Source organism: Methylobacterium sp. DB0501, assembly GCF_011043735.1.
GTDB lineage: Bacteria > Pseudomonadota > Alphaproteobacteria > Rhizobiales > Beijerinckiaceae > Methylobacterium > Methylobacterium alsaeris.
In genome coordinates, this window is the sequence record NZ_JAAKGV010000019.1 from 1 (window position 1) to 57,671 (window position 57,671).

The window sequence follows — 57,671 nt, forward strand, 5'->3', positions numbered from 1 at the left end:
TAGCTCACGGTTCTCACGTTCAAGCGCCTTGATCCGCTCGCGCTCGTCCGTCGTCTGCCCGGGTCGCACACCTTGATCCCGCTCGGACTGGCGCACCCAGTTCCTCAGCGTCTCGCCCGAGCAGCCGATCTTGGCCGCGATCGACTGGATCGCCGACCATTGCGAGCCGTGCTCGCCCTCATGGTCGCGCACCATTCGCACCGCACGCTCGCGCACCTCAGGGGAAAACGGGGCTGTTCGCTTCGTCATGGCTCCATCCTCTCAGAAGTTGGAGCCTCCGGGAAACCCGGGGCGGTTCAGACCACTCCGATGGGGGCTGACCAGTCGTAGACGGTTCGGGCCGCGCGCTCGACCCAAGACCGCGCGCCCTCCAGCGCGATGGCGCCCTCGCCGGGGCGGGCGAGGTGATGCGGGTCGCCGCCGTGGCCGGTCCCGGCGAGGTGGCTCCGCCAAGCGTCGAAAACCGCCTCGATGCCCCCGAGCTGCACCGCCGCGAAGCGCCATGCCCCGCCCGAGAAGACCGGTTGGCGATGGTAGTCGTCCCACCCGCCCAGCATCTCGTCCCCGGTGACTGCAATGCCCTCGAAATCGACAGTGCCGGTCGCGGACGCTCGCATGCCGTGGGCGCGCCAGCCGCCGAGGTCGGCGCGGCAGCCGGGCTCCAGCCGCACGACCAGCATCAGCGGCGACGAACCCGGCTCGCGCTTGACCGTGACGAGGGCGCGGGTGACGAAGCCTGCACCGGAGGCGAAGGTCTTCACGCCATGAAGGCGGCGGTCATCCCCCAGCTTGAGGCAATCGCCCGGCGGATCGGTGTTCCAGACGCCGAACAAGTGTCCGGCACGAGCCTCCGCGAACAGGCGCGCCCGCTGCGCGGGCGTGCCGTAGCGGGCAATGAGCTGCAAGGCGTTGACGTGGCCCTCGTAGATGCGCTCGAGCGCGAGGCTGCCGTAACCGACCAGGCGAAGGACCTCGGCGAGCTTCGTGGCGCCCGGCTCCTCGCCGAGCCCAGCGCCACCCTCGTCGAAGGGTATCAGGGCGGTGAGCAAACCGAGGCGGGCGAGGTCGGCGACGTCCTCGGCCGGAAAGCCGTCGTCGCGGTCCTGTTCTCCCGCGCGAGCCAAGGCGGCGACGGCCACCTGTCGGGCAGCCGCAACGACATCGTATGCCAGGTCGAGCGGGGTTCTCTGGTCCATTCACCTCCCTCCCGTCAGGCCGCAGCGGCGGCGATGTCCTCGACCGTGCGGCCGGTCACGACCGAGAGCGGCTTCTCTTCCAGGACGTCCGGCTCGCCAGTCCGACGCGCGGCGGCATCATGGGACTTGATGAGCAGCCAGGAGACATGCCGCTCACGGGGCCGCGGTCTCATGCGCGTCAGGCGCCACCGGCCGGACAGCTTCTCCCCGTGAAGGGTGAAAGCGAGCGACCCCGCCGCGAGCGCCGTGGCTGGGTCGCCGTCCGGCTCCCAGGTGCCCCGGTCCCACAGCAGCACGACGCCGGCACCGTAGCTGCCCGGCGCGATCACGCCCTCGTAGTCGGCGTAGTCCAGGCCATGGTCCTCGACCGCAACCGCGAGACGACGCTCGCCCGCCACGAGGCTCGGGCCGCGTGTCACCGCCCAGCTCTTGAGAACGCTGCCGAGTTGCAGCCGGAAGTCGTAGTGCAGACGGCGCGCGGCATGCTTCTGCACGCGGTAGAGCAAGGCACCGCCCTCAGGCATCGCCGGTCGTCTCCAAGGACGTTCCATCCAGGCCTGCCGCCGCAGGTCTGCCGCCCGTGGCGCGGGTCCAATGGCCGAGGCGTCTTGCACCGCGCACCAGAAGGACGACCGCGTTCGCCAAGCGCGTATGCCCCGGAAGCTCACGTGGACGAAGCGGATGATAGTCGAGCCAAGGGCTCGCTGCCTCGACGGCTGCAAGGATAGCTCCGAGGGTCTGCAGTCGGGCGATGGCCCTTGCGTCGCCGACCCGGATGCCGAGCCACGGCGCCCAGAGCCGGATACGGGCGAGCCGCCCGGATGTGTGGAGCCGCCGTAGCCGTCGGCGCCAGAAGAACCGGAACAAGGCCCGCGAGAGCGGCTCCAGGCGCGGGTCGCAGGGGCTCTCGGGCACCTCGCAGCGCAGCTTCATAGTGTCAGCGGCCCCGCCAGGCGCGCGCCCGTCGAGCCTCCCCGAGGTGATGACGACGATGTCCGGCTCGTGACGGACCAGGGCATCGCTCGTCAGGAGCGAGGAGACGAAGGCGCGGTCCTCGCCGACCGCCAGCGGCGGCATGCCACCGGCCTGCCGGTAGGCCGCGAGCCGCACCGCGAGTGTCGCACCCGACGTCACCCAGTGCCGCGGCCATGGGTCGTGCGGGAGCGGGTCGATAAATGCCTCCAGCTCGACGAGCAGCGCCTCGTAGGCACCCTCCAGCCGTCCCCGGACGTGCAGGGCTGCCGGCAGGCGCGCCGCGTCATTCTCGTCGAGGGCGACTCGCCCCGCGACCGCATCCACTCCCCGAGCGATGGCGGCGATGTTGCCTGCCACCCAGTCCGGTGGCACCCGGCTGTCGGCGTCGGTGGTGAGGATCACGCCGTCCTCGGCACACTCTTCCTCAAGCCATGCGGCCGCCGCCTCCATCGCCTCGCGGCGGGCCCAGCCCGCGTTGGCACCGGCGAACACGCGCTCGATCACCCGGACGACGAGGCGCCGTGGCCGCGGGAGGGCTGCGACCACGTGTGCGGTACCATCCGTGCAGTTGTTCAGGAACAGCACCACGCCGATTTCACTTGCCCCGAGACCCTCCTGAACGTCGAGCGCGCGCAGGCACTCCCCGATGCGTTCGGCCTCGTTCCGGACAGGGATGGCAACCACCGCCCGCAACGGCTTGGACAGTACCGCCTCACCGCCGAGGTCTGAAAAGGACAAGTCGATCTCGGACGGCACGGCAATCTCCCGTCGGTCGCATCGCAACCGTTGGCGACCAGAATTTCACATAGGGCAACGTCGCGCCCCGGCCGCGGGCTGCGACACTTCCTTCGTCAGCTGAGGTCGGAGAACGAGCACGATGCAGCCGGCCACCAGCCTTCTCGCTCTGAACTTCGCCCTCGCCGGTGCTCGCGAGGGCTTCGGTCCCTTCCTGGGCGTGTACCTGCAGCAGCGCGGCTTCGACCCGGCTACGACGGGCTTCGCCATGGGTCTGGCCGGACTGGCTGGCCTTCTTGCCACGACACCGGTGGGGGCACTGATCGACCGCACGGCGTACAAGCGCGCCGGGCTGGCCGTGGCCGTCCTGGGCATCGCGGCGGGAGCAGTCGCCCTGGTCTCGACGGACAGCCTGTGGCTGATCGGCCTGTCGCAACTCGTCATCGGCGTTGCCGACACAAGCATCGCCCCGCTGGTCGCGGCCGTCACGCTCGGGATCGTCGGGCGGGAGGCCTACGGTGCTCAGGTGTCGCGCAACGAAGCGTTCAACCACGCCGGCAACGCCGCCAACGCCGCCTTGTCCGGCGTGCTCGGCTACGCGCTCGGGCTCCGCTACGTCTCCATAGCCATCGTGGTCATGGCGGTCGCCTCCTGCGGCGTCCTGCTCGGCATCGACAAGGGCAGCATCGACCATGGTACCGCCCGCGGCGGCGAGCAGGACGAGCGCTCGACCGCTCGCGTGCTGTTCGGGACCAGACCGCTCCTGGTCCTGGCGGGGACCGTATTCGCCTACCAGACCGCGAACGGTGCCATGCTGCCGTTCCTGGCCCAGGCGCGCACGGCCGCGGGCGCCGACCCGAGCCTGACAACCGGCGTCATGACCGTGGTCTCGCAGGCCACGATGGTCGGGGCCGCCCTGCTCGCCGCCCGCGTCGCTCAGGCGCGCGGGCACGCCGGCGTGCTCTCCATCGCGCTCGGGCTGGTCGTGTTCCGCGGCATCCTCGCGGCCTTCGCGACGTCGTGGTGGCTGGTCGTTCCGGTCCAGGTTCTCGAAGGCTTGGCGATGGGTATGGGCGGGGTTGCCATCCCGGCACTCGTGGCCGAGATCATGGACGGTACCGGCCACGCCACCGCCGGGCTCGGCGGCGTGATGACCGCCTACGGCGCGGGCGCGACCGTGAGCCCTTTGCTGGCAGGCCTCGTCGCGCAGTACCTCGGCTTCGCGGCCTCGTTCGTCGCCCTGGCCGCCGTTGCCGCCGGCGGCCTCGCAGTGTGGATGGTCGGGCGTCGGGCCCTGGGCACGCGCAGCCCGACAGGTCAGACTGACGGGGCGTCTGCCGAGCCGGTGTGACGGCTGGAGGCAGATGGCATGGATGCGCGGACCGGAGCGCGGAAGCCTTGGACCGCCCCCCTTACGGGCTCCTTCCCCGCCTTCGTCCTGCTTCAAGGCGCGCTGTATGCCGCATACGGCACCGAGTCCCCCTTCCTCCCGAGCTTCCTCGGAGAGCGCGGCCTGAGCCCGGGCGAGATCGGCCTCGTGCTCGCGGCCGGTACGCTGATGCGCCTCGCGGCGGGACCGGTCGCCGGGCACCTCGCCGACCGACACGACGCGACCCGGGCCGTACTTGGCATTGCGGCCGCCGCGTCCGGGCTGATCGCCTTCGCCTACCTCGCCGGGCACGGCTTCTGGCCGCTCCTGGCCGTGAGCGTGCTGCACGCCGGCGCCATCGCGGCCCTGGCGCCGCTCGCCGACGCGCTCGCCCTCGCCGCCGCAAAGAGGGAGGGCACCTTCTCCTACGGCTGGGTCCGGGGCGCCGGCTCGGCAGCCTTCGTGCTCGGGACGCTGGTCTCAGGGCTGCTCGTTGCCCATGCAGGGTTGGCGAGCATCATCGTGTCGAGCGGCCTCCTGTTCCTCGTCATGGCGGTGGCGACGGCGCGCGTCCCTCCTGCCCCGGCGCGCGAGGGACGGCCGAACCTCGGTTTAGGCGGCATCCGTGAGATCCTATCTCTCGGTGCGTTCCGGCGGATGCTCCTTGTCGCGGCCCTCGTCATCGGTAGCCACGCCCTGAACGACGGCTTCGCGGTGATCCGCTGGCGCGAGGCCGGCATCGGCCCGGGCGCGATCAGCCTGCTCTGGTCGGAGGCGGTCGCGTCGGAGGTCCTCGTCTTCGTCTTCATCGGACCCTCGCTGCTGGCACGCCTAGGGACGGCCAAGGCCGCGATGCTGGCTGCCGGTTTCGGCGTGGTGCGTTGGTCGGTCATGGCGACGTCGGTCTCGGTGCCGGTGCTCGCCGCCATCCAGTTGTTGCATGGGCTGACCTTCGCGCTCCTTCACCTCGCCGCCATGCAGCTGATCGTGAAGGTCGTGCCGGAGCGTCTCTCGGCCACGGCGCAGACCTTGTACGGCACCCTCGGCCTCGGGGCGGCCTCCGCCGTCCTGACCGCGGCGGGCGGCGTCCTGTACGGCGCGTTAGGCGCCGGTTCGTTCTGGGTCATGGCCGGATTGTGCATCGGGGGCCTGCCGCTTGCGGCCGGCCTGCGCCCGAACCGGCCATGAGCCCGAATCGTGGGCGCCGCCCTGTCGATCCCAGCCCGGGCTCTATCTCCCGAGGCGCGCAACACCGCGCCGGGAGACGCCCGACATGTTCATGAAGCTCGACCGCCTGCAAGCGGAACTGCCGCAGCCGAAGAAGCCCGATCCCAACGCCGCCGCTGCCCTGCAGGAGCTGCTCGGCGGCAAGTACGGCGAGATGTCGACGCTCGGGAACTACATGTTCCAGAGCTTCAACTTCCGCAACAAGTCCAAGCTGCGTCCCTTCTACAGCCTGGTGTCGAGCATATTCGCCGAGGAGCTCGGGCACGTGGAGTTGGTCTCGACCGGCATCGCGATGCTCAACAACGGCCCGGGCGACGACACGGAGGAGGTCGACGTCTCGAAGGCGCCGTTCCACGACATGCAGGACATCCGGTTGGCTGGCAGCTTCCTCAGCAACGGCGGCGGCGCGATGCCGATGAACTCGAACGCCGCGTCGTGGAACATGGACATGGTCACAACGACCGGGAACATCATCATCGACCTGCTGCACAACTTCCATCTCGAATGCGGCGCCCGCCTGCACAAGCTACGCGTTTACGAGACCCTGAAGGACCCGACAGGTCGCGAGGTCTGCGGCTACCTCTTGGTGCGCGGCTCGGTCCATGCCCACGCCTACGCGCTCGCGCTGAAGAAGCTCACCGGCGTCGAGATCGAGAAGATGCTGCCAACCCCGAACATCGTGCTCGACCGCATTCCCGAATGCCAGAAGTACCTGCAGGAGGGCTCGCACCGCCGGCTCTACCGGTTCAGCCCTGACGACTACAAGGAAGCTGCCGGGGTCTGGTCGAACGACGAGGTGGCGCTGCCGGGCGATCCGCCAGGTAACCTGGAGGTCGTCGATGGCCTGCCCGAGGGCGGCAAGATCCCCGAGCTCGACGGCAACTACGGCGCCTTCGCGCCGAACTACGCGCCGGAGGAGATCTTCGAGATCGCGAGCAAGCTCTACAAGAAGAGCCGCTAAGCCGGCCGGAAATCGGCATCGCCGAGGCCCCACGACATGCGTCCCGCCGCATCACCGCGGCGGGACGCGCTTCCGGGTTCTCCTTGCGAAACTCCGGGCCCGTGTGTCATGGCGAGCTCAGCCTGATTGGCCGCCGAGCACGAGCCGTAGGGAGCGGGCGAGCTCGTCACGGCGATAGGGTTTGGTGAGGACCGGAAGCTCTCCTTTGCCGATGACCTGTCCCTCGTCGAGGTTCGCCACGTAGCCCGAGGTGAGCAGGACCTTGATCCCGGGGCGGAGCCGCTGCGCCTCGACCGCGAGTTGCGACCCGTTCATGCCGCCGGGCATCACCACGTCCGAGAACAGGATATCGATGCGCTCGACGCCCGTGAGGTGTTCCAGCGCCTCGGCAGCGTTCCGCGCGACGACGACCCGGTAGCGCAGCTCCTCCAGGCTCTCGGTCGCCATGGCGAGCACCTGTTCGTCGTCCTCTACGAGAAGCACAGTCTCACCCTCGCCGGCGCGGCGCAGGGGGATGGAAGCAGCCGGTCCCGAACCAACCTCCTCGCCGGCCGGGTCGGTCGAGCGCGGGAAGTACAGGCTCACCGTCGTACCCCTGCCGAGCTCGGAGTCGATGCGCGCGAAGCCGCCGGCGCTGCGCGTGAACCCGTAGACCTGGCTCAGCCCGAGCCCGGTGCCCTTGCCGACCTCCTTGGTGGTGAAGAACGGCTCGAACACGCGCTGGAGCTTGTCCGCCGGGATGCCCGAACCTGTGTCGGTCACCGAGACGACCACGTACGGGCCTGGCGGCACTCCCCGGTCGGCGACGGCGCGGGTCCCCAGGTGCACGTTGCGGCTCGTCACCGCGATACGGGCGTGGCCCTCGCCGCCCTCCATCGCGTCGCGCGCGTTCACGACCAGGTTGAGCACCGCAGCCTCGAACTGGGCCGGGTCGATGCGGATCGGGTCGAGCGCCGGGTCCAGGTCGAAGGCAAGCTCCACGGCGCCGCCAGCCGCCCGCTCGGCCAACGGCTTGAAGTCCAGGAGCAGCCGGTTCGGATTGAGCGTCTGGGGCCGCAGCATCTGCCGCCGCGAGAAGGCGAGGAGCTGCTGCGTGAGCTGCTCGCCGCGTCGCGCCGCGCCCATCGCCGCCTCGGCCAGGCGCTTGACCCGGTCGACCTGCTCTGGCCGGCGCAGCATCATGTCGAGCCCGCCGACGATGACGGTGAGCAGGTTGTTGAAATCGTGGGCCACGCCACCGGTGAGCTGCCCGATGGCCTCCATCTTCTGGGCCTGGCGCAGCGCCTCCTCGGTCAGGCGCTGTTCGGTGCGGTCCATCAGGATGCCCGCTATGCGGGCGGGCGCGCCCGCGGCATCGTACTTGATCCGCCCTTGGAGGGAGATCCACCGCACCTGCCCGTCGGCCCGACGTATGCGGCATTCCAGGTCGAGCGCGCCGGTCTCCAAGGCCGTCGCGAATGCCTGCTCCGCGATGCCGCGGTCCTCCTCCACGACATGGTCGAGAAGCACCTGCCGGTTCCAGCGCGGGCCGTCGCCCTCGTAGCCGAAAACGGCGTCGTAGCGCGGCGAGCGCCGCGCGGCGCCCGTGGCATAGTCCAGGTCCCACGAGGCCATGCCGGCGGCATCAAGCGCGAAAGCCAGCGTTTCGTGGGCGGCCTCCACCTCCCGGGTGCGTTCGGCGACGCGCCGCTCCAGGTCCTCGTTGGCAAGCCGGAGCTGCTCCTGGGCCCGCTCGCGCTCCCGGAGGTGCTCGCGGGTTTGGTACTGGCGGTGTCGCGCACGGAGCGCGGAAGTCGCGGCGCTGACGAGCGTCTCGGCGTTCACCGGGCGCTCCAGCAGCACCACGTTGCCGAGCCGGGCCAAGAGGCGCGAGGCGCGCTCCGACCGGCGCCCGGCTTGGCGTGTCGCCAGCACGATGAACGGGAAGTCCGACCAGGGCGGCTGCCCGTCGAGCCAAGCGAACAAGCCTTCTGGCGCGTCATCGCCGAGCGCCTCCTCGGTGACCAACGCCGCGCCGGCGCCGGCCGCGAGACCATCCAGCAGCGCCGCCATGTCCGGGCACGACTCGGCGTGGATACCGGAAGCCGAGAGCACCTGTCCCGTTACCGAGGCATCGCGTCCGCGCGGCGCCAGGATGAGGACGCGCCGCTCGCCCGCGCCCGGCACGCTCATGCCTCGCCGTCCGCGGGCGCGGGTCCCGACAGCATCGCCACCCTGCCCCGGTACGCCGGCAACCCAGAGAGCACGCCCTCGAAGTCGTCGAGCGCCTCGCCGACCTGCAGCCCTCCCTCCGACAACCTCAGTTCCCGGATGGTACGCTCGTGCGCGTTGACGCGGCTCTTCACCACCGACAGCGCGGTGCGGATCTCGCCTTTTGCCTCGAAGAAGCGAAAAAGCAGGATGCAATCGCTAAGATAGCTCAAGTCGACGTCGGTTCGTACTTCGCCCACGACACCGTGTTGGCCGAGGATCAGGAGCGTGGTGACGCCCTGCTGGTTGAGGTAGCTGAGCAACTCATGCATCTGCAGGATGAGGAACTCCTCGCCGGGCATCGCGTGCAAGTATGCGTTCAAGCTATCGATGACCGCGAAGGTGGAGCCCCGCTCCTCCACGGCCTTCCTCGCCATGCCCGCGAACTCGCCCGGCGAGACCTCGGCGGGGTCGATCTGCGTGATGGTCAGCCGCCCGGCCTCGACGTGAGGCCTCAGGTCCATGCCCAGGATGGCCGCCCGGGTCATCAGGGTCGCGAGCCCCTCGTCGAACAGGTAGTAAGTCGCGGTCTCGCCTCGCTCCAGCGCCGCCACCATGCAGCGGACCGCTGTCGTGGTCTTGCCTACGCCGGAGGGCCCGAGCAGCAGCGTGTTGGTCCCGGGTACCAGGCCGCCGCCTAGAAGCGCGTCGAGCTCGGCCGATCCGGTGGACTTGCCCCGTGGGTCGAACTCCGCGTGGTGCTCGGCCGCGATGAGGCGCGGGAACACCCGGATGCCGCCGGTCTCCAAGGCGAAGTCGTGGTAGCCGCCGCGGAACTTGATGCCGCGCGCCTTGACGATGCGCAGGCGGCGCCGCTCGGAGCCGAACTCGCGCGGCGCCTGCTCCAGTGAGACCACACCGTGCGCGATGCTGTGGAGCTGGACGTCCCCTGTCTCCGAGGTGCGGTCATCCAGCATCAGCACCGTGCAGGCGCGCTTGGCGAAGAACCGCTTCAGAGCCAGGATCTGGCGACGGTACCGCAAAGGGTTCTGGGCTAGCAGGCGCAGCTCGGAGAGGCTGTCGAACACGACGCGGTCGGGCTTCATCCGGTCGACCAGCGCGATGACCTCCTTCACCGTCTCGCCGAGCTCGATCTCGGACGGATGCAGGATCGACTGCTCGCTGTCGGGGTCGAGCCCGTCCTCGTCGACGAGCTCGTGCACGTCGATGCCGTCGAGGGTCCAGCCGTGGGTCGCCGCGGAGGCGCCGAGCTCTTCGATGGTCTCGGACAAGGTGACGTAGAGGGTACGCTCGCTCAGAGCCACGCCCTCCCGCAGGAACTGCAGCGCCAGCGTGGTCTTGCCGGTGCCGGGAGTGCCCTCCAGCAGGTAGAGCCGGCTCGGGGTGAGGCCGCCGCAGAGGACGTCGTCCAGGCCGGGCACCCCGGTCGAGATGCGGGGCTCCCTCTCGGGGGGCATGCTGGGCGTCGCGTCGGTCATCGGCTCGGTCGGTCTCCGCGGCGGGGCCGGCCCGCCAAGCCGGCACGGTAGTGGTCGGCCAAGCCCTTGTCAGCGCCCGCGGCGCCGCAACGTGGAGATCCCCGGACCCGTAACGCGTCACGGGGAACGCACTCCGTTACGGGTCGCCCGCGGAGTCGACCTCCCGTGCGCCATCCGGGGAAGCCCCGAGGCGTCGCCGGTCATCCCCGGATGGCGGGAAGAAGGGCGGCAAGCGCAAGTGGATGCCTGCGGTTCCGGGCGCTTCCGCCGCAGGATGCACCAGGAACGGAGCAGACCGACCCACGTTGGCCGCTGAACCCGACCTTACCGAGGAGCCACGACGGCATGAGCGGCACGGACATCGGCACGATCTACGCGGGCGCTCTGCGCAACACCCGCGCCCTGGAGAGGCAGGGACTGGAGCAGATGGAGCGGCAGCTATCCGGCCTGGAACGCTACCCCGAATACGCGGCCGTCCTGCGCCGCCATGTCGAGGTCACCAAGGGGCAGATCGACCGGCTCGACAAGGCGCTCGAAGCCGTCGGCGAGAGCCCGTCGTCACTGAAGGAAACGGTGACCAGCGTGGCCGGCAGCATCGGCGCGGCGGTGCACGCCGTCGCGCAGGACGAAACCCTGAAGAACCTCTACGCGGGCTACGCCTACCAGTACGACCAGGTCGCCGCCTACCGCTCGCTCGCCGTCATCGCGGAGCGGGCCGGCCAATCCGACAAGGCCGCGGGCTTCCGCACCGCGGTCGAGGAGGAGACGAAGGGCGCCGAGGACATCGCGGCGCTGATCGAGCCGGTCACCAGGACCTATCTCGACCTGACGCTCAGCGGCTCGAAGGCCGATAGCTGAACGTTCAGCACCAGGGACTAATGCCCGGGGTGCATTCCGTTGACGGCATAACCGCACCTGCCTAACCTATCGCCCAGACCGCTGGTTATTGGGCGTGCGCAGAGCCAGCGCCACCGGCCTTGGGCCGGTCCTTGCGGAAGCAGGGGTGGAGTGACACATCCACGAGCTTCGCCCCGAGACCGCCTTCGGGAGGTCGGATCGGCCCCGAAAGGGGCCGCTTTCCGTTTGCGACTTCGGTTTTCCCGAATAGGCGAGGCCTATGCATCGCCTAGGGCGTCGGCCCTCGGGTCGCGTCCTTCCTGTGGATCCCGGTGTCGGTTGCGCACCGTTAAGTCAGCCTAAACCGCCATGGCCCATGGTCAGGATTCGAACCTACCCAGGGCCATCCATGCTCGCCGTCGTCGGTTGCCTCGCAGAGGCCCATGATTTTCGGCTCGTCGCACTCGCGGCCGCCATCTGCGCCCTGTCCGCCTTGACGACGGTCTGCCTCGTCAGCCACGCCCGCCGGGCGGAGGGCTGGGCGCAAGGCGGCTGGCTCGCCGTCGCGGCGACGGCCGGCGGCTCGGGCATCTGGGCGACCCACTTCATCGCCATGCTGGCCTTCGCCCCCGGCGTGCCGAGCGGCTACGACGTCGCGCTCACCGGCCTCTCGCTCGTCATCGCCGTCGCGCTCGCCGGCTCCGGCCTCTCGCTAGCCGTCCTGGTCGGCGGCAAGGTGGCGGCCTGGGTCGGCGGAGCGGTCCTCGGGCTCGGCATCGCGGCGATGCACTACACAGGCATGGCCGCCTACGATGTCGCCGGCCACAAGGCGTGGGACCCGGCCATCGTCGGTGCCTCGCTCGCGCTCGGCGGCGTCCTCGGCGGCGCGGCGCTGGCGGCCCAGCTCGGAGCCCGCGGCCTCGCCCGGCAGTTGCCGGCGGCCCTCCTGCTGCTGCTGGCCATCTGCAGCCACCACTTCGTCGCCATGGGCGCCGTCACGGTCACGCCCGACCCGACGCTCGCCGTGTCGGCGTCCGCCGTCCCGAACGCGTGGCTCGCCGTGGCCGTGGCGCTCGCGAGCTTCGCCATCCTGCTGCTCGCCGGCGCCGCGCTCGCCCTCGACGTGCGCGACCGCCGGCATTCGAAGCTGGAGGCGGAGCGCCTGCACAGCCTCGCCAACGCCGCCGTCGAAGGGCTCGTCGTCTGTACCGGCGACACGGTGGTGAGCGCCAACCGCAGCTTCGCGAAGCTCGTCGGCCTGCCGCAGGCGGCCCTCGCGGGGACGGCCCTGTCGGCGTACCTGCCGGGCGACGCGGCCTGGCTCGCCGTGGCCGGCCAGCCCGAGCGCCCGGTCGAGGCCGAGATCCGGCAAGCCGACGGCACGCTCGTGCCGGTCGAGGTCATCATGCAGCCCGTCGAGCACGCCGGCCGGCCGCACTACGCGGTGGCCGTGCGCGACCTCCGCGCCCGGCGCCAGGCCGAGAGCCAAATCCAGTTCCTCGCCCACCACGACGCGCTCACGGGACTGGCCAACCGCGCCAGCTTCGGCAAGCGGCTCGACCAGGAGATGCGGGCCGCGGACGCCTGCGGCCGCAAGCTCGCCGTCCTCTGCCTCGACCTCGACCGCTTCAAGGAGGTCAACGACCTGTTCGGCCACGCCACCGGGGACGCCATGTTGGAGAGCGTCGCCTGCATCGTCTCCGACGAGCTCGACGACGCGCAGATGGTGGCGCGGCTCGGCGGCGACGAGTTCGCGGTGCTGGCGCCCTGCGACCGACCCTCCGAGGCCGGGCGCCTCGCCGAGCGCATCCTGGAGGCGCTGCGCTCCGGTAGGCCGGATGCCGGCGGCCCGCAGATCGCCACCAGCATCGGCATCGCCCTCTACCCCGACGACGCGCAGGAGCGCGCCGCGCTCCTCAGCTACGCCGACACGGCCCTCTACCGCGCCAAGTCGGAGGGCCGCGGCACCTACCGCTTCTTCGAGGCGAGGATGGGCGTCGAGGTGCGCGAGCGCCGCCTCCTGGAGCACGACCTGCGCCACGCCGTGGCCCGCGGCGAGATGCATCTCGTCTACCAGCCCCAGACCGACGTGGGCTCGGGTGCCGTCATTGGCTTCGAGGCGTTGCTGCGCTGGAAGCACCCGGAGCGCGGCTTCGTCTCGCCGGCCGTGTTCATCCCCATCGCCGAGGAGAGCGACGCCATCCTGCGGATCGGCGAGTGGGTGCTGCGCGAGGCTTGCCGCGAGGCCGCGACCTGGCCGCATCCCCTGTCCATCGCCGTCAACGTCTCGGCGGTGCAGATCCACAGCCCCCACTTCGTCGGCCTCGTGCACGAGGTGCTGCTCAAGACCGGGCTGGCGGCGCACAGGCTTGAGGTCGAGGTTACCGAGACGGCGCTGATCAGCGACCCGAACCGGGCGCTGCTCACCCTGCGCCAATTGAAGTCGCTGGGGCTGCGCATCGCCATGGACGACTTCGGCACGGGCTACTCATCGCTCTCGAACCTGCGCTCGTTCCCGTTCGACAAGATCAAGATCGACGGCTCGTTCGTGCGTTCGGTAGACAGCAACGAGCAGACCGCGGCCATCGTGCGCTCGGTGCTCGGCCTCGGGCGCGGCCTCGGGCTTCCCGTCCTGGCGGAGGGCGTCGAGACCGAGGCCGAGTTCGGCTTCCTCGCCGCCGAGCAGTGTCACGCCGCGCAGGGCTACCTGATGGGCCGCCCGTCGCCCATCGGGCAGTTCTCGCAGCACACGCATGGCACGGTTCCAGTCACCGACGAGAACCGGAAACGCGCCTGAGCACGTCGGAAAGGGGCCAAGCGTCAACCTTGTCCGCCTAAGGATGTCGGATCGGATTGGATGGGGGCAGGCATGAGGGGGCGGACGGCACGAAACACATCACCGGCCGTCCCGTCGCTCCGTGCCGCCGCCCTGACCTGCGCCCTGGTCGCCGGCTGCGGGCTCGTCCCGGTCGCCCTCGCGCTCGCGCCACGCCCCGGCGAGCCCGTCGCAGTCATCACCCTCTTCCCCGACGCCCCCATCCCCAAGGCCGTCGCCGCCTCGGGCGCGCCCATCCTGTGGCTTTCCACCGGAGGGCACGTCGCGATGCTCGACGCCTCGGGGCGTGACGCCGCCGCCGACCTGCGCCGTGCCGGCGCCCTCCTCGTCCTCGCCGCCGGACCGCTCGGCACCTGCATGCCGGGCCTCCGGCTCCCCTCGAACCTCACCGGACCGCCGAAACCGTGACCGACAGCAGCAGCCTCGACCGCCTCCGCCTCGCCTTCTTGCCGGTCATGACCGGCGCCCTCGGAGCCCTCGCGACCCTTGTCACGGCGCTCGCCTGGTGGCGGGACGTCATGCCGGTGCCGGTGACGGCGCTCGCGCTCCTCTTGCCGGGAGCGGCCCTCGCGGCTGCCCGGCGGCATCGGGCGGCGGCCATCACCCGCCATCTCTCGTCGGCCACCCTGATGATGCTGGTCGGCCTGCTGGTGCTCGTCTCATCCGGCACGCACCTGCAGATCGACGTCCACATGGTGTTCTTCGCCGCCCTCGCGGTCGCCGCCGGCTGGTGCTGCTGGTCCTCGATCCTGGTGGCGGCCGGCGTCGTCGCCGTCCACCACCTCGCGCTCAACGTGCTCTACCCGGCCGCCGTGTTCCCCAACGGCGCCGAGTACCTGCGCGTCGTCCTTCACGCCTTCGTCCTCGTCACGGAAGCCGCCGCCCTGGTGCTGGCCGCCCGCCAACTCGCCAAGGCCCTCTCCTCGGCCGAGGAAGCGACCCGTCAAGCCGCCGACAGCGTGCTGGCGCAGCGCCGTGCCGAGGCCGCCGCCGGCCAGGACCGCAACCTTGAGGTCCACCGCCAGCGCCGCCTCGGCGAGGTCGTCGCCGAGTTCCGCGACGCGCTGGTCGAGATCGAGCACAAGGTAGAGCGCGAGACGGGCGGCATGCGCGAGACCGCGCTCTCCCTCAACGGGGTCGCCGAGCAGTCGAGCGTACAGGCTGCCAATGCGGAGACCACGGCGTCGGCAACCGCGCGGAACGTGCTCTCGGTGTCGGCGGGTGCCGAGGAGCTCAGCGCCTCCATCTCCGACATTGCCGGCCAGACCGAGCGGGCCCGCGAGTTCATCGCGCACATGACGGAGATCGCGCGGACCACGAACGAGGAAGTCGAGCAGCTCGCGGTCGTGGCCGACCGCATCGGCGCGGTCACGGGCCTGATCAAGTCGGTGGCCGACCAGACGAACCTCCTGGCGCTGAACGCCACCATCGAGGCGGCGCGGGCCGGTGCGGCCGGCAGGGGCTTCGCGGTCGTGGCCTCGGAGGTGAAGGCGCTGGCGGGCCAGACCATGAAGGCCGCCGACGAGATCGTGTCCCAGGTCGATGCCATTCAGGCCTCGACGCGCCGTACCGTCGGCTCCGTCCACGCGATGGCCTCGGCCACGCAGGAGGTGAACGCCCTGACGACGTCCATCGCCGTGTCGGTGGACCAGCAGCGGGCGGCGACGCAGGAGATCTCCCGCACGGTGGCGCAGGTCGCGCAGGGCAGTTCCGAGGCACATGCCGGCGCCGTGTCCGTCTCGCAGGCCACCCGGGAGACGAGGCACCATGCCGACAGCGCCCTGTCAGCGTCGGAATCCCTACAGGCGGTCGCCGCCGACCTCGCCCGCTCCGTGAGCCAGTTCGTCCAGCGTGTCACGACCGACCTGGAAGAGCGCCGGGGCGGCGTGCGCATCGCCGTCGCCGAAGCGGGCTTCCTGCACTCGCGGGGCCGCCGCTACCCGGTGCGCCTCGTCGAGGTCTCGTCCCATGGTGCCCGCGTCACTGACGTGCCGCCGCTCGCCTCAGGCGAGGCGGTCGAGTTCGAGACGGCTGATGGTGGACGCATCCCGGCGGCGGTCGCCTGGTCCGAGGGTGGCGCGGCGGGTCTCGAAATTAAGTCCGGCCTGCGGCACCCGGCGTTGGACGTGAGACTTGGCAAGGCAGGCTGAGGACGGCCCCTCCCCTGGCTAGCCTCGCCCGATCAGGTCCTTGATGCGGCTGGCCAAGTCCTCCATCGCGAAGGGCTTGGTCAGCACCTGCATGCCCGGCTCCAGGTGTCCGTTGCCGAGTACCGCGTTCTCCGCGTAGCCGGTGATGAACAGGACCTTCAGGCCGGGCCGGGAGACGCGGGCCGCGTCGGCCACCTGCCGACCGTTCATGCCGCCGGGCAGGCCGACGTCGGTCACCAGCAGGTCGATGCGCACGTCCGATTGCAGCACCTTCAAGCCGGCCGCCCCGTCCGCGGCCTCGATGGCCGTGTAACCGAGATCCTGAAGGACCTCGGTCACGAGCAGGCGCACCGTCGGCTCGTCGTCGACGATGAGCACCGTCTCGCCTTGCTCCGCCCGCGGAGCGTGCGCCAGGTCCGGGGCCGCGTCGAGGTTCTCCGCCTCGCCGTAGTGCCGCGGCAGGTACAGGCACATCGTCGTGCCCTGCCCCACCTCCGAGTAGACCCGGACCTGCCCGCCCGACTGGCGCACGAAGCCGTGGATCATGGAAAGCCCCAGGCCCGTGCCCTGACCGATGGGCTTCGTCGTGAAGAACGGGTCGAACACTTTCCCGACGACGTCGGGCGGCATGCCGGTGCCGGTGTCGGTGACGCAGATCGAGACATACTGCCCCGCCTGCAGGTCGCGCTCCCGCGCGGCGCGTCCGTCGAGCCACTTGTTGGCGGTCTCGACCGTGATGCGGCCCCCGTCCGGCATCGCGTCGCGGGCGTTGATGCACAGGTTCAGCAGCGCGTTCTCAAGCTGCGGCGGGTCGACGAGCGTTGCCCACAGGCCGCCGGCGGCGACGACCTCCAGGTGTATGGCCGGGCCGATGGTCCGGCGGACGAGCTCCTCCATCCCGGCGATCAGCCGGTTGGCGTCGGTCGGCTTCGGGTCGAGCGTCTGCCGGCGCGAGAAGGCGAGCAGCCTGTGTGTCAGGGCGGCCGCCCGCTTCGAGGCGCCCTGCGCCGCCGCGACGTAGCGGGGCACGTCGGTGTAGCGCCCCTGGCCGATGCGGCTCTCCAGAAGCTCCAGGGCACCCGAGATGCCGGTCAGCAGGTTGTTGAAATCGTGCGCGATGCCCCCGGTGAGCTGGCCGACCGCCTCCATCTTCTGGGATTGCCGGAGCTGCTCCTCGGCGCGGTGTTGGTCGGTGAGGTCGCGGCCGACGATGTGGAACAGCGCGGTCCCGGGGTCCGGCACCGCCGTCCACATCACCGTACGGCGGCCTCCGGACTTGGTCAGGACGCGGTCGACGAAACCCGAGACGCTCTCCCCGCGGGCGAGCCGGGCGACCACGTCGGCGGTCGCGGCGTGGTCGCCCGGCTCGACGAAGTCGACGAACGGCCGTTCCAGCAACTCCGCCTCGTTCCAGCCGAGCACCGCCGCCCAGGCCGGGTTCACGACCTTCAGGAAGCCGTCGAGGCCGGCTGTGCCCATCAGGTCGTTGGTGGTCTCCCACAGCCGGTTGCGCTCCGCGGTCCGCCTGACAACCTCGGCCTCCAGCCCCTCGTTGGCACGCCGGAGCGCCTCGGCGGCCTCGCGCCGGACGCGTGCCAGTTGCAGGTTCGTGCCAACCCGGGCGAGAAGTTCGCGGGCAGAGAAGGGCTTTGTCAGGTAGTCGTCCGCGCCCGCGCCGAGCCCCTCCACCTTGGCCTCGTCGCCGGCCCTGGCCGAGAGCATGATCACCGGCAGGTCGCGCAGCCGCTCGTCGCCCCGGACGGCGGCGAGCAGGCCGAAGCCGTCGAGGCGGGGCATCATCACGTCGGTGAGGAGAAGGTCGGGCCGCCGCGCGCGGGCTGCGGCCAGCGCGGCTTCGCCGTCGGGGGCGGTCTCGACCGTGTAGCCTCGCTCGACCAGAAGCCGGCGAACATGGTCGCGCATGTCGGCGTTGTCGTCGGCGAGCAGGATGCGCCCAACTGCCGGAACCGACGGTGCCTCATCGCGCGTCGCGGCGAGGTCGAGGGCCGTACCCACTTCTGTCTCGCCCGACATCCAGCGGCGGGCCTCGGCGACGAACGCCTCGGCGCGCACCGCCGTCGAGACCTGCGACGGCCCCTCGACGAGGTCCGCCGGCGCGTCGGACTGCCGGAACGGGAGCGAGACGTGGAAGGCGCTACCGCGTCCCGGCTCGCTCTCGACGCGGATCGAGCCGTGGTGGAGCCTGACCAGCTCCTGCACCAGCGCCAAGCCGATGCCGCTGCCCTCGAAGGTGCGGCCGCGCGCGCCCTCGACGCGGTGGAATCGCTCGAACAGGCGCGGCAGCTCCTCGGCCGGTATGCCGGTGCCGGTATCGGCCACCGTGAGGACGGCACAATCGGCCTCTCGGCGGACCATTACTGCAATGCTGCCCTCGAAGGTGAACTTGAAGGCGTTGGAGAGGAGGTTGAGCACCACCTTCTCCCACATGTCAGGGTCGAGCGGCACCAAGGCGTCCAGCGGCGGGCAATCGACCACCAGGTCGAGCCCGGCTTGCTCGCACAGCGAACGGAAGTTGCCGGCGAGCTCGGCGGTGAAGCGCGGCAGGTCGGTCGGCCGGAACGCGGCACGGGTGCGGCCGGCCTCCACGCGGGAGAAGTCGAGCAGACCGTTGACCAAGCGCAGCAGCCGCAGCCCGTTGCGGTGCGCGACGCCGGCGAGCGCCCGGTCGTCCGGCGGAACCCGCCCCTCGGGCTTGGCCAGGATCTCCTCCAGCGGGCTGAGCATCAGCGTCAGCGGCGTGCGGAACTCGTGGCTGACGTTCGAGAAGAACAGGGTCTTGGCGCGGTCGAGCTCGGCCAGGCGTTCGGCGCGGGCGCGCTCCTCCTGGTAGGTGAGCGCGTTTGAGACGGCCGCGCTGAGGTTGGAGGCGACCTGCTCGCAGAACGCCTGGTAGCGCTCGTCGAAGCGCAGACGCGGGCTGACGCCGAGGACGGCGATCCCGCTCGTGCGCCCGCCCTGGCCGGCGATTACCGGTACGACCCGGGCCTGGGTGACCGGTTCGGGCCAGGGTCCGCCCGGCAAGCCGGGCATAAGGGAGTCAAGCCCTTCGAGCAGGACTGGCGTCCCGGTCTCCGCGACCCGGCGCAGGCCCCACGGGTCGTCCGCCGTGTCGCCGGCAAGGGCGACGCGGTCGGCGGCCCCCGGCATGGCGGCATGGCCCGCCAGCGTCAGGCCGGCGCCGTCCGCGTCCAGGGTGAAGAGCAGGGCGAAGGGCACGTCGTGGGGGTCGCCGGCCAGCACCTCGGCGGCGATGGCATAGGCCTCAGCGGTCGACTTCGCCTCGATGGACCGGCCCGCGAGGTCGCGCAGGAACCGCGTGCGCCGGTCGGCGAGCACCCGCTGCGTGGTCTCGGCCACCGCCGTGAAGATGCCCTCGACCCGCCCCTGCTCGCCGCGGATCGGGCTATACGAGTAGTAGAAGTAGCACTCCTCGACGTAGCCGAAGCGGTTGAGCGGCAAGAGCTGGTCGTCCGACCAAGTCGCCTCGCCGGTCTCGAACACCGTGTCGAACATCGGGCCTATGATGTCCCAGATCTCGGCCCAGACCTCGGTGCCGGCCCGTCCGAACGACCACGGGTGCTTGTCGCCGACCACGGGCCGCCAGGCGTCGTTGTAGATCAGGGCGCGCTCCGGCCCGTAGTAGAGCACGACGGGGAAGCGGGTGGTCAGGCAGATGCTGACCGCCGAGCGCAGGGCCTGGGACCAGCCGGAAACGGGGCCGAAGGCGGTCCTCGACCAGTCCATGGAGCGCATGAGCGCGCCCATCTCGCCGCCGCCGGCCATGAAGCCGATGTCCGCCTCCGGCTCCCCGGCCTCGTCGAGGCCGTGACGGGAGACGATGCCGCGCAGCCGCGCGATCTCGTCCAGGAGTTCCGCGCGGCTGCTCTCGGCGGTCACGGCGATAGGCGTCGGGCGGGTCGAGTGCGTGGTCACGGGTTGGATCGCAGGGGCAGGTGCGGAGGGGATGGGAACGTTACGCACGTCATGACCGGCGCCGCCCGCGATGCAAGGCGTCAAAGCGCGCGTCCATACGGAAGCCGGTCATCGCGGCACCCGCGCCATGGCCCGCTGCAGGACGCGGGAGAGCTGCTCGGTCGAGTATGGCTTGTGCAGGAGCTCGAAGCCGTGGCTGCCTTCCCGGGCGAGCACGTGGCTGTAGCCGGAGGCAAGGACCACCGGCAGGCCCGGGCGCCTCCGCTGGACCTCGCGCGCGAGCTCGACCCCGTTCATGCCCGGCATCACCACGTCCGAGAACACCGCGTCGAACCCGCCGCAATCCTCCCCGAGCCGCTCCAGCGCCTCCGCGGCGTTGGCGGCCCAGGTCGTCCGGTAGCCGAGATCCTCCAGGATGCCGGTGGCGAAGCGGCCCACCTCGACGTTGTCCTCCACCACCAGCACCCGCTGGCCCGCACCGCCCGTGGCCGTCTCGACCTCGGCGGGGCCGGGCTCCTCGCCCACGCCGGGCGCGACCTCCGGCAGGTAGAGGGTGAACGTGCTGCCGCGCCCGGGTGTGCTGGCGACGTCGACGTCGCCGCCCGACTGCTTGGCGAACCCGAACACCTGGCTCAGCCCCAGACCCGTGCCCTTGCCGACCTCCTTGGTGGTGAAGAACGGCTCGAAGATGCGCGCGAGCGCCTCCACCGGGATGCCGCAGCCGGTGTCGGAAAGCGAGATGGCGGCGAAAGGGCCCCGGGCCTCCGCGTGGCCGCGGATGGCCGGCTTGTCGAGCCCGCAGGCGAGCCGCAAGGTCAGCGTGCCCTCGCCGTCCATGGCGTCGCGGGCGTTCACCGCCATGTTCACGAGCGCCGTCTCGAACTGGCTCACGTCCGCGTGGACGAAGCAGGCCGCCTCGGGCATCTCGGCGACGATGCGGATACGGGCGCCGGTGACCGAATCCAGCATCTCGACCACGCCTCGCAGGCGCTCGATGACGTCGAAGGTTTCCGGCCGGAGCGCCTGCCGGCGCGCGAAGGAGAGCAATTGTCCGGTGAGCTTCGCGGCCCGGGCGACGGTGTCGGAGACCGCGTCGAGGTAGCGGGCCTTGCGCGCCTCGGGAAGGTCAGGCCGGCGCAGGAAATCGACCGACGAGCGGATGATGGTGAGCAAGTTGTTGAAATCGTGCGCCACGCCGCCCGTCAACTGGCCGACGGCCTCCATCTTCTGGGATTGCCGCAGAGCCTCCTCCGCCTCGGCCAGCGCCGCCGCGCGCTCCTTCTCGGCGGTGACGTCGCGCCCGTAGGCATAGACGATGTTGCCCTCGGCCGCCGTGTGCCAGGAGATCCAGCGCGGCGTGCCGTCCCGGTGCGCGTAGCGGTTCTCGAAGGCCGTGAGGTCGTCGGCCGCGGCGGCGTAGGACAGGGCCGTGCGCGTGACGACGTCGTCCTCGGGCCAGATGAACTCCTGGAAGCTGCGCCCCACCACCTCGGCCGGGTCGTGGCCCAGGATGGCCTTCCAGGCCGGGTTCACCGCGCGGAACACCCCGTCGACGCCGACCACCACCAGCAGGTCGCGCGAGTTGCGCCAGACCCGGTCGTGCTCGGCCGTGCTCTCCGCGATGCGCCGCTCCAGCGCCTCCTCCCGGGCATGCTCTTCGGTGACGTCCTGCGCGATGCCGCCGAGGCGCTGCAGGCGGCCTTCCGCGTCGCGGATCGGGAAGCCGGTGTCGCGGATGTGCCGCACGGCCCCGTCGTCCGGCCGGACGATGCGGTACTCGACGGTACAGGTCTCGCCGGAGAGCAGGCGCGGCATGGCTGCGAAGGCACGCTCCCGGTCCTCCGGGTGCACCAGCGAGGCCCAGCGACCGAGGTCGCCCATCACCAGTTCGCGCCGGTCGCCCCAGACGCGCTCGTAGGCCGGGCTCAGGTACTCAAGCCGGCCGCCGTCCGGATCCGCGATCCAGAGCACGTCGGCCGAGTTCTCCGCGAAGCTGCGGAACCGCTCCTCGCTCTCGACCAAGCCGGAGGCGGCGCGCACGCGCCCCGTTGTCTCCTGCGCGACGTTCAGAACACCGGTGACCCGGCCCTCCGCGTCGGGGATCGGATTGAGGCCGTAGGTGAACCAGTTGTCCTCGGTCGTGCCGCTCCGGTCGAGGACGAGCCGCTGGTCCTGCACCTCCACGGCTTCGCCGCCGTCGAGCACCCGGGCGAACATCGGCCCGAGTTCGTGCCACGCCTCGGGGAAGACGTCCCGCGCCGGTCGGCCCAGTGCGCCGGGATGCTTGCCGCCGACGAGCGCCGACCAGGCGTCGTTGTAGAGGAGGAGGAGATCCGGTCCCCAGTACACCGCCATCGGGGTGGCGGCCCGGAGCATCGTACGAACCGTGACGGCCAGCTCCGCCGGCCACGCGGCGACAGGACCGAGTGCGTTCGCGTCCCAGTCGTGCTCCCGCATCCGGACGGCCATCTCGCCGTCGCCGGGAAAGGTGTTCGGGAAGGTCGCGAGCGAGCCTTGCATCCGGCGGGCGGGTCCGTGCGGGATCGTAATCGCTTATGTGCTTGAAACAGCGCGTCCGGTACAAGCCCGTCACCGAAACCGGTGCCGGCACGCCAAAGCGGATCCCCAGGAGCCCCGTCAGGAACGCTCGACGGCGGCGAGGCGCTCGACCTCGCGCACGTAGCCGTCGGCGTCGAACTTCTTGAGGGTCGCCGCTCCCAGCGAGCGCACGTTGCCGTAGACCGGGCGAGGACCCCAAGGCCGGTCGTGCAGGCCGAAGAGCCACGTCACGTTCGTGAAGGAGTTCGCGTCGCGTCCGTCGATGAAGAACTTGTTGTTGAGCCGCAGTGCCGTTTCGAACGCCCCCTCGGGCGAGGCCGACCACTCCAGGATCTTCTTGCCCCAGTACATGCGCATGTGGTTGTGCATGTACCCGGTCTCGCGCATCTCCATCATCGCCGCGTTCCAGTAACGGTCGTGCGTCAAACCCTGCTCGAACTGCTCGGCCGTGTAGAGGTAGGGGCGCCTGTCGCCTCGGTGCGCATCGAGCGTCTTGCGCGCCCAGGCGGGGACGGCCTCGTAGCTGTCGTAGTTGGGCTCGTAGAAGATGTGGTTCATCGCGAGCTCGCGCCGGACGACGAGCTCCTCCAGGTACGCCGTCTTGTCGTCCTCGCCTCCGGTCGCGGCGGCCTGCACCTTCAGTGCGATGGCCACCGGAGAGATCTGGCCGTAGTGCAGGTAGGGGCTCATGTGCGAGGCTGCCCCCGCCTCGGGTCGTCCGCGCACCTCTGCGTAGCGGTTGAAGCGGGCGTCCAGGTAGTGGCTCAGCGTCGCCTCGGCCTGCGCCGTGCCGCCCCTGAACCGGCGCACCGGGCGCACGCTCTGGTCCGCCTTCAGGCCGGCCACCAGCTTCGGAACGTCCGAGAGGTCGAGCGTGCTCTCGAAGCGCAGGTGATCGCCTCGATGCACGACCGGCCGCTCTTCGAGCGGCACGAGGTACTCGGGCAGGAGCCGGTGGATCTTGGGCCGCAGGGTGCGGGCGGCGACCTCGTGCTTTGGCGAGGCGGTCTCGACCGGCACGACGACCTCGCCTTCGACCTGCACCACGCGGCAAGGCGCCCGGGTGGCGAAGTCGGCGTAGAAGCGGCGCACCGGCTTCTGGTAGTTGCGGTCGCACACGACCAGGGCGGCGTCCACCGCGTAGAGCAGAGCCGTCTCGACCGGCGGCTGCCGTCGGGCGACATAGGCGATGCCGCGCTTGGCCAGCTCCGGCCCCACCTCGGCCATGCCCTCCAGCAAGAATGCCCAGTGGCGGGCGTTCGCTTCCGGGATGCCCTCGGCAAGCCCGTAGCAGACCAGCACCGGCAGCCCGAGCCTGTTGGCTTCCTCAACGGCGTGTTCCAGGGCCGGGTTGAAGCGGACGCGCTGGGACAGCCCCATCCAGTACAGGACGTAAGCGGCTCGCTCCCGCACGGGCATGTCGTTGAGGGGCTTGATGCGGGTCGGCTGGATCATGCGCGGCAAGGTTCCGGAAGCGCGGTGTGGGACGCGTCAGCCCCACCCACATAGGGCACGCCTCGTTCCATGACTGGTACGCACGAGCTGGCTCGGTAATCCACAGCGGAGACGAAACGACGCGTGTTGCCTACATGTTCTCGTGCGTTGAAGGGCGCGGCCAGGGAGCAGGGCCGCGCAATGTGCATGAGACGATAGGATGCCTAAAGCTCGAAGCCATGGTCCCGAGGAACGTGCGGCGGTGCTGGAGCGGCAGCGCCGGCTGAAGATGGCGAGGTCCGCCCACGCCTATGTCCGGGGCAACACCGTGCGGTTCTACGAGTGGTTGGACGGCTTGGCACGCGGCACCCTGCCGGAAGGTCCGCCGGTCTGGATCTGCGGCGATTGCCATCTCGGCAACCTGGGCCCGCTCGCCGACGCCGACGGGCACGTCGACATCCAGGTCCGCGACCTGGACCAGACGGTTGTCGGCAACCCGACACACGACCTCGTCCGGCTTGGGCTTTCGCTGGCGAGCGCGGCGCGGGGCTCCGACCTGCCGGGCGTGGTCACGGGGCGAATGCTGGAGGAGATGGTCCGCGGTTACGCGAAGGGGCTTGCCGGTCCCGAAGGAGATGAGGCGCCGCCGGAGCCCGACGTGGTGCGCACCGTGCGGCGACGGGCGCTCGGTCGGCGCTGGAAGCACCTCGCCCGCGAGCGCCTGAAGGACGTCGAACCCTCCATCCCGCTCGGACGCAAGTTCTGGGCGCTCGAAGACACGGAACGGGATGCCTTGAGCGACCTGTTCGAGGAGAAACAGGTACGCGGACTGATGCTGGCTCTGAATGGCCGCGGCGAAGAGGCCGACATCCGCCTGATCGACGCGGCATACTGGATGAAGGGCTGCTCCTCGCTCGGTTTCCTGCGCTACGCCGCGCTCGTGAGCATCGAGGAGGGCGGCAAGCGCGGCCTGGCGCTCGTCGACCTGAAGGAGGCGGTCGATCCCGCGGCGCCGGCGGCCCCGGGCGCGACGATGCCCGCCGACCCGGCCGAGCGGGTGGTGGCCGGCGCCCGGGCGCTGTCGCCGAACCTGGGCGAGCGCATGCTGCCCGTGCGGGTGCTGGACAAGCCCGTGGTGATGCGCGAGCTCGCACCGCAGGACCTCAAGCTGGACGTCGACCAGTTCACCCGCGAGGAAGCGGTGCGCGCGGCGCACTATCTCGCCTACGTCGTCGGCAAGGCGCATGGCCGCCAGATGGACGAGGCGACACGCTCAGGCTGGCGGTCGGAGGTCATGCGGGGCACGCAGGACGGCGAGCAAGCGCCCTCTTGGCTCTGGTCGAGCGTGGTCGAACTCGCCGGCCGGCACGAGGTCGGTTATCTGCAGCATTGCCGTCTCTACGCCGACCGGCAGGCCGCCTAAGAGCGCATCGAGCGTGACCTGGAGCGGGCGGTCAACAAGTCGTCGCGCCCGGGATGCAGCGTTCCAGCCCCCAAAGGCGACTGCACGTCTTAGGCGGTACCGCCGTGGTCATCGCGTGGACGGCCCGCCGAGGCCGTCCATGCCACCGCCTGGAGGAAGGCGTTCGCCGGCCTTATCGACCAGGACGCGCATGGGCCCGACCCTGACCGCGGAGGCGTCGGCGATTGCGAGGCGGCCGGCCGCCATGCTGTCGGCGGTGTCGCCGAGAAGCTTGCGGTCGGCTGGCTTGAAGGCCGCTGGGACCGCGATTCCTCGGTCGTGGGCGGTGACGAGGGCATCGTCGACCCGGCACTCGTCGCAGAAGGCTCCGTCCAGGACGTCGCGCGGCCGAACGTCCTTCCCGGGCGGCCACCCTGCGGCCGAAGGCCGGTTGAGGACGATCAGCGTCGCGAGGTCGCGTGTGGCGGGCTGCATCAACGCCTGGTCGGGTCCGGGAGTTATCGGGTGGCACAGGCCGTCCGCGACCGTGGGGGCGTCGTCCTGGATGCCGAGCCAGTCCCGCAGCCCGTGGCAACCGCCCTCGTGCTCGGGTACCACGTCGTCCCCGAGCGCCACCCCCCAGGGCACCCCGTCGACGTCCGTCATCACGACGAGGTTGCGGTTGCCGGCCTTCATCGTAGGCCGACGGGCATGCGCCTCCTGAGAGGGCTTCTCGTCGGACAAGGATCGTCGCCGACGCCTTCCAGGCAAGGCCGGCTCCGGGAACGGCGCCGCTAACGGGTGCCTCGCTCGATCCGGTAGTGGATCGGCTTGAAGCTGCCGTTGTTCGACTGCAGCGCCGAGCAGGCGGTGAGGCCGATGACGAGGTCGGTTTCGGCCTCGAAGGCGATGCGGTCCCCGGCCCGGCTGAGCGGCGGCTCGACCGTGATGACGCCCGTCTTGCCGTCCACCGGCACGTTCATGAAGCAGTTGAACGCCACCGGGATATGATCCGGAGCGACGCCGAACGGGGCAAGCGCGTGGGCGAGGTTGCCGAAGCAGCCCCGGTGCGGGTTCTCGTCGCCGTAGATGATGCGGAACGTGTCGGCCGAGCACGGCGTCAGCAGGAAGTCATGCCGGCCCACCGTGTCCTCGACGATGCGCAGGAGCACGTTCGAGCGGTTCGAGTAGAGCGGGTCGCCGGTCGTCAGGTAGATCCGGCTCGCGTAGTCGAGGGTGCGGCCGGACGAGATCACCTCGTCGAGGTCGTGGCGGTTGAAGGCCAGGAGATCCGCCACCTGCTCGCCGCGCGGGTCGATCACGGTCAGGCGGTCGCCCTTGTCGAGGGTGAACGCCACGCCGGAGCGCGGGGCGATCTCGTGGGTGGCGGCGTCAGCGCACATCGGCGCCTCCCGCGTTTGTGCCACGTGGGCGGAAAGGGCAGCGCCATTCCTCGCCGACGACCCGGCCGCTGTACTGGCGCGCCTCCGAGGTCTCGCCGTGCCGCGCCAGCATCGGGTTGACCGAGCCGGCGAGCACCTCGTCACGCTGCAGGATAGAGGAGCGCAGCTTCTCGTAGCGACCGGCCTCGCGCAGTTGCTCGAACTGGGCGTGCAGGTTGAAGACCAGGGCCGGCGAGGAGAACCGGCGCGCCGGCCGGCTGGCGTTCGAGTGCAGGCCGACGACGAAGAACGCCTCGCCGGCAAAGCTCAGCGAGAAGTGCGGGTTGTCCGGCTCCCGCGCCACGCGCTCGTCCCAGGGATGCCCGAGCCAGGCGTCCTTGTCGGCCAGCGACTGCACCCGATCCCAGAGGTGCCGTTCAAAGCCCTCCTCGTCGAGGTCGCCCGGACCCTCGAAGATGACGGCGAAGCTCTGGAAGAGGTCGGGTCGCTGCCGGTAACGCGCGGCGAAGGCCATCAGCGCGGGGTAGATGCGCATGTCGTCCCAGGCGGAAGTGATGTCGCGGGCGACCAGGACCCGCATCTGGCCCTTGGACAAGGCCGATTTGGCGCCGACGCACGGGAAACCCGCATCGCGGATGAAGGCGCGGAAAGCCTCGGCCCTCGGGTGGTGGGTGTCGTCTCGGGGTAGTTGCATGGGAACTGGGCACGCAAGTCACGAAGATGCACACGAAATCCGCACGGGACGCCGCGGATCCAGGCAACGACGTCGGCTCGGCCTCGTTCCGCGCGGTGTTCGGGCAGGGTCACTTACCCACAGCCAGGAGCCCTTCCCTTCCGAGCCGGGCAAGCGCCTCGATGAAGTTACGCATCTCGGCAAGCCTCAGGCGCTCGTCCGTGACCTGCTCGTCCAGGCCGAGGCGCCATGCAAGGTCCCGCCGCCCGGGCTCGCGGTGCATGGCGTCGATCTGGCCGGCGAATGCCTCGACGTCCTCATCGCCCCGGGCGAGGCCGGCTTCCACCAAGGTACCGGACTGCCGGCGCAGGGCCCCGGCCACCTCGTCGAGGCCGATCTCGGGATGGTACTGCACACCCCAGAACACGCCGCCCTCGAAGCGGATCTCGGCGGCTTGCACGGCCGTGACCCGGTTGCCGGCCAGCAGCGTCGCCCCGGGCGGCAAAGCCTCGACCTCGTCAGTGTGGATGGCGGGTGCGTCGTAGGAGGCGGGCCGGCCTGCCAGGAGCGGGTGCGTACGTCCCGCCTCGGTCGGCGTGATCCGCCGTGCGAACCCGGCCTCCGGGCTGCGCGCGTTCGGTCGTACGCTGCCGCCGGCGGCGACCGTCGCGACCTGCAGCCCGGCGCAAGAGCCGAAGGCCGGGGTGCCGGCGGCGAACACCGCCCGCATGAAGTCGACCGTGCGCCGCGTCTCGGGCGTCTCCTCGTAGAGATGCAGCGGCGAGCCGGTGAGGAACACCGCATCGTACCCGGTCAGGCTCGTTCCAGGTGGCAGCGCCGCGTTGGTGTCGGCCGGCTGGATGCGGTCGCAGGCGGCGCCCGGCGCGAGCTTGCGCAGGATGTCCAGGTAGGTCTCACCCGAGGAACGGCCTACGCTGTCGCGTCTCGCCTTGCGCGCCTCCGGGGTCTCGCTTTCGGCCACCAGGAAGCGGAACGACGGTTGTGCTGAATTCACGAGGTTGGCTCCCCTTCAGTTTCCGCGCGGCATCGGGAACCAAGGGCGCAGGGTGGCGACCCCTGCAGCGAAGCGGGCGTTCGAGATAGCGCCAAGGGTCTTCGCCGGGGCCCCCGCAGCCTTGGCTTGCATTTCTAAGGCAATCGGCCGGTCCAACAATGCGTCCGCCAAGGCCAGGGTAACTGACAAGGGCCCGTCAGCTAGCATCTCGTGCAGCCGCCGCATGTAAGGGCAACCCTGATCGTGCACGACCATCGTGACGCCTCCGCCTTCGATTGTTCCTCGGTCGCCTCCGACCCGAAGAACGCCGGCGACAACCGCTGGCATGTGGAAGTGTTTGCACGAGCGCCTGCGGCATCCTGATCCGGACGACGTACCCGCCGGGGTGACCCAAGTAGGGATGCCCTTTCCATTCCAGGGCTCCCGCATGTGGTATCTGTACGGCTTCGCCATGCTCGCCGGGCTCGCGAACGCGATCCAGCCCGGCCCGAACTCGACCTTGGCGAAGTCCTCCACGCAGCCGTTCTTCGCCGGTCTCGTTGTTGTCGTCGTCAGCGGGATCGTCCTGTTGGTTGCAGGCTTGGTCACCGGCCGGTTGAGCATGCCGAGTTACGAGCAGGCGGCACAGGTCCCGTGGTGGGCCTGGTGCGGTGGGATGCTCGGGGCCGTGATGACCCTCTCCCAGCTCTTCATCGCCCCGAAGCTCGGCGCGGCGCCGTTCCTGGGCACCCTGGTGACGGTGGGAGTCCTTGCCTCCATCGCGCTCGACCACTACGGCTTATTCGGCTTCGAGGTGCATCACGCTAGCATCTGGCGTGTCCTGGGCGGCGTCCTGATGGTGGCAGGCGTGGCGTTGGTCGCACTCTTCTGAGGCGGTGGCGCCGCCGCGATGTCCGAACAGGCCCGGCATCGCGGTGCCGCCAGGTCCATTCGCCAACGTCTCTAGCCCAGTCGGCGCTCATGTTCGCTGGTCGACCGGATGGTTAGATGCCCCGGCGACGCAGGGCGGCAACCTCGGGGGCATGTCAAAGTTTAACCGGCAGCCTCTTAGGTCGAGGCCGGTTCGGGAGGGGGCGTTGGGAGGCCAGGACACCGCGAGGAGGAAGCCGGATCCCCAGCTTCTGCAGGCCGCCGTCGAAGCCTCGGGCGAGGCCATCGTCATCACCTCTGCGGACCTCGATGAACCGGGACCACGCATCGAGTACGTGAATCCCGCCTTCACGCGCATGACCGGGTACGAAGCCGAGGAAGTCCTCGGCTTGTCGCCACGCCTCTTGCAAGGGCCCAGTACCGAGCGCACAGTCCTCGACCGCATGCGAGCAGCGCTGCGCGCGGGCGAGCCGTTCCAGGGCGAGGCGGTGAACTACCGCAAGGACGGTTCCCCATACGTCGTGGAGTGGTTGATCACCCCGGTTCGCGATGGGGACGGCCGTATCTCGCACTGGGTCTCGGTTCAGCGGGACGTCACCGAGCGGCGCCATGGCGAGGACCGCCAGGCGCTGATGGTGCGCGAGTTGCACCACCGGGTGAAGAACACGCTGGCCACCGTCCAGGCCGTGGTAAATGCCACGGCGCGGTCCTCGCTGACGGTCAACGAGTTCACCCAGGCGTTCACGGGCCGGATCGGCTCGCTCGCGAGAACCCACGCGCTGATCACCGAGGACCTCGCCCAGGCCGCCTCGTTCGAGGGTCTGCTGCGAGCTGAGCTCGACCCATATGACGAAAGGGGGCGCCTGACCCTGGATGGACCGAAGGTCGTGATGCCGTCGGAGCTCGCCGTACCGGTCGGCATGGCTCTGCACGAGTTGACCACAAACGCCCTTAAGCACGGGTCGCTCGGCGACCCGAACGGCCGAGTGCAGGTCACATGGTGGATCGAAGACGGACGTGCCGGCCGAGCGCTGCGCTGGGACTGGGCCGAGCACGACGGCCCCCCTGCCGCGCATCCCACCCGCGAGGGCTTCGGCCACCGCCTTCTCAATAAGGTACTGGCTACTCAGACCGGCGCCGAGGTGGACGTCGCCTTTGCGCCGGACGGGCTTCGGGTCTCCGTGCGAATGCCGCTTCCGAGCTCCGACGCCTAGTCGCACCGCGACGTCCAAGCCTTGGCCTAAGCCGCTTTCGCTGGCGCGTCGACGATGAGGTCGAGGCGCGTCACCAACGCCCCGCTCTCGTCCCTCACTTCCAGGTGCCAGCTGGAGCCGAGCGCGATGACGGCCGCGTGTTCGTCGATGATCGCACCGGCAAGCCTGATGCCCTCTCGTCGCGCGTCGTCCGGCCCACCGAGCACCGAGCCGACGTCGTCAGGCGAACTGCGCCCATCGAGCACGTTGAAGAAGTAGCGCGGCACGTCGTCCCCTTTGCGTATCACCGTTTCCCGGGGGCTTAACCTCTCGTCGCGCCGGACGCACGAACATGAGTGAACCTGAAGGGCGTCTCAGGCGCCGCGCCAGGGTCGCAGCGGGACGACATTGCCGCCTTCGGCGGCGGGATCGGCTGCTGTGCCGAGCACCTCGGCGACCTTGCGGGCGAGCTGCTCCCGCTTGAACGGCTTGCCGATGAGGTGCACCCCGTCGTCGAGGCGCCCATGGTGGACGATGCTGTTCTCGGTGTAGCCGGACATGAACAACACTCGCACGTCCGGCCGCACGGATCGCACCCGCTCCGCCACCTCCCGGCCCCGTACCGTGCCGGGCAGCACCACATCGGTCAGCAATAGATCGACCGACGCGGCGTTGGCACCGAATACCCGTAACGCCTCCTCCCCATCCGCGGCCTCCAGCACCCGGTACCCGAGGTCGGCGAGGATCGCGCAGGCGATCTCGCGCACCGCCGCCTCGTCCTCCACCACCAGCACGGTCCCCGAACCGCGCGGCAGGTCGACCGGTGCTGCGGCGCGTTGCACGGCGGCCGCGGCCCCGATGGCGCGCGGCAGGTAGAGTTTCACCGCCGTGCCCTCGCCAGGCTCAGAGTAGACCTTCACGTGGCCGCCAGACTGCTTCACGAAGCCGAACACCATCGCGAGCCCGAGCCCGGTGCCCTTGCCGTCCGGCTTGGTGGTGAAGAACGGCTCGAACACGCGCTTGACCACCTCGGGCGTCATGCCGTGCCCGGTGTCCGACACCGCGACCATCGTGTAGTCGCCCGACGTCACCTCGGCATGGTTCCGGGCATACGCCGCGTCCAGGACCACGTTACCGAGCTCGATGGTGAGGCGCCCGCCGCCAGGCATGGCGTCGCGCGCGTTCAACGCGAGGTTCAGCACCGCGCTCTCAAGCTGCGCCGGATCGGCCATCGCCGGCCACAGGCCCGCCGTCTCGACGTAGCGCACCTCGATGTGCTCGCCGAGCGTTCGCCGGAGAAGGGGCACCAGGTCCGGCATCGTCGCGGAGAGGTCGATGGCCGCGGGCGCCAGCGGCTGCTTGCGCGCGAATGCGAGGAGTTGCCCGGTTAGGGTCGCGCCTCGCTGGGCCGCCCAGGAGGCCCGCTCGATGCGCTGCTGCAGCTTGGGGTCGCCGTCGAGCTTGGCGCGGACGAATTCCAGGTTCCCGAGGATGACCTGCAGCAGGTTGTTGAAATCATGCGCGATGCCGCCGGTCAGCTGCCCGATGGCCTGCATCTTCTGTGCCTCGCGCAGCACACCCTCAGCCTGGGCACGCTTCGTCATGTCGGAGATGGTGAGCACGAAGCCGCCATCCGGCATCGGGGTACGACGGATCTCCAGATTGTGGCCGTCCGCGTTCTCCCGCTCGTAGGTGACCGCCTCGCGGGGATTCCGGCTGCCGTGGCGGACCTGGTCCTCGGTCTCCAGGGCGGGACGGCCCGGCTCGGCAGTGTGCTCGACGAAGGCGCCGTAGGCGGTGCCGGGGCGGACCATGGCCTTCGGCAGGTCGAGCAGGACCTGGAAGCACTCGTTCGAGTTCCTGAGCTTGCGGTCCGGCCCGAACACCGCGACGCCCTGGCTCAGGCTGTCGATGGTGGTGCGCAGGCGCAGGGCCAGGTCGCGCTGTTCCGCCTCGGTCCGGTGGGAACGCGACCACGCCTGGTTCAGGAGCCTCGCCGCCCAGAGCAGGGCCAGGGCCGCGAACGCTGCCCCGGCGATCACCAACGAGCGCACCCATCCCGCCCGGCTCTCGTTCTGGGCGAGGCGCCTGTCGAGAAGCCGCTGCTCCTCGGCGAGCACGCCCGACAGGATGCCCTCGGCCTCGCGCATGTGGCCGCGACCCTCGTCGGTGTTGACGATGCGCAGCGCCGTCTCGAACCCGCCGTCGCGGCGCGCCTGCACCGTCTGGGCGAGCTCTTCCAGCTTGTGCTGGACGGCCGGCGCGAGCGCGCGCACGCGCTCCTGTTGGGCGGGATTATCGGCCGTGAGCTTCTGGAGCTCGCCCTGGAGCAGGCCGAGGCGGTCGCGCGCGGCGTTGTAGGGACCCAGGTAATCGTCGCGGCCGGTGATCAGGTACCCACGTTGGCCGCGCTCGGCGTCCCTGAGCGCGATGGCGAGGTCCTTGGCGACGGCGAGCACCCGATAGCTGTGCTGCGACCATTCCCGGGCGTCGCGCGAGGCGTTCAGGCGCTCCCAGGTCACACCGCCGACGAGGGCGAAGATGGCCACCAGCACGCCGAAGACCAGCATGTTGGCGCGCGCGACGAGGTAGCGTGTCATGGTAGCGGTTTCGTGGACAACGGTGGGCGGAGGCCTGGACAGCGGGGAAGGCTTGCGCCGTCCGTCAACCGTCCGGCCTGTTCTCGCATGCGATTGCGGGATTGTTAGGGCCGAGCGCCGGTGTCAAGCCGCCTCGCCGAGGGGGTGCGGTGCGGGGGCCCGCCTGGCGACGCAGGTCCGGTTCCGGCCCGTGGCCTTCGCCTCGTAGAGCGCCGCGTCCGCGGCCTCGTACTGTGCCCCTGCACGCTCGAACGCCACGCCCGTCTCCGTCGCGAGGCCGACGCTGACCGTCACCGTGCCGGGTTCGATGCGGCCGGCCTCGACCGACAGCGACGCCACGGCGGCGTGCACTTTGTCGGCGACGCGCTCGGCACCGCTCTCATCGGTGTCGGGCAGAAGCACCACGAATTCCTCACCGCCGACCCGCGCCACGAGGTCGTCGGGGCGATGCACGCTCGCCGACAGGCAGCGCGCCAGCCCCTTCAGCACCGCGTCTCCAACCGCATGGCCGTGAAGGTCGTTGTAGCGCTTGAAGTGGTCGGCATCGACGACGAGGAGGGACAACGGCTTGCCCGTGCGGCGAGCACTCTTCCAGGCGTGCTCGAAGGTCCCTTCGAAACGCCGACGGTTGGGCAGCCCGGTCAGGGCATCGGTGAGCGACATCTGGGCGAGCTCCGCCTGCATCTCGGCGCGGCGGCGTAGCTCCCGCCCGAACAGGAGCGACAGGCAAGCGGTTAGGCCGCAGAGGACTACGACCACCGCGGTGATGACGGCGGCCTTGGCGCGCCATCCGGCCTCGATGTCGGCGGTCGCCAGGGCGACGTTGAGCACCAGCGGCAGGTCGCCAACCTGGGTGAAGGCGAAATGCCGCTCGACGCCGTCGCGCACCGAAGTCGCCACGAAGCTCCCGCGGCCCTCGCGCACGAAGCGCTCGAAGGTCGGCGCCCCCACGATGTTCACGCCGATGTCGGCCTCGTCGTACGGGTGGCGCATCAGCCGCGCACCGTCGCGAAGGTAGAGGTTTATGGCGCCGCCCTGCCCGAGGCCGATCCGGTCGAAGAGCCGGCTGAAATAGGCGAGCTGCAGGGTGCCAAGCACGATGCCTCCGAACGAGCCGTCCGGCTTGGCCAGGCGGCGGCTGAGGACGACCATGCGGGCGCCGGTCAGGCGCGAGACCAGCGGCTTGCTGATGTGCAAGCCGATGTCTGCGCGTGCCTTGTGGGCCTGGAAGTAGTCGCGGTCGGCGTAGTTTGCCTTACGTGCCGGCACCGCGTTCGCGTCGATCACGCTGTCGCCGTTTTCGTCGAGGACGAGCATCACGCCGATGTCGCGAGCGGTCGCGGCCCGGTCGAACAGGACGAGCTGGCGCATCTCCGGGCTCAGCGCCTCGACGCCCGGGACCCGCAGGTTGTCGACGACGGCCCGAAGGGAGAGGTCGATGACCTCGACGTTGCGGGCGATGTCGCGCTCGATGACCTGCAGCAGGTTCTGCGAGGTCTGCTCAGCCTTGTCCCAGGCGTCCCGCCTGAGGTCGAGCAGCATCAACGCGGAGACCAGGAGCATGCCCACGGGCGCGAGCACGCCCAAGGCGATCCAGGTACGGGTGGAGCCGAGCCGGCGCGCGAGGCGGGGCGGCAGGACCATCGTCGGACACTCCCAGGCAGACTTGTCGTTGCCTGGTTTATGTCACGCCAAACCTTACCGCAGCTTTCGAAGAAAGTCGTCCCTGGCCTCTTAACCGTATGGTGGCAAACTTGCGGTTAAAGCGATTCCGACAATCAGCGGGGTCCCGAAAGGCCGGATCGGGCGACCGGCCAAGGCAGGGATCTTCGAAGCGGACGTCATCACCCCGGGCAACACGCCGTTTGCAACAGTGTTGGCGTCGTCGTGGTCTTAGGATGCGCGACCGCAATTGGGACGCAGCCTGCACGAGAGCACATATCGGCCTGCGTAGCCGTACGCTGGCAACACGGTGCGGCTCCTCACGTTATAGGACCAACGACCCTCATGGGAGCTTCCATGTCGAACCCGTTCTTTGCCGCGTTCCTGCTTGCCCTGGAGGCTCAGAAGGTCATCGAGCTTCGCTTGGTGCGCATCGCCTGGGGCGGGGCCGAGGCGCAGGCCGAGATGGTGTCCATGGTTGGCGAGAAGGTCGTCGCCGCGATGGAGGCCGCCAATACTCTGATGACCGGTGGATCCCACGATGACGTCATCACCCGCTATCGGGATCTGGTTGCCGCCAACGTACGACGCCTGACGGCTTGAGCCTGGTGACGCGCATGGTCTTCCGCGGCACGAGCTTGCCCGTGACCGTGGTGCTGCCGCTTCCCTTTTGAGTTGTACCAGCTCTGGACGCAGGCTCTAGAGCGCGAGCCGGCGGCATGGTGCAAGCCGCCGACACGAAACGGCGTAGCGTCCGTACGGCGACTTCGTAACCCTCGTCATCCCGACGCACGGCCTCAGGCCGGAGTCCGTTTCCGCTGACGGGCCAGCACGCCGCGCAGCGCCCGCGCGACCTGTTCGGCCGAGTAGGGCTTGCGCACGAGCTCGAAGCCGTGCGCGTCATCACGCGCCAGCACGTCGCTGTACCCGGTGGTCAGGATCACCGGCAGGTCCGGATGGCTGGCCCGCAGCCGCCGCGCGAGCTCGACGCCACCGATGCCCGGCATCACCACGTCCGAGAACACGGCGTCGAACCGCGAAGGCATCCTTCCCATCTCGTCGAGTGCGGCTTCCGCGTTGTGCGCCCACACCGTCGTGTGCCCGAGATCCTCCAGGAGCTGCGTGCAGAAGCGCCCGACGTCGAGGTTGTCCTCCACCACCAGCACGGACAGGGCCCGTCCCCCGTCCTGCTCGCCGGCTTCGTCGTCGCCGTCCTCCTCGCTTTCCGGGGGTGGGCCGACATGGGGCAGGTAGAGCGTGAAGGTCGTGCCGCGGCCCACCTCGCTCGCCACGTCCACGTCGCCGCCCGACTGCTTGGCGAAACCGATCACCTGGCTCAGGCCCAATCCGGTTCCCTTCCCCACTTCCTTGGTGGTGAAGAACGGCTCGAAGATGCGGGCCAGCAATTCCGGCGCGATCCCGGCGCCCTCGTCCGAGACCCGTACGACGGCGAAGGGCCCGGGCGCACCGGCATGGCCGCGGATGGAGGGCAGTCCCTCGCCGCAGGTAAGCCCGAGCGTCAGCGTGCCCTCGCCGTCCATGGCGTCGCGGGCGTTCACGGCGAGGTTCACCAGCGCGGTCTCGAACTGGCTCGTATCGGCCCGAACGTGGCAGGGTTCGTCGGGCACCTCCGTCACGATGCGGATGCGCGCGCCGGTCACCGCGTTCAGCATCTCCGCGGTGGCCCGCACGCGTTCGCCGAGCTCGAACACCTCCGGCTTGAGGGCCTGGCGACGAGCGAAGGCGAGGAGCTGGCTGGTCAGCTTGGCGGCGCGGTCGACCGTGTCGGCTACGGCTTCCAGGTAGCGGGCGCGGCGCTCCTCCGGCAGGGTCGGCCGGCGCAGGAACTCGACCGAGGAGCGGATGATGGTCAGCAGGTTGTTGAAATCATGCGCGACGCCGCCGGTGAGCTGGCCCACCGCCTCCATCTTCTGGGCGTGGCGCAACGCCTCCTCGGCCCGCGCGAGCTGCTCCTGGCCGCGTACCCGTTCGGTGGCGTCGACGGCGTACTGGAAGGCGCCGATCCGCCGTCCCTGCGCGTCCCGCAGCGTCGTGAACCGGATCTCGTAGCAGGACCGCGACCGACCGGGGCCGCCGAACTCCTCGACGGTCACGAATTCCTCGCCGGCGAGCGCCCGCCCCCAGACCGAGCGGACAAGTTCCCGCTGCTTGGGAACGCCGTCCAGGAGGCCGAGGAGGTCGTCGCCGACCTTGGGCCGGGCACCGTACGTGGCCTCGAACCCGTCGGCGAAGGCGCGGTTCAAGGCCAGCACGCGGTAATCGGGGTCGAGTGCCGCAACCAGGGCGTCGGTCGTCTCGAACACGTCGGCCCAGAGCTTGCGCTGCGCGAGCGCTTCCTCGACCCGGCGTTCGAGCGTTGCGTTCATTTCGCGCAGCCGCTCCTCCGCGGCCTTGCGGTCGTGGACGTCCTCGACCACGCCGTACCAGCGGACGATGTCGCTGCCCTCGTTCCGGCGCGGCCGCGCACGGGCGCGCATCCAGCGGTACTCCCCGGTGGTCGCGACGCGGATGCGGTAGTCGACGTCCACCGGTTCGCCCGAACTCAGCGAGGCCGCGAAGGCCGTCATGGTCCCCGGCAGGTCATCGGGGTGCAGCGCCTTGGCCCAGCCCGCCCCGTCCGGTTCGCCGGCGGCTTGCCCGGTGAGTTCGAGCCAGCGGTTCGAGTACGAGGTGATGTTGCCGTGCGGGTCGCAGGTCCAGGGCACCTGAGGGTTGAGCTCGACGGTGTGCCGGAAATGGTCCTCGCTCTCGCGCAAGGCGGCCTCGCCGAGCACGCGGTCCGTTGTCTCGGCAGTGACGCAGAACAGGCCGTTGACGGCGCCGGTATCGCCGAGGACCGGCGAGTAGCTGAAGGACCACCAACTCCGCTCGGGTTCTCCCTCCCGCGAGAGGTCGAGCATGACATCCGTCATCTTCCGGCTCTCGCCGTCCATCGTGGCGTCGACCAGCGGCCCGATCTCGCCCCAGATGCTCGCCCACACCTCGCGGAAGGGCCGGCCGAGCGCGGTGGGCAGGCGGTAGCCGAGGATCGGCCGATAGGCGTCGTTGTAGAAGCAGAGCAGGTCCGGCCCCCAGGCGAGGAACATCGCCGTGGGACAGGAGAGCATCAGCGAAAGGGTCGAGCGCAGGGCCGTCGGCCAGGCTTCCGGAGGCCCGAGCGACGTCGTCGACCAATCGCGGGCGCGGATCTCCGCGCCGGTCACGCCCCCGGGCGGCAGGAACGCGAACGCGTCAGCCATTCCGTCCGCCAGCCTTCGCCGCGTCGCTCGTGGTCCTCAGACGGCCCCGGCCCGCCGGGGATGTCGCGCAACGGGAAGTCCTGCTTGGCATGGCGGTCGCGTCACCTGTCGGTTCTGCGTGGCAGGTCGGCCCTGGCCAGCCACGCTCGGTCGGTCCGGGCCCTAGATAGTGCGGGTTCGCGCGCACGCCCGCTCCCTCGGAGGCTGCGTCGTCGCGGTAGCCTGAACGTCGAACGGCCGGCGAGCACGATATCACCGGTCCGTCGGCACCAAAGCGTGTCCGTTGCCGTTGTTCAGATGCCCCAGGGCCGACCGTGAGCCCTGCGCCCCGGTGAGCCATGACGGATCAGCCTCCCTCGACGCCTCCTTCCGCTCGCCCAGAGCGGACCTCCCCGACCTTGTGGACCGCGTTCCTGGGCGTGGCCCTCGTCGGCTTGGTCGCCTTGCCGAAACGGCGCGGAGGCTCCTTGCCGGCAGCGTCGAGCCGTCCCGCGAAGGAGGACAGGAAGCTCGGCACCGAGGATGCGCCCGCCTCGCATGAGGGCGCCGCGGCCGAGCGCCTGGCGGAGGCCGAACCGGAGCGCGGGCGCAAGGCGGACACGCCCTCCGAGATCCCCGCCAAGGGCTGGAAGGATATCGCGCTCCGCCTCTACCAGGAGTTTTCCAACGACCGCATCCTCCTGGTCGCGGCGGGCGTGACCTTCTATGCCATCCTGGCCCTGTTCCCGGCCATCGCGGCGCTCGTCTCCATCTACGGCGCGGTGGCTGACCCAAGCACCATCAACCATCACCTGAACGACCTGCGCGGCATCTTGCCGGACGGGGCCATCGACATCGTAGGCGGGCAGGTGAAGCGGCTGGTCGACAAGGGCGACAAGGCGCTGGGCCTCACCGCGGTGATCAGCATCCTGATCTCGCTCTGGAGCGCGAACGGCGGGATGAAGGCGGTCTTCGACGCGCTCAACATCGCCTACGAGGAGAAGGAGAAGCGCTCCTTCGTGATGCTCAACCTGCAGTCGCTGGCATTCACCGTCGGGGCGCTGCTGTTCGTGGTGCTGGCGCTCACCGGCATCGTGGTCGTGCCGGCCGCGTTGCAGGTGCTCGGGCTCGACCAGAAGGCCTGGTACATCGCCCTGCTCCGGTTCCCTGCCCTGCTCGTCCTCGTCGTCGCCAGCCTGGCGGTGTTGTACCGCTTCGGCCCGAGCCGCCGGAAGCCCAGGTGGCGTTGGGTGACCTGGGGCAGCGCGGTGGCCGGCACCCTGTGGCTGGTCGCGTCGGGGCTGTTCTCCTGGTACGTGGCGAACTTCGGCAGCTACAACGAGACCTACGGCTCGCTGGGCGCGGCCATCGGCTTCATGACCTGGATCTGGCTGTCCACGACGGTGGTGCTGCTCGGGGCCGAGCTCAACGCCGAGATGGAGCACCAGACCGCCCGCGACACGACGGTCGGCGGCGACAAACCTCTCGGCGCGCGTCAGGCCCGGATGGCCGACACCGTCGCGGTATCCAACTGACCGCCGGCGACAGGAACGCCCGCGTGCGACGCGGCGTGGTGGGCGCAGGTTGCGTAAGCCTCTTGGGTCGGCCTACGCCTCGCCTCAAATGACGGGCAAGCGGCTCCCATCTTCCTCGGGCGCCCGCCTTATCCTCGAACACTCCGCGTAACCCCGCCTTGCACGCCTCCTCTCCGCGCATACCCTGCGAGCCGACCTCGGCCTTCTGCCGGGCAGTCTTCGACAGCGCCATCGACTTCGCCATCATCACCACCGACCACGAAGGGCGCGTCACCGCCTGGAACCCGGGCGCCGAGCGCATCCTGGGCTGGTCGGCCGGGGAGATGGTCGGGCAGCCGGCCGCGACCTTCTTCACCCCCGAGGACCGAGCCGCGGGTCGGCCGCGGACGGAGATGCGGTGCGCCTCCGAGACGGGACGCGCGGCGGACGAGCGCTGGCACCTGCGCAAGGACGGCTCGCGGTTCTGGGCGAGCGGCGAGATGATGCCCCTGCGCTCGCCGGACGGCGCAGATCTGGGTTTCCTCAAGATCCTGCGCGACCGGACCGAGGCGACGGTCGCGGAGGGCGAGACACGCCGCGTCCGCGACGAGCTTCAGGTCGTCACCGACGCGCTGCCGGTGCTCATCAGCCTCATCGACCAGGACCACGTCTACCGGTTCGTGAACCGGCACTACGAGGCCTGGTTCGGACGGCCCGCGAGCGAGATCCTGGACCGGCCGGTGCGCGAGGTCGTCGGCGAGGACGTCTACCTGGCCCGGCTGCCCTTCATGTCGCGCGCGCTCGCCGGCGAGGACGTCACATTCGACGCGCTGATGCCGTACCGGGACGGCATCCCCCGGCAATCGGAGATCCGGTACATCCCTCGCCGGACCGCGAGCGGTGTCGTCGACGGCATCTTTGTCATGGTCACGGACATCGCCGAGCGGCACCGCGCCAGGGCTGACCTGCAGGAGGCGAAGGACCGGCTCAGGCTGGCCCTGGAGGGGGCCGGGACCGGCATCTACGATTACGACCTCGTCACCGGCGCGCTCACCTGGGACGCGCGCACCCGCGCCCTGTTCGGCCTGTCGGCCGACGACCCCGTCTCCTACGAAGGGGCCTTCCTGCCTGGCGTTCACCCGGACGACCGGGAGCGGGCCGACCGCGCGGTCCAGGCCGCCATCGGCGCGCGCGAGGGCTTCGAGCTGGAATACCGCGTCGTCGGGCGGCACGACGGCGCCGAGCGCGTGCTGGCCGCGCGCGGCAACACCGTCTACCGGGACGGCCGGCCCATTCGCTTCGTCGGCACGGTCCGCGACATCACCGAAGCCCGGGCCGCCGAGGCGCGGGCGCGCCGGCTCGCGGCCCTCGTCGAGCAATCGAGCGACTTCATCGGCCTCGCGGACCTCGACGGGAAGGTCGAGTTCGTGAACGAGGCGGGGCGCGGGCTCGTTGGCCTCGCGAGCCTGGAGGAAGCCCGCCGCTACGACGTGGCTGACTACTTCGAGCCCGGCGACAGGACCAGGGTGCTGGATGAGGCGCTCCCGGCCGCGCGCGACAGCGCCTTCTGGGAAGGCGACCTCGCATTCCGCAACTTCTCGACCGGCGCCGCGGTCCCCGTCCACTACACCATCTTCCCGGTCCGCGACGCGGAGGGTGCGGTCACAGGCTACGGTACTGTCACCCGCGACCTCACAGAACGCCGCAGGCTGGAATCCTTTCGGGACGCCTTGATCGCCATCGGCGACCGCCTCCAGGAATGCCGCGACACCGCCGAGATGGCGGCCGTCGGCGCCGAGATCATGGCCCGCACGCTAGGTCTCGACCGGGCCGGGTACGGCACGGTCGACGAGACGCTGGAGCACGTCGATATTGAGCGGGACTGGACGGCCCCGGGTGTGTCGAGCGTCGCCGGCCGACACCGCTTCGCCGATTTCGGCGAGGTCCGCGCCGGCCTGGTGGAAGGCCGTGAAGTCGTGATCCGGGACGTCACCGTCGATCCGCGCACGGCAGGTAACCCCGGGGCGCTCCTCGCGGTCGGCGCGCGTGCGCTGATCAACGTGCCGGTGATGGAGCACGGGCGCGTCGTGGCGCTCTTCTTCCTGCACGACCGGCAGCCGCGCGACTGGCGCACCGACAAGCTCGCCTTCGTGCGCGACGTCGCCGAGCGCACCCGGGCCGCCATCGAGCGCTTCCGCGCCGAGGCGAGCCGACGCGAGAGCGAGGAGCAGTTCCGGGTCTTCGCGCAGGCCATGCCGAACCACGTCTGGGCCGCCGATGCGAACGGTGACCTCTACTGGTTCAACGAGCAGGTCCACGCTTACGCCGGCACCGTGCCGGGCGAGCTCGACGGGAGGGCATGGGCGTCCATCGTACACCCGGATGACGTCGAGGCCGCAGGCCGGGCCTGGGCGGCGGCGCTCGCCGACGGCACCCTCTACGAGACTGAATTCCGCATCCGTCGCGCCGACGCGACCTATCGTTGGTTCCTCGTTCGGGCCGAGCCGATCCGCGATCCGGGCGGCGCGGTGGTCCGGTGGATCGGCACGAACACCGACATCGAGGACCGCAAACGTGCCACGGCCCAGCTTGAGAGCCTTAACGCGACCCTGGAGCAGCAGGTCGAGGAGCGCACGCGCGACCGCGACCGCATGTGGCGCCTCTCGACCGACGTGATGCTGGTGGCGCGCTTCGACGCCACCATCGTGGCAGTCAACCCGGCCTGGACCGCGCTGTTCGGCTGGAGCGGGGACGAGCTCGTCAGGCGCTCCTTCATGGACCTCGTCCACCCGGACGACGCGGCCTCGACCGCCGCGGCCGCCGGCGACCTTTCGGCCGGCTCGGTCATTCCCCGCTTCGAGAACCGCTACCGGCACAAGGACGGCTCCTACCGGTGGCTGTCCTGGACGGCGGTGCCGGACGCGGACTTCATCCACGCTGTCGGCCGGGACGTCACGGCCGAGAAGGAGGCCGCGCAGGCGCTCGCGCGGACCGAGGAGGCTCTGCGGCAATCACAGAAGATGGAAGCGGTCGGGCAGCTCACCGGCGGCCTGGCGCACGATTTCAACAACCTGCTCACCGGCATTTCCGGCAGCCTGGAGCTCCTCCAGACCCGGATGAGCCAGGGCAGGCTGACCGACCTCGACCGCTACATCAACGCAGCCCAGGGAGCCTCGAAGCGGGCCGCGGCGCTGACCCATCGCCTGCTCGCCTTCTCGCGGCGCCAGACCCTCGACCCGAAGCCCACCGACGTGAACGCCCTCATCCACGGCATGGAGGACCTGATCCGCCGAACCGTGGGACCGGCCATCCACATCGAGGTGGTCGGCGCGGCCGGTCTCTGGCCGGCGCTGGTCGATCCGCCGCAGCTTGAGAACGCGCTGCTGAACCTCTGCATCAACGCGCGCGACGCCATGCCGGAGGGCGGCCGGATCACCATCGAGACCGCCAACAAGTGGCTCGACGACCGCGCCGCGCGCGAGCGCGATCTACCGCAGGGGCAGTACCTGTCCTTGTGCGTGACCGACACCGGAACCGGCATGACGCCGGAGGTCATCGCGCGCGCCTTCGACCCGTTCTTCACCACGAAGCCGCTGGGCCAGGGCACCGGGCTCGGCCTGTCCATGATCTACGGGTTCGCGCGCCAGTCCGGCGGGCAGGTGCGCATCTACTCGGAGGTCGGGCAGGGAACGACGATGTGCATCTACCTGCCGCGCCATTACGGCGAGGCGGAGGGCGCCGACAGCATGCCGGACCTCGCCTCGGCCCCGCGCGCCGAGCAAGGCGAGACGGTGCTCATCGTCGACGACGAGCCGAGCATCCGCATGCTGGTCACCGAGGTCCTGGAGGACCTGGGCTACACCGCCATCGAGGCGGCGGATGCGGCCGCCGGATTGAAGGTGCTTCAATCGGACGTGCGCATCGACCTGCTCGTCACCGACGTCGGCCTGCCGGGCGGCATGAACGGGCGCCAGATGGCCGATGCTGGCCGCGTGAGCCGACCGGACTTGAAGGTGCTGTTCATCACCGGCTACGCCGAGAACGCCGCGGTCGGGAACGGCCACTTGGAGCCGGGCATGCAGGTGCTGACCAAGCCCTTCGTGATGGAGGCGCTGGCCTCGCGCATCAAGGAGCTCATCGCGGCGCCCTGACGACCCCGCGAGGGCGACGGCTTGGGGGATCCCCCGCCTTCTCGGCATCCGGCGCGGGCATCGGCTGCACCGCGCGCCGGTTTCGCGCTATTGGGACGGGTTCAAGCGTCGCCTGAGCGAAGCGAATAGGCGACGCATGGCCCGTATCCCCAGACGCCCCGCGCCCGTCGGTTCCGCGCGAGGCCAAGTAGCGCCGGTCCCCCGATGAGCGTACCCGCACCCACATTGGACACCGTCGTCGACCCGAATCGGCTTGCGGCCCTGGCCGCCTACGGGATCCTCGACACCGCGCCGGAGAAGGGCTTCGACGACATCGTCCTGCTCGCCCGAAACATCTGCGAGACCCCAGTGGCCCTGGTCAGCCTCGTCGCCGGCGACCGGCAGTGGTTCAAGGCCCGCCTCGGCTTCCCGGAATGCGGGACGGACCTGAACGCGTCCGTCTGCGCCCACGCCCTCATCGAGCCGGACCTGCTCGTCATCCCCGACCTGAGCCGCGACCCGCGCACGCGGGCGAACCCCCTGGTGACCGGCGGACCTTGCATCCGGTTCTACGCCGGCGCCCCCCTGCGCACGCCGGACGGCAAGGCGCTGGGGAGCCTCTGCGTCATCGACGTTGCTCCGCGGCCGTCAGGGCTCACGCCTAGCCAAGCCGAGTCCCTCCGTGCGCTTGCCGGACAGGTCATGGCGCTGATGGAGCTGCGCCGCGCGTTGGTTGAACAGCGCCACCTGCTCGGCCAGAGCGAGGAACTGATCCGCACCCAGGCCGCCCTGTCCGGGGCCAAGGGCGATCTGGGCGTCATGCTGGACGCGTTGGTCACGGGTGCGATGGAAGCCGTGCCGCATGCCGAGGACGCCGTCATTGCGATGTGGGACGGCGAGGAGCTCATCTATCGCGCCACCTAAGGCGCGCTCGTTTCCCATGCCGGGCTGCGGGTGCCGCTACGAGGCAGCCTTGCGGGGGCGTGCCTGCTCCCCGGCGAACTCGTGCTGGTATCCGACGTGCTGGAGGATACCCGGGTCAAGCGGGATCTCGTCGATTCCCTTCGCCTTCGCTCCTGCGTGCTGGTCCCGGTCAGGCGCGCCGGCGATGCCGTGGGCGTGCTTAAGCTTCAGTCGAGCCAGCCGGAGGCTTTCACCTCGACGGATCTCAGGCTCGCGGAGGTACTCGCTGGCACCGTGTCGGCGGGGCTCGCCGAGGTCGGCGAGGTTGCCGCCCGGCGCGAGGCCGAGGCACGGCTTCGCCGCGCGCAAGAGGCCGGCGGCGTCGGCGTGTTCTCCATCGGCCTCGACGGCAACCTGCACGCCACGCCCGAGTTCTGCCGTCTCTACTGCCTACGGCAGCGCGACAGCTACCCCTCGACTGCATTCGAGCAACTCATCATCCCCGAGGATGCACACCTCGTCTCGACGGCAGCCACGCGAGGTAACGGTGAGGCCCCGCGAGACGTGGAGTACCGCATTCGCCGCCCTGATACGGGCGAACTGCGCTGGATCGCCCGCAAGGGCGAGCTCGATTACGATGAGGCTGGCCGACCTATCCGCTTCGTCGGCGTGGTCCGTGACATCACCGGGCAGAGGGCCAACCGAGACGCGTTGGCCGAGAAAGAGCGGTACAAGAGCGTTCTGCTGGAGCTCGGAAACCGACTGCGCGACCTGACCCGGGTCGCTGAGGTGACGCGGGTGGTGGGCAAGGTCGCCGGCACGGCGCTGAACGCTAGCCGCGCCGGCTTCGGCCGTCTCGACGCGACGGGCGAGCACGTGAGCATCGAGCCGGACTGGACGGCGCCGGGACAGGTCAGCGTGGCCGGCGACCACCACTTCGCCGAGTACGGCGACTTCCATCACGGCCTCATGTGGGGCGAGCCGCTGGTGATCCACGACGCCGCCGCGGACCCGCGCATCGCCTCCTTCATGCTGGCGCTTCGGCCCATCGACGTGGCCGCCTGTGCTGATACCCCGCTGCGCGAGCACGGCAGTACGGTGGCTCTGTTCTTCGTGCACGACCGCGTGCCCCGGACCTGGACCACTCAGGAGCTGGAGTTCATGCGCGCGGTGGCGGACCGCGTCGAGGTTGGCGTCGCGCGGCTGCGCGCCGAGGAGTGGCAGCGCCTGCTCAACCACGAGCTCTCGCACCGCATGAACAACCTGTTCTCGATGCTGCAGGCCGTGGTGGCGCAGACGCTGCGCGGCGCCACCGACGTCGATGAAGTGCGCGAAGTGCTCTCCCGGCGCCTGATCGCGCTCGGCAAGGCGCACGACATCCTGGTCGGAGGCGCCGCCGAGCGCGCGCCTCTCGCGGCCGTCGTCCGGGAAGGCATCGGCGTCCTGGAGGGGGCGTCGGAGCGTGTGCGGGTCGCCGGTCCCGAAATCGAGGTCGGCGCGAAAGCGGCGCTCTCACTCGCGCTGATGCTGCACGAGATGACCACCAATGCGGTGAAGTACGGAGCGCTCTCGGTCCCGGACGGCCGGGTGGAGATGTCGTGGTCCATCCGGGAGGGTGACGGCGGTCCCCTCCTTAGGCTCGCTTGGCGCGAGCGCGGCGGGCCCCCGGTGCGTCTCCCCGCCCGCAAGGGCTTCGGGACGCGGCTGATCGAGCGTGGGTTGACCGGCCAGGTCGGGGGCGTCCTCTCCTTGGACTACCCGCCTGAGGGCGTCGCCTGCATCGTCGAGGCGCCCCTTCGCAACTTCCAGGACGATGGCTGAGGGCGCGTCAGCGTCCCGGTGACGTGCCGCCAAGCTGAGACCGCCTGCCCGATCCGGGTGTTGCACCGCTCCGTCCCCGCGCCCTGGTCCCGCCCTATGTCCTCGCCGCCCGCCCCCTCCCCTGCGTCCTCGTCGTGGAGGACGAACACCTCATCTGCATGATCGCCGTCACGATGCTGGAGGATGCCGGCTACGCCGTCCTTAGGCGTCCGCGGCTGAAGCAGCGTTGTCGGTGCTGGAGCAACGCCGCGGCGTCGACGTCGTCTTCACCGACATCGACATGCCGGGATCGATGGATGGGCTCGCGCTGGCGGGACGCGTCGCCGAACGCTGGCCACGTACCCGGCTCGTCGTGACCTCGGGCCGGGCTTGGCTCCGTGAGGCCGAGGCTCTCGACGATGAGCGATTCCTCCCCAAGCCTTACCGGTTGCCGCAGCTGCTGGAAGCCATCGGCGCCGCGGCATGAGCGGGCGCGTGAATTGAGGTTCACGAGCCAGAGTCAAAACCCAATCAACTTGGCCATGTCTGGGATGCTTTCGATCCTACTCGGATGTGCCGGTGGTGCTTGCGCAATCCACGCTCCTGACCCTTTCCGGACGCTCCCGGCGACCGACTCTACCATGGGCTGTTCGACGGATTCCGGACATTCGCTTGAACACGTATCGTCTCGTAGAGGCAATGGAGCTTGTACAGCGACTTCTTTCTCCCGCTAAGTACAATGAAGGCACGCGGAGTTCTTGCATGCACTGGTAGCTTAAATTGAAGCGTGCCTTGCCGGGTGGAGCCGTGCACGGGTATAGGGCTACCCATGCCACAATGGCCATCGGCAGGAACTCTGTGAGGAGATGAAGTCTCGCTATCTCGACCAACGGCTCAAGCTCGTCCATCTCCGCCTGGTCGACGCGCTGGAGACTCATCGCAGCCTGCTCAGGGCCGCGTCGATCCTCGGCGTGACACAGCCAGCCCTTACCAAGAGCCTGCACGAGATCGAGGGCATGCTTCAGGTGCAGTTGTTCGAACGGCATGCCCGGGGCGTGCGGCCGACTGAGATCGGCATGGTCCTCGTGCGCGCGGCCCGCCGTATCCTCGCGGAGGTGCGCGCTCTCGACGATGAACTCGACCGGCACACCGAGGCAGGCGGAGCCTCGGTCTCGATCGGCGCCCTGCCGGTCGCGGCGGCAGGGATCCTCCCGGGAGTGCTGGCGCGGCTCAAGGCGGAGCACCCCGAGATCCGCGTTGATCTGCAGCAGGGGCGGACCGAGGAGTTGCTGCCGCTCCTCGCAGCCGGGGAGGTCGACCTCGTGGTCGGGCGCCTCTACGCCCCGGCACATCCCGATCACTTCACCCGCGAGCCGCTCTGGAGCGAGCCGATCTCGATCCTCGCGCGCACCGGGCACCCCGTCCTCTCCGAGCCGGCGGCGATCGACACCTTGCGCCGCTACGAGATCGTCCTGCCTACTGTCAGTCAGCGGGTGGGTCAGGAGATCGAGCAGGTGATGGCGCGCCTCGGCCTCGCCCCCTCAACCTCGCTGCGCTCCAGCTCCTCTGGCTTCATTCGCGAGATGCTGCACGCCAGCGACCTGATCGCCGTGATGCCGCGCCTGATGCTGGCTGGAGATCTCCTGCGCGGTACCTTGCAGGTCGTGCCCCTGCCGTTCGCAGCGCCGGACCGGCCCGCCGGCCTGATCCTCCCCTACGACCGGCCGCTTCCCGCCGGCGGGCGGATCTTCACCGAGTGCCTGCGCACCTACGTGCGCGAGATCTCGCAGGCCGGCCTCGCCGATATTACCACCGGTTATAGCAAGGCGCCGAAAAAGCGATAAGACGTTGGGCCCAGCGAGGCATAGGACATCCCCGGCGTCCAGTTCACGAGCAATCGAGCGGACGCCCGACGAACAAGGGCGCGCCTGGCTGAAGGTAGCGCCGGGGAGAGACCGCCATGCTTTCGAGCATTCCGCAAGGATCGCGCTTCGCCATCATTGGCTTCGGTGAGGTCGGGAGCCGCTTCGCTCGCGACATCCACGCGAATGGCCGCGCTCATCGCATCACGGCGTTCGATGTCGACGCTGCGGCGCAAGCCCGGGCAGCTGCAACAGACTTCGTGACCCTTGCTGCGAGCGCTGCCGGAGCGGCCGCTGCGGCTGATGTCGTCTTCCTGTCGGTGACGGCGGGCTCGGTGCTGGCGGCGGCCGAGGCGCTGACGAGCGGCCTCACGCACAATCCCCTCATCGTCGATGTGAATTCCGTCTCGCCCACTACCAAGCAGGAGGCGGCCAGTCTCGTGACCCGGGCGGGCGGGCGCTACGTCGAGGCGGCCGTGATGGCGAGCGTACCGCCCCAGGGCTTGCGCACGCCGATGCTGCTCGGCGGCCCCCACACCTCGGCCTTCGTCGAGGCCATGACGCCATTCGGAATGCAGCTCACCCCTGTATCGGAGACGATCGGGCACGCCTCGTCGGTCAAGATGTGCCGCAGCGTGATGATCAAGGGCCTGGAGGCCTTGGTGATCGAGTGCCTGCAGACCGCGCGCCACTACGGCGTCGAGGAGCCGGTGCTGGCCTCGCTCGCTGACACGCTGCCTCATCCGGATTGGCCGGGCCTCGCCCGCTACCTCATCGGCCGCCCGCTGCAGCACGGCAAGCGCCGAGCCGAGGAGATGCGCGAGGTCGCTCGCACGGTGCGGGACGCCGGCCTTGCCCCGGTGATGAGCACGGCCATCGCCGAGCGCCAGGAGCGGTCCGGCCACCTCGGTCGCCGGCTCAGCAACGCCGCGCTCGAAGATGGGCTGGGCCCGCTGCTCGACGCTCTCGCGGTGCTCGACGCCGCCCGCGAGCCCGCGGCGGCCTGAACCGCCTGCACTCTGACCCCACAGAGCCGCGAACGAACGGCACCAATTCCGGAAGGACACGCCCCATGGACCAAGAACCGATCCTCGACGTCGCCCATCTCGGCCATCTCGAACTTTTGACCCCGAAGCCCGAGGAGAGCCTGCGCTTCTTCGTCGACGTGATGGGTATGACCGAGAGCGGCCGGCAGGGCGACTCGGTGTACCTGCGGGCCTGGGACGATTACGAGCGCTACTCGCTCCAGCTCACCGCCTCAACCACCTCCGGCCTCGGCCACGCCGCCTTCCGGGCGCGTAGCCCACAGGCGCTGCAGCGGCGCGTGAAGGCGATCGAGGCGACCGGCCTTGGGCTCGGCTGGCACGAGGGCGAACTCGGCCACGGGCCGGCCTACCGCTTCCACGATCCCGACGGCCACGTCGTCGAGATCTACTACGAGACCGAGTGGTACCAGGCACCGGAGGCTCTTCGCCCCTCGCTCAAGAACCAGGCTCAGCGTTTCCCAGCGCGCGGGATCAACGTGCGCCGCCTCGACCACTTCAACTGCCTCGCTGTCGACGTGAAGGCCAACCGCGAGTTCTTCGAGAGCGCGCTCGGCTTCCGGCTCACCGAGCAAATCGTGCTCGACTCCGGCGAAGAGGCCGGGATGTGGTTGACCGCCACCAACAAGAGCTACGACTTCGCCTACACCAAGGAAGCGCACGGCATCAAAGGCCGCTTCCACCACATCACCTACGCACTCGACAGCCGCGAGGAGATCCTGCGCGCCGCCGACATCTTCTTGGAGGCCGGCATCCCGATCGAGACCGGGCCGCACAAGCACGCCGTCCAGCAGACCTTCTTCCTCTACGTGTTCGAGCCCGGCGGCCACCGGGTCGAGGTGGCGAATGCCGGCGCGCGCCTGGTTCTGGCCCCGGACTGGAAGCCGATCCGCTGGACCGAAGAGGAGCGGAAGAAGGGCCAGGCCTGGGGCCTGAAAACCATCCCGACCTTCCACAGCCACGGCACCCCGCCGCTGCCGGGCCACCACGGCCCCGACGACGATGTGCAGCTCGATCTCTCCACGAACGGCATCGCGTCCTAACCCCTCAACCAACCGGGCGCCAGAACCCGGACCCTTCACGATACAAGCGCCGCCCCGGGAGGAGCGCACGAATGTCTGTCTCATCACCTTCAAGATCAGTCGAGATCAAGTCCTTCATCGACGAGCGGCCGGTCGGCCGCTACCAGTGGTTCCTCGTGGCCCTATGCTTCCTTGTCGTCGTAGCCGACGGGATGGACGTCGCCATCATGGGCTTCGTCACGCCGTCGATCCTCGCCGACTGGAACATATCGCGCCCGGCTTTCGGCCTGGTGATGAGCGCCGCGCCTTTCGGCCTCGTCGTCGGGGCGCTGGTCGCCGGTCCGTCCTCGGACCGGTTCGGCCGCAAGCCGGTGCTGATCGTCTCGGTGCTGATCTTCGGCCTGTTCACGGCAATCGCCGCCTACGCGACGAGCCCGACCGAGATGGCCTTGCTGCGCTTCCTCGCCGGCACCGGCATGGGGGCGGCGATGCCCAACACCTCGACGTTGCTCTCCGAGTATGCGCCGTTGCGCCGGCGCTCTCTGATGATCACCATCATGTTCACCGGGTTCAATCTCGGCTCGGCGGCGATCGGCTTTGCCGCGGCGCACATGATCCCGGCCTACGGCTGGCGCTCGGTGCTGCTCCTGGGCGGCGCGGTCCCGCTCGCCCTGGTGCCGTTCCTGGTGCTGTTTCTGCCTGAGTCCGCTCGGCTCCTGACGCTGCGCGGCGCGAGCTCGAAGAAGATCGCGGCGACCCTCGGTCGGGTGACCGGGCATCGCTTCACCGGCACCGAGACCTTCGTGACGGATGAGCCCCCGCTGCGGACCCGCAAGCCGATCGGCGTGCTGTTCTCGCAGGGCTACGCCGTGACGACGGTCGCTCTCTGGGTGACCTACTTCATGGGGCTCATGGTCATCTACCTGCTCACCGGCTGGTTGCCGACCCTGATGCGCGACGCCGGCTTGTCGATCGAGACGGCTTCGACCGTAACTGCCCTGTTTCAGATCGGCGGCACGCTCGGCGCTGTGATCGTCGGTTGGGTGATGGACCGGACGCGGCCGGCCTTTGTGATCGGCGCGGCGTATCTCGGCGGCGGCCTGATGATTATCGCCCTCTCGGTTGCCGGGGTGATGTCGTCTTCGCTGGCGCTCCTCGTCTTCGCCGCCGGCTTATGCATGAGTGGGGCGCAGACGGGGCTGAATGCCTTCGCGCCGGGCTGCTACCCGACCGTGGCGCGGGCCACCGGTGTGAGCTGGATGCTCGGCATGGGACGCTTCGGCAGCATCCTCGGCTCGGCCTTCGGGGGCACGCTGCTCGGGCTCGGCTGGGACTTCAGCGCCATCCTGCTGACCCTCGCGGCACCGGCTTTCTGCGCCGCCGTGGCGATTGCCCTGACCCAGGCTCGCGCGGGTGCCGCCGGCCAGCCGCGCGAGGCCTCCGCCCACTAACGACAAAGCCTACCCGCTGCGTGGCCCGCACCGGGCCGCCGGCTCCCCTCCTTTCGCAAGGTGCGCGACGATGATCATCGACTGTCACGGCCACTACACCACAGCGCCGACGGCCCTGGAGGAGTGGCGCAACCGCCAGGTCGCGGCCCTCCGCGATCCCTCCGCCCGCCCGAACCGAGCCGACCTCAGGATCGGCGACGACGAGATCCGCGAGTCGATTGAGCAGAACCAGCTCCGGCTGATGCGCGAGCGCGGCAGCGACCTGACAATCTTCAGCCCCCGCGCCAGCTTCATGGCACACCACGTCGGCGACTTTTCGGTCTCGGCCGAGTGGGCCTCGATCTGCAACGAGCTTTGCTACCGGGTGGCGCAGCTCTTCCCCGATCACTTCATCGGCGCTGCAATGCTGCCGCAGAGCCCCGGCGTCGACCCGAAGACCTGTCTGCCCGAACTTGATCGCTGCGTGCAGGAATATGGCTTCGTCGGCCTCAACCTCAACCCGGACCCAACCGGCGGCTACTGGAAGAGCCCGCCGCTCACCGATCGGTACTGGTACCCGATCTACGAGCGCATGGTCGAGTACGACATCCCGGCAATGGTCCATGTCTCGACGAGCTGCAATGCCTGCTTCCACACCACCGGCGCGCATTACATCAACGCCGACACCACTGCGGTGATGCAACTGATCGAGGGCGACCTCTTCCGGGACTTCCCGACCCTGCGCTTCGTCATCCCGCATGGTGGTGGGGCAGCGCCCTATCACTGGGGTCGCTACCGAGGCCTTGCCCAGGCACTGAAGAAGCCGGAATTGCGCGAGCATCTCCTGCGCAACGTCTTCTTCGACACCTGCGTCTATCACCAGCCCGGGATCAATCTGCTGACCGAAGTCATCCCGGTCGAAAACATCCTGTTCGCCAGCGAGATGGTCGGCGCGGTGCGCGGGATCGACCCCGAGACCGGGCACAACTTCGACGACACGAAGCGCTACGTCGAGGCGGCCGACCTCAGCGCCGAGGATCGCCACAAGATCTACGAGGCCAATGCCCGTCGCGTCTACCCGCGCCTCGACGCCGCCCTGAAGGCCCGCGGCAAGTGATGACTGGGAATCGAGGAGGACATCATGACTGAACTTGGCGTTGTGAGACGAACGATCGTGCGAGCCGACCGCGGGTCGGTCGACCAACTGGCTCGGTACGGCAGCGCGACGGTGCATGAGGCCATGGGCCGTGTCGGGCTGTTGAAGCCGTACATGCGCCCGATTTACCAGGGGGCGCAGGTCTCCGGTACAGCGGTCACGGTGCTGCTACACCCGGGCGACAACTGGATGATGCACGTCGTTGCCGAGCAGATCCAGCCGGGTGACGTGGTCGTGGCGGCGATCACGGCGGAATGCACAGACGGCTATTTCGGCGACCTGCTCGCCACCAGCTTCAAGGCCCGCGGCGCCCGCGCCCTGATCATTGATGCTGGGGTACGTGACGTTGCGGTGTTGACCGAAATGGGCTTCCCGGTCTGGAGCAAGTGCATCTCTGCCAAGGGCACCGTGAAGGCGACGTTGGGCTCGGTGAACGTCCCGGTCGTCTGCGCCGGCACCCTGGTCAATCCGGGCGACGCAGTCGTGGCCGACGACGACGGCGTCGTGGTCGTGCCGGCAGAGTGGGCTCGCAAGGTCGCCGACGCCGCCGCTGCCCGCGAGGCCAACGAGGGCGCCAAGCGCGAGAAGTTGGCTTCCGGTGTACTCGGCCTCGACCTCTACGGGATGCGCGAGACCCTGGCGAAGGCCGGCCTGCGCTACGTCGACTGACCCACTCAGGAGCGAGCGATGACCGACCCGATCACCGGCCTCTCCTCAATGGCGACCCGCAAGGTTCTTGCGGACCTTACCGAGGCCTACCATCGAAGCACCGGAGGCCGAGTTGCGTTCCGCTCGATGGGCGGCGTCGACGCAGCGCGCCTGATCCGGTCGGGAGCCGCCATCGACCTCGTTGTGCTCGCCTCCGGCGTCATGGAACGATTGGAAAGCGAGGGGCACCTCCTCCCCGGTAGCCGGACCACCTTCGTGCGCTCCGGCATCGCCGTGGCAGTCCCGGTGGGCGCACCCCATCCGGACCTCTGCGACGAAGCGGCTTTACGCAGAGCTATGCTCGAAGGCGGGACCCTCTGCTACTCGACGGGCCCGAGCGGCGACCATCTGCGACAGCTCTGGGAGCGCTGGGGCCTTGCGGACGAGATGGCCCGCCGCGCCATCCAGGCGCCGCCGGGTACCTCCGTCGCCTCCCTGTTGGCACGGGGCGAGGCGAGCCTCGGCTTCCAGCAGCTCAGCGAGATGATCGGCGTCGAGGGTGTCCAGATCGTCGGCCCACTCCCCGCGGAGGCGCAATCGATCACGGTCTTCGAGGCCGGAATATCGATCCTCTCGGCTGATCGTGCGTCCTGCGACGCGTTCATCGGCTTCGCGACTGGACCGGATGCCGACGACATCATCACGAGGAACGGGCTGTCCGTGCAAGATCGCGAAGATCGGAACGCCGCAAGCACGTCGATCTAAGGAATACGCCGTCCCATGCTCAACCTCTCGCGACCGCTCCGGCCGGCTCAGATTATCGCGATGCTGTCCATAGCGTTGCCATTGTGGTTGCCGTTGCAGGCCCTGGCCCAATCGAGCGGGACGGATATCGCAGCGGCACAAGTGCCGGTTCTGGCCGTGGTGAAGCCCGCGCGGGCCTGCACCGATCTTGCCACGGTCGCGCTCGACGACATAGGCGGAGCCGGCAGCCGGATCACAGAAGCCGCTGTCACGTCGGACGGAGCGGCACCGGCCTGCGCCGTAAAGGGCATGCTCGCGCCGAGCATCGGCTTCGAGGTGCGGCTGCCGACCGAGACTTGGACCCAGCGTTACCTTCAGGTTGGGTGCGGAGGGTTGTGCGGCAACATCCGCCTGACCCCGGGCGCCGCCGAGGGCTGCCTGCCCCTGCAGGCCGGCGACTTCGTCGTCGGTAGCACCGACATGGGCCACCAGGGCCGCGACGCATCGTTCGGCGACGACCCGCAGAAGCGGGCCGACTTCGCCCACCGCGCCCAACATCTCACTGCGCTCACCGCCAAGCGGCTGATCGCGGCCTTCTACGGGCGCCCCCAGGCCTACGCCTACTTCACCGGCTGCTCCGACGGCGGCCGCGAGGCACTGGTCGAGGCCCAGCGCTACCCGAACGACTTCAATGGCATCGTCGCGGGCGCCGCGGCGATGAACTTCCAGGTGCAGAACGCCCTGTTCCACGCCTGGCAAGTGCGCGCAAATACTGGTCCGGACGGCAGGGCGATCCTGCTCGCCGGACGACTGCAGCTCCTGCACGCAGCGGTGCTCCAGGCCTGCGACGGCCTCGACGGTATCGCGGACGGCCTCGTCTCCGATCCGCTCGCCTGCCGGTTCGATCCTGCCCGGATCCAGTGCGCATCCGAGAGCCAGGACCCCAATACCTGCCTGACCGCGTCAGAGGTTGCGGCCGCGCGCAAGCTCTACGATGACCCGCGCGACCCGGCGACCGGCGAACGGCTGACAGTGGGCGGCCCGCTGCCCGGCTCGGAGCTGGCCTGGGCCGGCGTGTACGTGCCGGTCGGTCCCGACCAGCCGGTCTTCGGTCGCTTCATCGCCCTCGAAGCTCTACGCAACATGGTGTTCACGCCGAACCCGCCGGCCGGCTTCGTGCTCGACGATCTCGTTTTCGACCGTGCCCTGTTCGAGCGCCTGCGGCCGCTGCACCCGCTCTACGACGCTACCAACCCGGACCTCTCGCCCTTCGCGGCTGCGGGCGGCAAGCTCATTCTGTGGCACGGACTTGCCGACCCGCACATCTCGCCGGTCAACACCATTGCGTACTTGACGGCCCTCCAGGCGCAGATGGGTAAGGAGCATGCAGCGGCCTTCTCGCGCCTCTACCTCTTTCCCGGCATGTACCACTGCTCCGGTGGTGTGGGGCCGAGCCAGGTCGATCTCCTCACCCCTATGCTGGCCTGGGTCGAGGCCGGCACGCCCCCCGGCGCCGTGATCGCGCGCCAGCCTGAGCGGAACGTGGCGAGCGACTTCGGCGCGCCCGGCCTATGGGGTCCTGGTGGGCGTCCGGCGGGTCCGTCCGGAGCGGATCGGCCGGAGGCCGTGCCGCGGGCCGGCGCACCGATCTCGTCGACGGCGATCCTCCGTACCCGCCCGACCTATCCGTATCCGGTCATCGCAACCTACGACGGTGGCGGCGATCCGAACCGTGCCGAGAGCTTCGGTCCCGGCGCCTCAGCGGCAACCTTCACGATGCCGGCCTGGACGGGGGCGGATTTCTACCGCCCCTACGCTCCACGCGAGCGGTGAGGGACAGCTCGGTCCCTGCGCGGGCCCGCTGCTGCGCCCGCACCATCGCCAGCAGCGTCCGTTCGCTTAGTAACAGCAGACCTTTCGACAGATACGGACGGAGGCCTGCTTCTGGCGCATAGCCGAAATCGCGGCATGCGAACTGCTGACCCAAAGCGGTCCCGCGCGCGCTGTGTCAGGAATGTCTGCTTACAAGGGAGTTTCTGACATTTGATTTCCCGACACGCTATCCTAACAAGAGTTAGCGTGTCGGGCTCTCGGATTGACCGCGTTGGCCGTCCAGTTTCGGCGGTGTAAGGGAAACGGTCGTTTTTCTTACACAGCTTCGCCGTACGATCGCGCTGCGTTAACCAGACATTAACCGTGCTCGCCGAGTGTGAAGAACACAAAAGCAAACAGCCCTGGGGCAAAGCTCCAGGGCTGCTGACTTACAAAGGTGATGCGCTACAACTTCCCGGATGCACGCATTACCGTTACGACTGCCTGCGCAACTGCAAGCACAGCTGCGATGGTTTCGTAGCTCATAGGAAATCCTCCTAACGCTGGGCTACGAAGCCAATTTTTCATGTAAGGGTTAATCAATCCTGAAGAACCCGGCAAAATCTGCCGGCGGCGTTAACCATTGGGGCTCAGGTCGGCGGGTGAAGCGTGCCTCACACCCGATACCACTCAGCCATATAGCCCCTCCGCCTGCAACTGGATGAGCAACTGGTGAGCCTGGGCCTGAGCCGAGGCGTCGCGCTTCTGCTCGTCAAAGCCATGAGCGAACATCGGCAGGAGCTTGCTCGTCGCCTGCTCCATCGCGGAGCCTTCCCACAGGATCAGCACCTCTCGATCGGTGAGATCCTTCAGGAAGTACCAGAGCGCCAGCATGATGCTGAGCGCTGGCCGTTTGCTCCATCCATTGATCACGCCTTTCCCAATGCGATCGATCCGACGCAGGAGAGCCTGCTGTTTCTTGCTGGGAAGGTCAGCGAAAGGCTCGAAGCAGGCAGCTTTGAGGTTGGCGCGCAAAGCAGCGATGTCGGCCTCAGCCCTCACTGCCAGTTCCGATTTGGCCGGGACGAACACGCCTGGGATGGCGGTCAAGGCGTAAAGGAGGTAGGCCGGAATTGCGAGTTCGAGGCGCTGGCGGTCAGAAAGGGGAGACATCAATAGGTTGTGTGGCTTGAGGGCAAGACCATAGCAGGCGACAGGGTTGCAACTTAGAGCGCAACCGCTGAAATCACAGCCTCTGGATAACTGTCCATAACCTGCAAGGCATCAACATACCGCTGCGGCTGGTGAGGCGTCACTGTACGTTCGCTGCCAGATACCCTTAGGATCACAACTCGTTAGCTTGACCGCACAAAGGGCCGGTGATGGTGGAGAGCGGCTGCCTGCAATTAGGATCCAAGCGGCCGCTTATTCGGTAGATAAAAAACAGAAAAGGCGCCCTACGGCGCCTCTCCCGTCTCATACATTTATAAAGCGGCCTTAAGCGACCTTGCGGCGGCCCTTGGCCTTGGTCTCAGCCGCATCCTCGTCCTCGACGTCCTCCTCAGAGGCTTTGGTGGCGCGACGGCTCTTGCCCTTCACCTCGCCCTCGTCAGCGTCCTCAGCATCCT

43 protein-coding genes (1 of these 43 running past the window's edge) are annotated in these 57,671 nt (G+C 69.5%); 24 read left to right on the forward strand and 19 right to left on the reverse strand.

The window, feature by feature from the left end; all coding sequences use genetic code 11:
• The 4 genes from G4G93_RS24750 to G4G93_RS24765 form a co-directional block, all read right to left on the reverse strand.
• Window positions 1-249: transposase (locus tag G4G93_RS24750; RefSeq protein WP_165088409.1), on the reverse strand; the 249-nt coding region annotated here is incomplete at its 3' end.
• A gap of 47 nt (window positions 250-296) precedes the next feature.
• The gene (locus G4G93_RS24755; protein ID WP_082742914.1) at window positions 297-1,196 is read right to left on the reverse strand and encodes an acyl-CoA dehydrogenase family protein; all 900 of its coding nucleotides are present in this window, start codon (window positions 1,194-1,196) and stop codon (window positions 297-299) included.
• A gap of 14 nt (window positions 1,197-1,210) precedes the next feature.
• Window positions 1,211-1,702, reverse strand: coding sequence for a DNA polymerase ligase N-terminal domain-containing protein (locus G4G93_RS24760; RefSeq protein WP_312892259.1), 492 nt, complete (start codon window positions 1,700-1,702; stop codon window positions 1,211-1,213).
• Window positions 1,703-1,712: 10 nt separating this feature from the next.
• Entirely contained in the window at window positions 1,713-2,927 is a 1,215-nt protein-coding gene (locus tag G4G93_RS24765; RefSeq protein ID WP_244533640.1) for a glycosyltransferase, read from the reverse strand.
• Between the two features lie 121 nt (window positions 2,928-3,048).
• Here G4G93_RS24765 and G4G93_RS24770 point away from each other — a divergent pair, with 121 nt between their 5' ends.
• The 3 genes from G4G93_RS24770 (at window position 3,049) to G4G93_RS24780 (ending at window position 6,463) form a co-directional block, all read left to right on the forward strand.
• On the forward strand, window positions 3,049-4,257 hold the full coding sequence (locus G4G93_RS24770; protein ID WP_060848554.1) for an MFS transporter: 1,209 nt from the start codon (window positions 3,049-3,051) through the stop codon (window positions 4,255-4,257).
• An 18-nt stretch (window positions 4,258-4,275) separates the two neighbouring features.
• On the forward strand, window positions 4,276-5,463 hold the full coding sequence (locus G4G93_RS24775) for an MFS transporter (protein ID WP_082742649.1): 1,188 nt from the start codon (window positions 4,276-4,278) through the stop codon (window positions 5,461-5,463).
• An 85-nt stretch (window positions 5,464-5,548) separates the two neighbouring features.
• The gene (locus tag G4G93_RS24780) at window positions 5,549-6,463 is read left to right on the forward strand and encodes a manganese catalase family protein (protein ID WP_060848553.1); all 915 of its coding nucleotides are present in this window, start codon (window positions 5,549-5,551) and stop codon (window positions 6,461-6,463) included.
• 117 nt (window positions 6,464-6,580) lie between these two features.
• Here the strand turns inward: G4G93_RS24780 and G4G93_RS24785 are convergent, their stop codons facing one another.
• Together G4G93_RS24785 and G4G93_RS24790 are read right to left on the reverse strand one after the other, a co-directional pair.
• Complete coding sequence (locus G4G93_RS24785) at window positions 6,581-8,635, reverse strand: PAS domain-containing hybrid sensor histidine kinase/response regulator (protein ID WP_060848552.1); 2,055 nt, start codon at window positions 8,633-8,635, stop codon at window positions 6,581-6,583.
• Window positions 8,632-10,131, reverse strand: a complete 1,500-nt coding sequence (locus tag G4G93_RS24790; protein WP_409513828.1) for an ATPase domain-containing protein — start codon at window positions 10,129-10,131, stop codon at window positions 8,632-8,634. Before G4G93_RS24790 ends, G4G93_RS24785 begins: the two co-directional genes overlap by 4 nt.
• A gap of 366 nt (window positions 10,132-10,497) precedes the next feature.
• Between G4G93_RS24790 and G4G93_RS24795 the strand changes: the two genes are divergently transcribed.
• The 4 genes from G4G93_RS24795 to G4G93_RS24810 all read left to right on the forward strand — a co-directional run bounded on the left by G4G93_RS24795 (window position 10,498) and on the right by G4G93_RS24810 (window position 15,975).
• Window positions 10,498-11,010, forward strand: a complete 513-nt coding sequence (locus tag G4G93_RS24795) for a DUF892 family protein (protein WP_060848550.1) — start codon at window positions 10,498-10,500, stop codon at window positions 11,008-11,010.
• A gap of 388 nt (window positions 11,011-11,398) precedes the next feature.
• Window positions 11,399-13,786 (forward strand): EAL domain-containing protein, encoded by a 2,388-nt coding sequence (locus G4G93_RS24800; protein ID WP_060848549.1) that lies wholly within the window; start codon window positions 11,399-11,401, stop codon window positions 13,784-13,786.
• A 72-nt stretch (window positions 13,787-13,858) separates the two neighbouring features.
• Entirely contained in the window at window positions 13,859-14,233 is a 375-nt protein-coding gene (locus tag G4G93_RS24805) for a hypothetical protein (protein ID WP_060848548.1), read from the forward strand.
• Window positions 14,230-15,975 carry a methyl-accepting chemotaxis protein gene (locus G4G93_RS24810; RefSeq protein ID WP_060848547.1) on the forward strand — a complete coding sequence of 582 codons (1,746 nt, stop codon included), beginning with the start codon at window positions 14,230-14,232 and terminating at the stop codon, window positions 15,973-15,975. The genes G4G93_RS24805 and G4G93_RS24810 overlap by 4 nt, the downstream gene beginning before the upstream one ends.
• 18 nt (window positions 15,976-15,993) lie before the next feature.
• Here the strand turns inward: G4G93_RS24810 and G4G93_RS24815 are convergent, their stop codons facing one another.
• From G4G93_RS24815 to G4G93_RS24825, 3 genes are all read right to left on the reverse strand, one after another.
• Complete coding sequence (locus tag G4G93_RS24815; RefSeq protein ID WP_197682143.1) at window positions 15,994-19,929, reverse strand: ATP-binding protein; 3,936 nt, start codon at window positions 19,927-19,929, stop codon at window positions 15,994-15,996.
• A gap of 108 nt (window positions 19,930-20,037) precedes the next feature.
• Window positions 20,038-22,449 (reverse strand): hybrid sensor histidine kinase/response regulator, encoded by a 2,412-nt coding sequence (locus G4G93_RS24820; RefSeq protein ID WP_060848546.1) that lies wholly within the window; start codon window positions 22,447-22,449, stop codon window positions 20,038-20,040.
• A gap of 117 nt (window positions 22,450-22,566) precedes the next feature.
• Window positions 22,567-23,943 carry a deoxyribodipyrimidine photo-lyase gene (locus G4G93_RS24825; RefSeq protein ID WP_060848545.1) on the reverse strand — a complete coding sequence of 459 codons (1,377 nt, stop codon included), beginning with the start codon at window positions 23,941-23,943 and terminating at the stop codon, window positions 22,567-22,569.
• 199 nt (window positions 23,944-24,142) lie between these two features.
• Here G4G93_RS24825 and G4G93_RS24830 point away from each other — a divergent pair, with 199 nt between their 5' ends.
• Window positions 24,143-25,345 carry a DUF2252 family protein gene (locus G4G93_RS24830; protein ID WP_060848544.1) on the forward strand — a complete coding sequence of 401 codons (1,203 nt, stop codon included), beginning with the start codon at window positions 24,143-24,145 and terminating at the stop codon, window positions 25,343-25,345.
• Window positions 25,346-25,453: 108 nt separating this feature from the next.
• Here G4G93_RS24830 and G4G93_RS24835 read toward each other — a convergent pair whose 3' ends face one another.
• The 4 genes from G4G93_RS24835 to G4G93_RS24850 all read right to left on the reverse strand — a co-directional run bounded on the left by G4G93_RS24835 (window position 25,454) and on the right by G4G93_RS24850 (window position 28,415).
• A complete protein-coding gene (locus G4G93_RS24835) occupies window positions 25,454-26,068 on the reverse strand; it encodes a hypothetical protein (protein WP_165088412.1) in 615 nt (204 codons plus the stop codon).
• A gap of 50 nt (window positions 26,069-26,118) precedes the next feature.
• Window positions 26,119-26,727: a DUF1989 domain-containing protein gene (locus G4G93_RS24840; protein ID WP_060848542.1), complete on the reverse strand. Its 609-nt coding sequence runs from the start codon at window positions 26,725-26,727 to the stop codon at window positions 26,119-26,121.
• Window positions 26,717-27,421 carry a guanitoxin biosynthesis heme-dependent pre-guanitoxin N-hydroxylase GntA gene (gene gntA, locus G4G93_RS24845; RefSeq protein ID WP_060848541.1) on the reverse strand — a complete coding sequence of 235 codons (705 nt, stop codon included), beginning with the start codon at window positions 27,419-27,421 and terminating at the stop codon, window positions 26,717-26,719. Before gntA ends, G4G93_RS24840 begins: the two co-directional genes overlap by 11 nt.
• Window positions 27,422-27,530: 109 nt before the next feature.
• The gene (locus G4G93_RS24850; RefSeq protein ID WP_060848540.1) at window positions 27,531-28,415 is read right to left on the reverse strand and encodes a type 1 glutamine amidotransferase; all 885 of its coding nucleotides are present in this window, start codon (window positions 28,413-28,415) and stop codon (window positions 27,531-27,533) included.
• A gap of 427 nt (window positions 28,416-28,842) precedes the next feature.
• On the opposite strand from G4G93_RS24850, the gene G4G93_RS24855 reads away from it, so the two are divergent.
• A complete protein-coding gene (locus tag G4G93_RS24855; protein WP_060849546.1) occupies window positions 28,843-29,286 on the forward strand; it encodes a DMT family transporter in 444 nt (147 codons plus the stop codon).
• 205 nt (window positions 29,287-29,491) lie between these two features.
• Window positions 29,492-30,499: an HWE histidine kinase domain-containing protein gene (locus G4G93_RS24860; RefSeq protein WP_060848538.1), complete on the forward strand. Its 1,008-nt coding sequence runs from the start codon at window positions 29,492-29,494 to the stop codon at window positions 30,497-30,499.
• Between the two features lie 26 nt (window positions 30,500-30,525).
• On the opposite strand, the gene G4G93_RS24865 is transcribed toward G4G93_RS24860, so the two are convergent.
• The 3 genes from G4G93_RS24865 to G4G93_RS24875 all read right to left on the reverse strand — a co-directional run bounded on the left by G4G93_RS24865 (window position 30,526) and on the right by G4G93_RS24875 (window position 34,722).
• Window positions 30,526-30,765: a DUF6894 family protein gene (locus G4G93_RS24865; RefSeq protein ID WP_063920129.1), complete on the reverse strand. Its 240-nt coding sequence runs from the start codon at window positions 30,763-30,765 to the stop codon at window positions 30,526-30,528.
• A gap of 87 nt (window positions 30,766-30,852) precedes the next feature.
• On the reverse strand, window positions 30,853-33,078 hold the full coding sequence (locus tag G4G93_RS24870) for a CHASE3 domain-containing protein (protein ID WP_060848536.1): 2,226 nt from the start codon (window positions 33,076-33,078) through the stop codon (window positions 30,853-30,855).
• Window positions 33,079-33,201: 123 nt separating this feature from the next.
• Window positions 33,202-34,722, reverse strand: coding sequence for a sensor domain-containing diguanylate cyclase (locus tag G4G93_RS24875; RefSeq protein ID WP_060848535.1), 1,521 nt, complete (start codon window positions 34,720-34,722; stop codon window positions 33,202-33,204).
• A gap of 375 nt (window positions 34,723-35,097) precedes the next feature.
• Here G4G93_RS24875 and G4G93_RS24880 point away from each other — a divergent pair, with 375 nt between their 5' ends.
• On the forward strand, window positions 35,098-35,343 hold the full coding sequence (locus tag G4G93_RS24880; RefSeq protein ID WP_060848534.1) for a hypothetical protein: 246 nt from the start codon (window positions 35,098-35,100) through the stop codon (window positions 35,341-35,343).
• 194 nt (window positions 35,344-35,537) lie between these two features.
• On the opposite strand, the gene G4G93_RS24885 is transcribed toward G4G93_RS24880, so the two are convergent.
• The gene (locus tag G4G93_RS24885; protein WP_060848533.1) at window positions 35,538-38,000 is read right to left on the reverse strand and encodes a PAS domain-containing protein; all 2,463 of its coding nucleotides are present in this window, start codon (window positions 37,998-38,000) and stop codon (window positions 35,538-35,540) included.
• 338 nt (window positions 38,001-38,338) lie between these two features.
• Here G4G93_RS24885 and G4G93_RS24890 point away from each other — a divergent pair, with 338 nt between their 5' ends.
• From G4G93_RS24890 to G4G93_RS24950, 13 genes are all read left to right on the forward strand, one after another.
• Window positions 38,339-39,514 carry a YihY/virulence factor BrkB family protein gene (locus G4G93_RS24890; protein WP_060848532.1) on the forward strand — a complete coding sequence of 392 codons (1,176 nt, stop codon included), beginning with the start codon at window positions 38,339-38,341 and terminating at the stop codon, window positions 39,512-39,514.
• Between the two features lie 158 nt (window positions 39,515-39,672).
• Window positions 39,673-43,644 carry a PAS domain S-box protein gene (locus G4G93_RS36795; RefSeq protein WP_060848531.1) on the forward strand — a complete coding sequence of 1,324 codons (3,972 nt, stop codon included), beginning with the start codon at window positions 39,673-39,675 and terminating at the stop codon, window positions 43,642-43,644.
• Between the two features lie 225 nt (window positions 43,645-43,869).
• Window positions 43,870-44,547, forward strand: a complete 678-nt coding sequence (locus tag G4G93_RS36625) for a GAF domain-containing protein (protein WP_060848530.1) — start codon at window positions 43,870-43,872, stop codon at window positions 44,545-44,547.
• Between the two features lie 30 nt (window positions 44,548-44,577).
• Window positions 44,578-46,347, forward strand: coding sequence for a GAF domain-containing protein (locus tag G4G93_RS36630; protein WP_082742647.1), 1,770 nt, complete (start codon window positions 44,578-44,580; stop codon window positions 46,345-46,347).
• A 232-nt stretch (window positions 46,348-46,579) separates the two neighbouring features.
• Complete coding sequence (locus G4G93_RS24910) at window positions 46,580-46,813, forward strand: response regulator (RefSeq protein WP_312892266.1); 234 nt, start codon at window positions 46,580-46,582, stop codon at window positions 46,811-46,813.
• A 379-nt stretch (window positions 46,814-47,192) separates the two neighbouring features.
• Window positions 47,193-48,170, forward strand: a complete 978-nt coding sequence (locus G4G93_RS24915) for a LysR substrate-binding domain-containing protein (protein ID WP_060848528.1) — start codon at window positions 47,193-47,195, stop codon at window positions 48,168-48,170.
• Between the two features lie 116 nt (window positions 48,171-48,286).
• Complete coding sequence (locus G4G93_RS24920; RefSeq protein ID WP_060848527.1) at window positions 48,287-49,195, forward strand: prephenate dehydrogenase/arogenate dehydrogenase family protein; 909 nt, start codon at window positions 48,287-48,289, stop codon at window positions 49,193-49,195.
• 65 nt (window positions 49,196-49,260) lie between these two features.
• A complete protein-coding gene (locus G4G93_RS24925) occupies window positions 49,261-50,274 on the forward strand; it encodes a catechol 2,3-dioxygenase (RefSeq protein WP_060848526.1) in 1,014 nt (337 codons plus the stop codon).
• A 71-nt stretch (window positions 50,275-50,345) separates the two neighbouring features.
• Window positions 50,346-51,704: an MFS transporter gene (locus G4G93_RS24930; RefSeq protein ID WP_060848525.1), complete on the forward strand. Its 1,359-nt coding sequence runs from the start codon at window positions 50,346-50,348 to the stop codon at window positions 51,702-51,704.
• Between the two features lie 70 nt (window positions 51,705-51,774).
• Window positions 51,775-52,800, forward strand: coding sequence for an amidohydrolase family protein (locus G4G93_RS24935; protein ID WP_060848524.1), 1,026 nt, complete (start codon window positions 51,775-51,777; stop codon window positions 52,798-52,800).
• Between the two features lie 24 nt (window positions 52,801-52,824).
• A complete protein-coding gene (gene ligK, locus G4G93_RS24940; protein ID WP_060848523.1) occupies window positions 52,825-53,508 on the forward strand; it encodes a 4-carboxy-4-hydroxy-2-oxoadipate aldolase/oxaloacetate decarboxylase in 684 nt (227 codons plus the stop codon).
• 18 nt (window positions 53,509-53,526) lie between these two features.
• Complete coding sequence (locus G4G93_RS24945) at window positions 53,527-54,252, forward strand: substrate-binding domain-containing protein (protein WP_063920060.1); 726 nt, start codon at window positions 53,527-53,529, stop codon at window positions 54,250-54,252.
• Between the two features lie 15 nt (window positions 54,253-54,267).
• Window positions 54,268-56,064 (forward strand): tannase/feruloyl esterase family alpha/beta hydrolase, encoded by a 1,797-nt coding sequence (locus G4G93_RS24950; RefSeq protein WP_082742646.1) that lies wholly within the window; start codon window positions 54,268-54,270, stop codon window positions 56,062-56,064.
• A 669-nt stretch (window positions 56,065-56,733) separates the two neighbouring features.
• Here the strand turns inward: G4G93_RS24950 and G4G93_RS24955 are convergent.
• Together G4G93_RS24955 and G4G93_RS24960 are read right to left on the reverse strand one after the other, a co-directional pair.
• Window positions 56,734-57,216 carry a hypothetical protein gene (locus tag G4G93_RS24955; RefSeq protein ID WP_060848522.1) on the reverse strand — a complete coding sequence of 161 codons (483 nt, stop codon included), beginning with the start codon at window positions 57,214-57,216 and terminating at the stop codon, window positions 56,734-56,736.
• Between the two features lie 324 nt (window positions 57,217-57,540).
• On the reverse strand, window positions 57,541-57,671 hold the 3' end of the coding sequence (locus tag G4G93_RS24960) for a ferritin-like domain-containing protein (RefSeq protein ID WP_244533364.1). The gene runs 493 nt beyond the window's last position; only the last 131 of its 624 coding nucleotides appear in the window; its start codon lies beyond the right edge, outside the window — the gene reads right to left on this strand; the stop codon is at window positions 57,541-57,543.

Coding starts and splice junctions, on each gene's coding strand:
- G4G93_RS24840 (WP_060848542.1), bottom strand. CDS start 26,727: ATGTGCGCTGACGCCGCCACCCACGAGATCGCCCCGCGCTCCGGCGTG.
- G4G93_RS24890 (WP_060848532.1), top strand. CDS start 38,339: ATGACGGATCAGCCTCCCTCGACGCCTCCTTCCGCTCGCCCAGAGCGG.
- G4G93_RS24805 (WP_060848548.1), top strand. CDS start 13,859: ATGAGGGGGCGGACGGCACGAAACACATCACCGGCCGTCCCGTCGCTC.
- G4G93_RS24855 (WP_060849546.1), top strand. CDS start 28,843: ATGTGGTATCTGTACGGCTTCGCCATGCTCGCCGGGCTCGCGAACGCG.
- G4G93_RS24800 (WP_060848549.1), top strand. CDS start 11,399: ATGCTCGCCGTCGTCGGTTGCCTCGCAGAGGCCCATGATTTTCGGCTC.
- G4G93_RS24795 (WP_060848550.1), top strand. CDS start 10,498: ATGAGCGGCACGGACATCGGCACGATCTACGCGGGCGCTCTGCGCAAC.
- G4G93_RS24830 (WP_060848544.1), top strand. CDS start 24,143: ATGCCTAAAGCTCGAAGCCATGGTCCCGAGGAACGTGCGGCGGTGCTG.
- G4G93_RS24950 (WP_082742646.1), top strand. CDS start 54,268: ATGCTCAACCTCTCGCGACCGCTCCGGCCGGCTCAGATTATCGCGATG.
- G4G93_RS24870 (WP_060848536.1), bottom strand. CDS start 33,078: ATGACACGCTACCTCGTCGCGCGCGCCAACATGCTGGTCTTCGGCGTG.
- G4G93_RS24770 (WP_060848554.1), top strand. CDS start 3,049: ATGCAGCCGGCCACCAGCCTTCTCGCTCTGAACTTCGCCCTCGCCGGT.
- G4G93_RS24885 (WP_060848533.1), bottom strand. CDS start 38,000: ATGGCTGACGCGTTCGCGTTCCTGCCGCCCGGGGGCGTGACCGGCGCG.
- G4G93_RS24820 (WP_060848546.1), bottom strand. CDS start 22,449: ATGCAAGGCTCGCTCGCGACCTTCCCGAACACCTTTCCCGGCGACGGC.
- gntA (WP_060848541.1), bottom strand. CDS start 27,421: ATGCAACTACCCCGAGACGACACCCACCACCCGAGGGCCGAGGCTTTC.
- G4G93_RS24945 (WP_063920060.1), top strand. CDS start 53,527: ATGACCGACCCGATCACCGGCCTCTCCTCAATGGCGACCCGCAAGGTT.
- G4G93_RS24775 (WP_082742649.1), top strand. CDS start 4,276: ATGGATGCGCGGACCGGAGCGCGGAAGCCTTGGACCGCCCCCCTTACG.
- G4G93_RS24925 (WP_060848526.1), top strand. CDS start 49,261: ATGGACCAAGAACCGATCCTCGACGTCGCCCATCTCGGCCATCTCGAA.
- G4G93_RS24785 (WP_060848552.1), bottom strand. CDS start 8,635: ATGAGCGTGCCGGGCGCGGGCGAGCGGCGCGTCCTCATCCTGGCGCCG.
- G4G93_RS24790 (WP_409513828.1), bottom strand. CDS start 10,131: ATGCCCCCCGAGAGGGAGCCCCGCATCTCGACCGGGGTGCCCGGCCTG.
- G4G93_RS24955 (WP_060848522.1), bottom strand. CDS start 57,216: ATGTCTCCCCTTTCTGACCGCCAGCGCCTCGAACTCGCAATTCCGGCC.
- G4G93_RS24880 (WP_060848534.1), top strand. CDS start 35,098: ATGTCGAACCCGTTCTTTGCCGCGTTCCTGCTTGCCCTGGAGGCTCAG.
- G4G93_RS24875 (WP_060848535.1), bottom strand. CDS start 34,722: ATGGTCCTGCCGCCCCGCCTCGCGCGCCGGCTCGGCTCCACCCGTACC.
- G4G93_RS24755 (WP_082742914.1), bottom strand. CDS start 1,196: ATGGACCAGAGAACCCCGCTCGACCTGGCATACGATGTCGTTGCGGCT.
- G4G93_RS24935 (WP_060848524.1), top strand. CDS start 51,775: ATGATCATCGACTGTCACGGCCACTACACCACAGCGCCGACGGCCCTG.
- G4G93_RS24915 (WP_060848528.1), top strand. CDS start 47,193: ATGAAGTCTCGCTATCTCGACCAACGGCTCAAGCTCGTCCATCTCCGC.
- G4G93_RS24930 (WP_060848525.1), top strand. CDS start 50,346: ATGTCTGTCTCATCACCTTCAAGATCAGTCGAGATCAAGTCCTTCATC.
- ligK (WP_060848523.1), top strand. CDS start 52,825: ATGACTGAACTTGGCGTTGTGAGACGAACGATCGTGCGAGCCGACCGC.
- G4G93_RS24780 (WP_060848553.1), top strand. CDS start 5,549: ATGTTCATGAAGCTCGACCGCCTGCAAGCGGAACTGCCGCAGCCGAAG.
- G4G93_RS24920 (WP_060848527.1), top strand. CDS start 48,287: ATGCTTTCGAGCATTCCGCAAGGATCGCGCTTCGCCATCATTGGCTTC.
- G4G93_RS24825 (WP_060848545.1), bottom strand. CDS start 23,943: ATGATCCAGCCGACCCGCATCAAGCCCCTCAACGACATGCCCGTGCGG.